We start from the raw sequence: 55596 nt of genomic DNA, 5'->3' as shown, positions 1-55596 counted from the left end.
CCTGCCGACGCTGTCGGCGGAGCAGGTGGTGGCGAAGGCCCTCGGCTCGCAGGCGCAGACGCTCTCGGGCACGGTCTCGGTCTCCGCCGACCTCGGGGTGCCGAGCCAGCTGCTCGGGGCCGGTGCCGGGATCCCGGCCGGCGGCGGGGTCGGCTCGGGCGGCACCGGTGCCACCAAGCCGTCCGCGGCCTCGCCGGAGGCCAAGCTGACGCAGCTGCTCGGCGGCGAGCACACCCTGCGGGTCGCGGTGGACGGCCCGGACCGCCAGCGGATCGGCCTGATCGAGCAGCTGGCCGGGTACGAGCTGGTCCACAACGGCGACCAGGTCTGGGCCTGGGACAGCTCCAGCAACGAGGCCGTCCACCTGACGGCCCCGCAGGGCTCCCGCCCCGACGGCCACCCCGGTGGCGGCCACCCCGGCAAGGCGCCGCTGACCGAGGTGCCGGCCACCCCGCAGGAGGCCGCCCGCCAGTTCCTCACCGCGAGCACGGGCACCACGGCCGTCACCGTGGACGGCACGGCGACCGTCGCCGGGCAGAAGGCGTACCAGCTCAGCGTGAAGCCCACCCAGTCCGGCTCGACCATCGGCGAGGTCCGGATCGCGGTGGCCGCCGAGAACGGTGTGCCGCTCGCGGTGGTGGTCAAGGGCACCGACGGCGGCAAGGTGTTCGACATCCACTTCACCGAGGTGTCGTTCGCCAAGCCGGCCGCCAAGACCTTCGAGTTCGCGGTGCCCAAGGGCGCCAAGGTGACGGAGCAGAAGGCGGGCGACGCGGCCGGGGCGCCGTCCGCGGAGGAGGCGCAGAAGGCCGCCGACGGCCTGAACGTGGTCGGCGAGGGCTGGACGGCGGTGCTGAGCGCCAAGCTGCCCACCGGTGACGTCGACGTCCCGGCCGAGGGCGGGCACGGCAAGCACGGCAAGGGTGCCCCGGCCCAGCTGCAGAACCCGCTGGCGCTGGCGAAGTCGCTCGGCAAGCCGGTCAAGGGCGGCTCGCTGATCAGCACCAAGGTCCTGAACGTGCTGGTCACCGACGACGGCCGGGTCTTCGCGGGCGCGGTGACGCTGCCGGTGCTGCAGAGTGCGGCCGGGGTGAAGTAAGTGACCCAGGCTCCTGTAACGGGGGACGTTACGGAGCCGGCCGGGGGCCGGGGCGCCGCTGTGCGCCCGGCCCCCGTGGCCGTTCCCGCCTCCCCCGGTTCTCCCTCTGCCGGCTCTGCCTCTGCTGGCTCCCCTGGCGCTCCCGGCTCTCCGACCGACGATGTGATCAGAACCCGGGGGCTCACCAAGCGGTTCCGCGGCGGCCAGCTCGCCGTGGACGGGCTGGACCTGACCGTCCCCCGGGGCTCGGTCTTCGGCTTCCTCGGCCCCAACGGCTCCGGCAAGACCACCACCATCCGGATGCTGATGGGCCTGATCGCGCCCACCGCGGGCGTCGCCACCGTGCTCGGCGAGCCGATGCCGCAGTCCGTCGGCACGGTGCTGCCCCGGGTCGGCGCGCTGATCGAGGGCCCGGCGCTGTACGGCTTCCTCTCCGGCCGGGACAACCTGGCCCGGTTCGACGCGGCCGATCCGACCGCCGACCCGCGCACCCGCAAGCAGCGGGTCGCCGAGGCGCTGGAGCGGGTCGGCCTGACGGCCGCCGCGGGCAAGAAGGCCCGGGCCTACTCACTGGGCATGAAGCAGCGGCTCGGCCTTGCCTCGGCCCTGCTCCAGCCGCGCGAGCTGCTGGTGCTGGACGAGCCGACCAACGGCCTCGACCCGCAGGGCATGCGGGAGATCCGGGCGCTGGTCCGAGAGGTCGCGGCCGAGGGCACGACGGTCTTCCTCTCCTCACACCTGCTGGACGAGATCGAACAGGTCTGCACCCATGCCGCGGTGATGTCGCGCGGCCGGCTGGTGGTGCAGGGCACCGTCGCCGAACTGGCCGCCCGGGCCCAGGGCCGGCTCGTCGTCCGCACGCCGGACGTGGCCCAGGCCGCCGAGGTGCTGGCCGCGCACCAGGTCGCCGACCTGCAGAAGGGCGAGGACCGGGTGGGCGGCGGGCTGGACGCGCCGGCCGACGACGTCCTGCCCGGGATCTGCGCGGCGCTGGTCGCGGCCGGGGTGCGGGTGCACGGCTTCGGTGTGGAGCGGGGCACGTTGGAGGACGCCTTCGTGGCGCTGACCGGGGAGGGCTTCGATGTCGCGGGCTGAGGTGGCGGACGGCGCCGTGGCGGGCGGTGCCGCAGTGGACGGTGCCGCAGTGGACGGTGCCGTGGTCTCGGGTGTCCCGGTGACCGGGCGCCGGCCGCAGACGGCGGCCGGGTTCCTGGCGCTGTTCCGCAGCGAGCTGCTGCTGACCTTCCGCCGGGTGCGGACCATGGTGCTGCTGGGCATCCTGGCGGTGCTGCCGGTCCTGATCGGCGTGGTCATCAAGATCGAGACGGACGGCCCGCGCGGCGGTGAGGGCCCGGCGTTCATCGCACAGGTGACCCAGAACGGCCTGTTCCTGGTCTTCACCTCACTCGCGGTGGCGCTGCCGGTCTTCCTGCCGATGACGGTCGGCGTGGTCGCCGGGGACTCGGTGGCCGGCGAGGCGGCCGGCGGCACACTGCGCTACCTGCTGGTCGCACCGGCCGGGCGGACCAGGCTGCTCGCCGCCAAGTTCACCGCCGGGCTGGTGTTCTGCCTCGCCGCGACGACAGCCGTCGCCGTGGCCGCGCTGGCCACCGGCGCGGCGCTGTTCCCGCTCGACGACGTCACGCTGATCTCCGGGGAGACCATCGGCCTCGGCTCGGCGCTGCTGCGGGCGGTGCTGGTCGCCCTCGTGGTGGCCGCCTCGCTGGGCGGACTGGTCGCGATCGGGCTCTTCATCTCGACGCTCACCGGCAGCGGCATCGCGGCGATGGCCGCCACCGTCGGCCTGGTGATCACCGTCCAGATCCTGGACAGCTTCCCGCAGCTGCACGCGATCCAGCCGTTCCTCTTCACCCACCGCTGGCTGAGCTTCGGGGACCTGCTGCGCGAACCGATGTACTGGGACGGCGTGCTGACGAACCTCGGGGTGCAGGGCGCGTACGTCGCGGTCTTCGGCTCGGCCGCGTGGTCCCGCTTCACGAGCCGGGACATCACGGCCTGACGGCCGTCCCCGGCCGGCGTCCGCTTCTGGGGCGGCCGGGGAGTCGTCGGCAGTGGGTGACGGACCGCTCGGCGGGTGACGGCCGTCGTCGGCGTTCAGCTGCCGGTTCAGCGGCGACCCACCGGTTCAGCGTATGGCCGCCGGGTTCAGCGGGCGGCCGCCGGGGCGGTGGCGGGTTCGGCCGTGCCCGGTCCGGCCGTGGTGGCGGCGGCCGCCCGAGCCAGGGCGGCGGCCCGCTCCACCCGGTCGGCCCGCACCCGGCGCAGCGCGTCCCAGGTGAGCAGTACCAGCGCCACCCAGACCAGGGCGAAGCCGGCCCAGCGGGCGGGCGGCATGGACTCGTGGAACACCGCGATGCCGATCAGGAACTGGAACACCGGCGCCAGGTACTGCAGCAGCCCGAGCACGGTGAGCGGGACCCGGACGGCCGCCGCGCCGAAGCAGAGCAGCGGGATCGCGGTGATCACCCCACTGAGCATCAGCAGCCCCGAGTGCCCCCAGCCGTACGAGCCGGCCACCGTGTGCCCGAAGGTGCCACGGCCGCTGAACTCCAGGTAGACGAGGTAGCCGAGGGCGAAGGGAAACATGAAGGCGCTCTCGGCCGCCAGGCTCTCCAGCCCGCTCAGCCCGACCTTCTTCTTCAGCAGCCCGTAGGTGGCGAAGGAGAACGCCAGGGTCAGCGCGATCCACGGCAGCCGACCGTACCCGACGGTCAGCACCACCACCGCGAGGGCGCCGATCCCGACGGCCGCCCACTGCACCGTCCGCAGCCGCTCCTTCAGCACCAGCACGCCGAACCCGATGGTGACCAGCGGGTTGATGAAGTAGCCGAGGCTGGTCTCGACGACGTGCCCGGCGTTGACGCCCCAGATGTAGACGCCCCAGTTGACCGAGATCACGGCGGCGGCCGCGCCCAGCATGGCGAGCCGGCGCGGCTGGCGCAGCAGCGGGCGTATCCAGCCCCAGTGCCGCTGGACGAGCAGCAGCAGCGCGACGGCGACCAGCGACCAGACCATCCGGTTGGCGAGGATGTCGTCGGCCGCGCCCGGCTCCAGCAGCGGCCAGAACAGCGGGAACAGCCCCCAGATCCCGTACGCGGCCACGCCGAACCAGAGCCCTCGGCCGGCCTCCTGCTGGGTTGTCTCTGGCATTGACGGCCTGCCCTCCGCGCGCACGAGTGTCGAGCCGACGGTAGCGGGCACGGGGGCAGGCTGTCATCTCCGTACCCGCTTTTTGGTCATGACAGCGGATGGACCGGGAGCCCTCAGGCGGTGAGCGCGGCGCGCACGCTCTCCGCCAGCGGGACGGTCGGACGGCCGATCAGCCGGGCCAGGTCGCCGGTGCGCAGGCCGAGTTCGCCGCGGGCGATGGCCGCGTCCGTGTCCACGAAGACCTCCGCGAACGCCTCCGGCAGACCCGCCGCCACCAGTCGCTCGACCTGCTCGGCCGGCTCGACCTCGCGGTACACCACCGGCCGGCCCGAGGCCGCGGAAAGCTCCGCCGCGTACTCGCCCATGCTCCAGTCGGCGTCGCCGCTCAACTCGTACACGCCGCCCTCGTGCCCCTCGCCGGTGAGCACGGCGACCGCCGCGTCGGCGTAGTCCTGGCGCGGGGCGGTGGCCACCCGTCCGTCCCCGCCGCTGCCGAAGACCTCCCCGCGCTCCAGGCTCGCGGCCGCGCTCGCGGTGTAGTTCTCGGTGTACCAGCCGTTGCGCAGCAGCGCGAAGGGCAGGCCGGACTCCCGCACCGCCGCCTCGGTGGCGATGTGCTCCTCGGCGATCCGGAACGTCGCCGCCGGGCCGCCCAGCACGCTCGTGTACGCCAGCAGGCCGGCCCCGGCCGCCTTCGCCGCGCCGATCACCGCACGGTGCTGCGCCACCCGGCTGCCGAACTGGTTCCCGGAGATCAGCAGCACCCGGTCGCCGGCCGCGAACACCCCGGCGAGCGTCTCGGGCCGGCCGTAGTCGGCCTCGTGCACCCGCACGCCCCGCGCGGCCCAGGCGGCGGCCTTCTCGGCGGAGCGGACGACGACCGCGATCTCGCCCGCAGGGACGGCGGCCAGCAGCCCCTCCACGACCAGCCGGCCGAGCTGTCCGGTGGCACCGGTGACGACGTACATGTGCTGCTCCCTGGGGTTTCTCACCGCGCGCCGGGGGTCCTCGCCGCGCGTCGGCTTCGATAACTCACCCTAGGGAGGGCACTAACTTCTGGATAGTACGCACTTGTAAGTAGGGTACTGACATGAAGGTAATGGCAGAGACTCCGTCGGCCTCCTCGAACTCGTCGGCCCCCTCGACCCCGTCGGCTCCCTCGAACTCGTCGGCCCCCTCGACCTCGTCGTTCCTCGACAGGGCACCCGACATCTACGACCGCATGTGCCCGTCGCGTGGCGTGCTGGAGCACGTGACCAGCCGCTGGGGCGTGCTCGTGCTGGTCGCCCTGCGCGAGCGTGGCTACCGCTTCAGCGAGCTGCGCCGCCGGGTGTCGGGCGTGAGCGAGAAGATGCTCGCGCAGACACTCCAGACGCTGGAGCGTGACGGCTTCATCCTGCGCGAGGCCCACCCGGTGATCCCGCCCCGGGTCGACTACAGCCTGACCCCCCTCGGGCTGGAGGCGGCCGAGCACGTCTCCGCGCTCGCGCACTGGGTCGAGGAGCGGATGTGCGGCGTCCGGGCCGCCCGCGAGGAGTACGACGCGCGCCCGCCCCGCTGAGCCGGGCGCGCGGGTACGGGCGGATGCGGGCGAGTACGGGCGAGTACGGGCGGGTACGGGCGGGTACGGGCGGCAGGCCGCGCGGGCGGGTACGGGCAGCGCGGGCAGCCACGCGCCGAGGCTCGCGGGCCGTTTTATGCAGACCGGTCTACCTATATAGACCGGTCAACATATACCGCTCGGTCTACAGATTCATGCCGCGCCAAGCCCTCGCACGGAGGAGAAAGTAGGTAGGCCGGTCTACTTATTCTTCCCGCGCCGCGATCAGCGCCGCGAACCCGTCCAGTACCCGGGCGAGCCCGAACGCGTACGCGTGGTCCGGGCTGTACGCGCCGCCGTGGGCCTCGCCGGCCGCGGAGCCGACGCGGGCGGCGACCGGGAACCGTTCGGGGTCGAGGACGCGGGCCAGCAGCTCGGCGTTGGCGGCCCACCACTGGGCATCGCTCATCGCGCTGTCCTGCTCGGCGGCACGCTCGTCGACGGCCATCCGGGCGCAGGTCTGCACGAAGCCCAGCAGGTGGGTGAGGGCCGCATCCAGCTCCACGTCCGGCAGCCCTGTCCCCTCCAGGGCGCGCAGCTCGTACTCATACTTGGCCATCACCCCCGGCCCCAGCGGCGGGCGGCTGGTGGAGACCCCCGCCACCCAGGGGTGCGCCCGGTGGAGCGCACGGTTGTCGTCGGCCACGGCGGTGACCCGGGCCCGCCAGCCCTCGTCGGCGGGGGCGGTGCGCGGCATGGTCGCGTAGACGGTGTCCAGCATCAGGTCCAGCAGCTCGGCCTTGCCCGGCACGTAGGTGTAGAGCGCCATCGGGGAGACGCCCAGCTCCTGGGCGACCCGCCGCATCGTGACGGCGTCCACCCCCTCCGCGTCGGCCAGCGCGATCGCCGTCGCGGCGATCTCCGCCGGCGACTTCGCCTGCCGGGGCCCGCGCCGGCCCGGCTTCTCCTCCGCCGACACACCCCAGAGCAGTGCCAGCGTGCGCGCCGGATCTCCTGCGCTGCTGCGCTCACTCGCCATGAGCCGATCCTTTCACGCCCGCGCCCGGCTACCGTCTAGCCCATGACCGCCCCCGACCCCCTCCCCGGCACCGACGCCCCGGAGGTCCTCCGCCCCCGGGTCACCTGCCGCCGCTGCCACCGGCCGCTGCACGACCCCGAGTCCCGGATGCTGCGCCTCGGCCCGGAGTGCCGGGACCCAGCGGAGCGCGTCGCCCGCCACGAGGTCGAGCAGGACACGCTGCCGGGGCTGGACGGCCCCTGAACCCTGCTGCGGAAGGCTGTGCGCGCGGGAGCCCTAGCCGACCAGGCGGCGGCGCCAGTCCAGGGGGGTGACGGTGACGGCCTGGCCCGGATCGCCGTCCCACTCGGTGCGGAAGCCGGCTGCTTCGAGGGCGGCCACCACCTCGTGGCCGATGGCCGCGGTGGTCACGGACGAGCCGTCGAAGCCGCCGTAGAGCAGCATCAGGCCGTGACCGGCCGCGGCGGAGTCCGTGCACTGGGTGTGGAAGTAGACGAAGCCGCGGGCGTCCGGCCCGCCTGCGCCGCCAATCTCGGACTGGCCGCAGCTGCGGCAGCAGGTGAAGTTCTCGCGGGCGGTGATGCCGGCCTCCTGCAGGGCCGCGAACGCGCGGGTGAGCCGCTCCGGGTCGGTCTCGCCCTGCCATTGCGCCTGCTCCGCGACGCGTTCCAGCCACAGCCGGTCGGCCAGCACCTGCGCCTGCTCGCGCGAGACGGGCCGGCGGTCCTTGGTGACCAGGTAGTCCTCGGCGAGTTCGGCCAATTCGGCGCGGGAGGCGTAGCCGCCGACCAGCACCTCGCGGACGCGCTTCTCCAACTGCTTGCGGTCGTCCTCGGGCAGGTCGAGCGCCGGCACCTCGCGCGTGGGGCCCATGTCGAGCAGCGACCAGACCGGGCCGGAATCCCAACCGGCCTCCTGCCGGGCCCAGCCGGTCAGCGCCGCGACCACGACCTCGGGACCGTCGGCCAGCGTCCGGAAGTGCCGGTCGGAGGAGCCGTCGCGGTACTCCAGCGTGTACTCCCCGCCGGATTCGTGCCAGACCTGGGCGAAGACGTCGGGCAGGTCGGGAACCCGCTGGATCACCAGGAACCGGTCGCCGTCGCCGCCGAGCCGGCGGACCAGACCGGCCAACTCCTCGGCCGACAGGCGGACATGCCGCTCCCAGTTCTCCGTTTCAACCACGATCTCAAGCACACGCTGACTCTGGCACACCCGCCTGACAAACGACGTCCGGGGGCCACTGCCCGGGGCCACCCTGCGATCGGAAGCATCCGGCGGACCATCAGTGGACGGTGCAGCAGAAGCGGTGAGGGGAAAGGGGATTACCGGCTCCGTTCCACTCTCAACGTATAGCGCACCGGGGGCCTTGCGGCAAGACCCCTGTCGTGCAGCAGAATCGCCGACCTGAGCCAGAACCTGCGGAAATGGGAGTCACCACATGCGAGTGCTGTTGTCGGCGTACGGGTCGCGCGGAAGCGTCGAGCCGATGGTGGGGCTCGCGGTGCGGTTGCGGGAACGCGGCGCGGAGGTGCGAGTGTGCGCGCCGCCGGACGAGGAGTTCGCGGAGCTGCTGGCGCAGGCCGGAGTGGAGATGGTGCCGACCGGAGCGCCGGTGCGTCAGCTGGTGACCACGGTGACGCCGGGGTCGGCGGTGGGACTCGCAGAGCGCGCGGCCGAGTTGATGGCCGCACAGTTCGACATGGTGGGCGCGGCGGCCGAGGGTTGTGACGTGTTGCTGGCGACCGGCCCGTTGCCGGTCACGACCGCCGTGCGGTCGGTGGCCGAGAAGCTGGGCATCCGCTACGTGCACGTGAGCCACCAGCAGGTCAGCCTGCCGTCCCCGCACCGCATGCCGCCCGCGCGGCGGGGCCGGCCGCTGCCCCCGGGCGCGACCGACAACCAGGCACTGTGGGACCTGGACGCCGAGATCGCGAACTCGATGTTCGGCGAGATGCTCAACACCCAGCGGGCGTCGATCGGCCTGCCCCCGGTGGACAACGTCCGCGACTACGCCTTCACCAACCGGCCGTGGCTGGCGACCGAGCCGGTCCTGGACCCGTGGCAGGAGACGCCCGGCCTCGCTGTCGTACAGACCGGCGCGTGGAGCCGGCCCGACGAACGCCCGCTCCCGGACGAGCTGGTGGCGTTCCTGGACGCCGGCACCCCGCCGGTGTACGCGGGCTTCGGCAGCATGCCGATGGGCGATCCGAAGGACGTCGCCCGGGTGGCCATCGAGGCGATCCGAGCACAGGGCCGCCGCGCGGTCGTCTCCCGCGGCTGGGCCGGCCTGGACCTGATCGACGACCAGGACGACTGCTTCGCCGTCGGCGAGGTCAACCACCAGGCCCTGTTCCGCCGGGTGACCGCCGTCGTGCACCACGGCAGCGCGGGCACCACGACGACGGCCACCCGGGCCGGAGCCCCTCAGGTGGTGGTCCCCCAGGGGGCGCACCAGCCGTACTGGGCCGGCCGGGTGGCCGGCCTGGGCATCGGCGCGGCACACGACGGTCCGGTGCCGACCGTCGAGTCCCTGTCGGCCGCGCTCAGGACGGCCCTGGCCCCCGAGACCCGCGAACGGGCAACCGCCGTGGCCGGCACGTTCGGCGACGACGGGGCGACGGTGGCCGCGAAGCTGCTGCTCGACGCGATCAGTCGTGAGGAGCTGACCGTGTCCGCGTGAATGACGCGGACCGGAGGGTCAGGGTTCCGTCTCCTCCTCCGGGGGCGCACCCCGGCCAGGCACTCCCTCGGCGGGGGGAGGCGGTCCGCCGGTGCAGACGATGGATCCGGCGGCCCGCTGCGCGATCGTCAAGGGGTCGGTAAACCCTTTCCCGCAGCAGGAGTTCACGATGGACCGCCACCACCTGTCGAGCACGACCGCAGCCGCCGCGCCCCGCTGGGCCGTGTGGACGGCGTGGGCGACCGTGCTGTGCACGGTTCCCTCGTGCGTGTGGCGGCTGGCGTTGGGCTTCGGGGCCGACGTCGGTTTCACCGGCAGGCTCGGCGAGCTGTACACCGGCCCGGCGATCACGGTCTACGTGGTGGTGCTGTCGGTCGCGTCGCAGGCGGCGGCCTGTCTGACGCTGGGCCTGGTCCGGCCGTGGGGCGAGCGGGTGCCGGTCTGGGTTCCGGGGCTGGGCGGCCGGCGCATCCCCCCGGCGGCGGCGATCGTCCCCGCCGGGCTCGGAGCCGTGGCCGTGACGGCGCTCTGCGCCGCGGTCACGCTCGTCCCGGGCGGCCCCCTGGACAACCCTGACTTTCCCCGGGGCACCGCCGGCCTGGTGATGGACGTCTGCTACGCGCCGCTGCTGCTCTGGGGCCCGCTCGTGGCGGCGCTCACCGTCGCCTACGCCTGGCGCCGCCGCGCCGAAGCGGCGGCACCGGCAGCGGAGTGAGCACCGGCAGCGGAAATGAGCGCCGACAACGGGACTGAACGCCGGAGGACGCGGCCGCATCCTCCCCGGCACCGCCACCACGGCCGAACCCGGGCGATGGGGTGATCTGTTCGAATCATCCGGGTGAGGGGGATCGCACAGGTCGACCGGAAACAGGAGCGGCGGGGATACCGGAGGCGTCCCCTGCTCGTATCCGGCCCCCTGGAGGGAACGTTGAGAAAGACGCGAGCCCTCGTCCTGCTGATCGCGCTGATCCTCTCCCTCGCAGCGCCGCCGGCCGTCGCCCGGGAGGGCGGTGCCCCGGTGGAAAGCCCGGCCGCCGTACAGGCCGAGGTGCTCACACAGGTCATCGGTGATCCGGTGGCCGTGCCCCGGAGCAACGTCCACGTGCTCTACGAGGCGAGGGTGACCTGCCCGCCCGGCCAGACACCGACCGGAGGAGGGCCGAAGGTCTCTCCCTACTACAACGCACTGCCGCTGATCAGCTCCTACGCCAGCGGCCCGACCTGGGTCGTCACCGTGGACGGCGAATCGGACGTCGACGCGACGCTGTGGGCATCGGCGATCTGTTCCAGGGCGCCGCACACCCAGGTGTTCAACGGGCCGGTCGCGGTTCCGGCGCGGGGCCAGGGCGGCCTCCAGGCACTGTGCCCGCCCGGCCAGTACGCCACCGGAGGCGGCGGGCGCGTCGACCTCGGCGTCCTCAGCGTCGAGGGGTCCTTCGCCACCGGGAACGACCTGAACGACCGCTGGGCCTACTCCATCGACAACGCGAGCGGGATGACCCACTACCTGGAGGCCTTCGTGGTCTGCTCGTTGTCGCCCCATCACCACTACTGGGGCACCGGCACGAAGCTCCCGCTCTTCCACGGGACCGCCCAGGACCTGAAGTACTGCCCGTCCGGCACGGTGACCGGCGGAGGCGCGATTGCCGTCGGAACCTCGATCTACGAGTCCACTCCCTGGGGCAATGGCTGGCTGGCCCAGGCCGTGAACGAATCGGCGGACCATCCGGAAGTGCGCGTGAACGTGGTCTGCAAGGACTGAGCCGAACGGATCGAAGCGGAGCGGGAAGTCGGCGGATCCGACTTCCCACTCCGCCATGGGGGCGGGGTATGCCGGATCACTCCGGTGCACCCTGGTACCTGCTCCGCTCCTGGTGCGTGATCCCGTCGCTCACCTGCCGGTGATCGCACCACCGTCCACAACGGCCTTTGCTCACCCCCGGCCGGTGCAGGTCCCGGCGTCGACGAGGTCCTGCCACGCCTTTCCGCTGGATGCCGGGTCGGAGGGGTCGTAGAAGTTCACCGACATGGCGAACTGGCGCTGCCCGTCCGCCGCGCCGAACATGCCGGTGCTGTAGCCGGGGATGCCGCCGGTGAGGCCCCAGTACAGCCCGCACGGCGTGTCGTACCGCCGGAGGCCGAGACCGTAGTCCTTGCCGTCGCCCAGGCCGGTGGTCCGCTGCATCTCGGCGAGTTCGGCAGGGCGGAGCAGCTTGCCGCCCAGCAGCGCGGCGATGAACCGGTTGAGGTCGGCGGCGGTAGAGATGCCACTCCCGGCCGGGCCGGCCCAAGAAGGGTTCTCCAGGGTGACGTCGGCCGGCCCGGTGGGCAGCTGGAGGTAGCCGTGGGCGTGCGGGCCTGGGATGAACGGCGAGCTGACGGGCATGGAGGTGTGGGTCAGGCCGAGCGGGCGGACGATCCTGCGGTCCACCTCCTCGTTCCAGGTGTGCCCGGTCACCTTCTTGATGATCATCCCCGCCAGGACGTAGTTGGTGTTGGAGTAGTGCCAGGCGGTGCCGGGAGCGGCGAGCGGCGGGAACCTGTTGGCGATGTCGACCAGGTCCTGGGCCCGGTAGTCCTTCCACCGGCCGTGTTCCGCCCAGTCCGGCTTGGTGAAGTCGAACGCCGGGTCATTGGTGTGGTTGGGCAGACCGCTGGTGTGGTTGAGCAGCTGGCGCACCGTGACGGCGGCGCCGTTCGGCACCTCGCCGGGCAGGAAGCGCTCGATCGGATCGTCCAGGCCCAGCCGGTGCTCACCGACGAGCTGGAGGACCACCGCGGACACGAAGACCTTGGTGACGCTGCCGATGCGGAAGCGGCCGTTCTCGTCGACCGGCGCGCCGGTGGCGACGTCGGAGGTGCCGGCCGTGCCCTTCCAGGTCGGGTGGGCGCCCTCCCGGACGGCGCCCAGCGCGGCCGAGGCGCCGCCCTGCTTCACCATCGCGGCCACCGCGGCGTCCAGGGAACCCCAATCCACCCGGGGGGCGCTGCTCCCGACCGTCGGGCCAGGGCCGACGTCGGCCAGGGTGCCCTGCGCCGTCGCCGCCGGTGCCGCGGTGGCCAGCAGGCCCGCGCCCACGAGCGCCGTCACGGCCACCCGGAGCCGCCGGCGGCGCCGGCGCGTTCCCGGCGTGCCGCGGTCCGGCCGAGTTCCGCTGTTCCCCGTCATGTGCCTCGCCCTTCCGAACAGGCGGCGCCCTGTCGGCGTCCGCCCCACTGCCTGACACCCTGTCAGTTCGCTCCGGAATCAGTCCTCCGTCCCAGGTACCGTCCGCACCCGATCCCTACCGTGGCTTCTCCCCCTGGATGGGTAGGTCTCAGGTCGGGGACGGCCCGCCGGGTGCTGGTGGGCGTCGGTTCAGATTCCGGCGGCCGCATCCCGCGCGCCGTCACGGGCCGCCCGCGCACGACACCGGGCCGGGTCCCGGGCGGCAAGGCCTACTCCAGCAAGGCGATCCGCCACCTGCTGCGACGCCAGGGCGTCGTCGCCACGTTCCCGGCCCCAACGATCCATCCACATCAGCCTGACCGCTTGGGCTTCATCGACCGGCGGGTGTCCGTGCCGACGGATAGGGTCCTCGCCGACTCGATCCCACGGCCGCCAAAGGACCCCCAATGGCACGCACCACACCGCCTCGTCCCGCGGACATCGCCTCCGTGTTCCCGGAGTTGAAACCGCTGGCCCGCAAGACCGTCCGACTGCGCCCGCGCCGCGGCGAGCCGACGGTGCGCGACAGCTCCGTCGGCGGGCCGCTGCTCTGGCTGGCGGACGAGCCGTGGCCGGTGTGCGAACAGGAGCACGAGGACGACCCCGGGCTGCCGGTGTCGCTGAGCGACGTCCGACTGGAACGGCGCATCCTGGGCGAGGCGAGGAAAGCGACCGCGGCACCCGGGAGTCGACTTCCTGACGCCGGAGGAGCAGGCGGCGCTCGACCGCGCCGGGGAGGGCCACCCCTGGAGCACGGAGCCGAACGTGATGCTGCCCGTGGCCCAGCTGTACGCACGGGACGTACCGGGGCTGCCCTGCCCGGACGGTGCCGACCTGCTCCAGGTGCTGTGGTGCCCGCCCGACGGCCACGGGGAGGACATGCCGGTCGTGCACCTGGCGTGGCGGTCCCCCACCGATGTCCGGGCCGTGCTGACCGACCCTCCCGAGCCGGCCGACGTGGAGAGCCACGGCGGGACGGTCCCGGAGCCGTGCGTGCTCCACCCCGAGGTGGTCACCGAGTACCCGGCGCCGCTGGAGCTGGACCGGGAGCTGCGGTCCCGGCTCGGGCAGTGGGGCGAGACGTCCGGCCGCCCCGAGGGCGGCGACCCTGCCTGCTACCAGTCGGACCTGTCCGTCGCCCCGACTGGAAGCCCGACGTCCTTCGACCACTCGCATCTTGAGGTCATGCAGTAGTCGGCGGCCGGCCTCGCTGCGAGCACTGGAGCGTTGCCCCGCAGGTCTGTTGGGGCTCAGCCGGTACGCATCCCCACCGTCCCGGCGCGACAGCCCACGGCGTAGTGTGCGCGGAGTGAACGAACTGATCTTCCGGGCCAAGGACCGGTACCGTCCGTCCTGGTCGCACCTCCTGATGACGCTCGTCATCTTCGGTCTCGAAGGCTCCTTGGCCGTCGTCAAGATGGGTCCCACGGCCGGCGCTTGGCTGATCGGCGGGACGATTCTGCTCCTGATACCCCTCGGCTGCCTCACGTTCCGGAGCTGGTCCTCGGTCGGTCCCGCCGGAATAACCATCTGCTGGGGCCTCGGGCGCGGCCGCACCTACCCGTGGCACGAGGTCCAGTGGATCGACGTGCGGGAGACCAAGAGCGAGAGCGGCGACTCGCGCGCGGCCCGGATGTTCCTCGCGAGCGGGCGGCGCCGCTCGCTCCCCGGGCTTCAGAACAGCGACATGTACCCCGACGCCGACTTCGAGGTCGACTTCCAGCGCGTCGTCAACTGGTGGGAACTGAGCACGAGCGAGGCTGTTCGGATCCGGCCGCAGAAGCAGCTCCGGGACCGGATCACGCCAATGGTGCTCGGCCTCCTCATCACGATCCTCACCGTGGTCGTCGCCGCGGCCGTCATCGCAGTGATGCTAGCGCGGCAACAGCACGGGTTGTGACGAAGCGTCAGCCCCTGGGCTGAGGCCTCGTTGCCGTTGTGGCTGGTCGGGCGCAGCCTGCCGTTCCGCATCCGCCCCGCTTCCTTTGCTCCCTCGCGCCCTGAGGTCATGCAGAAGGGCGGCGGTGGCGGTCGCGGAGTGGGAAGTCGGGGGGGCCGACTTCCTGCTCCGGGCCCGAGGCCGCGGGTCTGGCTCTGGGGCCGGCCCCAGGTCTGGGGTTGAGGCGGGCGGGGTGCCAGGTGGTGTTGCGGCCGGCACCCTCGCGGAACGCGATCCGTTGGACGGCGGTGAGCAGGCGGTAGAGGTTGAGGGCCGCGTCGGACTCGTCTGCCTCGTAGCCGAGTTGGTGGATGAACGCTTCGAGCTGCGGCCAGTCGAAGTCGTCGGGGACGGTCGGGGTGCATGCCGTGACGGTGTGCGCGTTGAAGGCGGCTGCGACGGCGTAGTGGGCGGCGGCGAGCGCGTTGGCGAGCGGAGGCTGCGGCAGCACTTCGGGCATGGATGTGCCCTTCAGGGGAGGGGTGGCAGGGGGCGATCAGTTCGGTGTGCGCCGGGCGGGCACGTCGTCCTCGGGCTTTGCAACCTTGAGAGCGGTGATGACGCCGAGGACGACGGTGGCGAGCGCGAGTGCGAACAGGACGGCAAAGGCGGCACCGACGAGGAAGTCGGCGGTGCCCGGCCTCATCGGCGGATCCCGATGACGCGGTGACCGAGGTGGGCGGCGAGGCTGTGGAGGAGCTCGTGGGCCTGGTCGCGGGTGAGGGGGAAGGCGAGCTGCTCGCCGGGGCCGGCATGGACGTCCAGGTCGACGGCCAGGCGGAGCTGCACGATGGCGTCGGGAACAGCCTCAACGGCGAGGTAGGGGACGGTCGTTCGCTCGACATGGGTGGAGCTGGTGACGAGCGGGATCACGACTCCCACGGTCCACCTCGCTGGTCGCCGATGAAGGAGTTGGGGCTCACGCGGCGGCGTCCAGCTCGAACCAGACGCTCTTGCCACGCTTGCGGGGATCGGCCCCGAAGCGGTGGGTGAGCGAGCGGACCAGATGGAGCCCTCGGCCGGAGAGCTCGTAGGGGTCGGCGGAGGTTCGCTGTTCGGGGAGATCGGGGCTGTCGTCGCTGACCGAGACACGGACGGTCCGGTTCAGGAGGACGACCACCACGAGGGGCGCCTGACTGCCGGCGTGCTTCCACGCATTGACGAAGAGCTCGTGGAGGGCGAGTTCGGCGTCGCGGATGACGTCGTCCGGCCAGCCGGAGGAGTCGAGGACGTCCCGCAGCTCGTCGCGGGCGGCGGACCAGTCGGGAGGGTTGAAGGCACGCACGAAGAACCTCCGGAAGAGGAGAGGGAGTTCGAGGCGGAGACGTGACCGTGAGCCAGGCCGCACATGGCTGCTCTGCGGCGCCCAGACAGGCATTACTGACGCTCCGTCGTGTGATCGGTGCAACACTGAGAGTAGGGCATCGAATTTCAGGCCTGCAACCCGTTCGTCGATGATGAAGGCAGCATCACCCTTGTGGGTGGCGCCTGACCGTCTCGCGGGGAGAGACTGCGCACGACACGGAAGGAAAACCCTTGGCACTCAGGACCGAAATCAGCGAACGGCAGCGTCGGTTCGGCGTTGAGCTGAGGCGCCTGCGCGAAGAGGCCGGCTTCACGGTCAAGGATGCTGGCGCCCTGATTGACATGGGAGCCCCTCAGCTCAGCCACATTGAGGCAAGTCGGACCGGCTTGGACCCCATTCGGGCCGCCACTCTGATCGCCAACTACGGCTGCACAGACGCCGAATACATCGCTGAGCTGCATGATCTCGGCGCAAGTGACGGCAAGGGCTGGTGGACCGCCTTCAAGGGGCAGGTCACCCCGCGAGCCCTCGACCTTGCCGAGACTGAGGCCCGGGCAGCCGCTCTGGGCAACTATGAAACCTTCTACATCCCTGGCTACTTGCAGCTGCCTGAGTACACCGCAGCGATGTTCGAGGATGCGTATCCGGCGCAGCGAGAGGACGTCGAGGCCACGGTGCGCTTCCGCGCGGAGCGGCAACGGATCCTCAACGACGAACGAAAGCGGCAGTTCCGATTCGTCATCCACGAAGCAGCCTTGCGCATGCACTTCCATGGCGAAGCCGTCATGCGGGCACAGCTGAACCACCTGCTCGACATGGCAGAGCTACCCAACATCACGATCCAGGTCTTGCCGTTCACAGTTACGAAGAAGCCGCCGCGCGCCAACTCGTTTCTGCTCTGCGATCCTGGCTGTGCTGCCCTCGCCACGGTCATCCTGGACGGGCCCACACGTGCTGAGTACCTGGTCGATCAGACTTCCATCGCCAGCTATCGCGAGCGGTTCGAGCAGTTGAGCGAGATTGCACTACCTGCTATCAAGGCCGAGAGGTCTGTGAAGGATGATTCACGAGACTCCTGGGGGTTGATCCAACACCTTCTCTATCTACTGCAGAACTGAAAGGCTCACGATGTCCGAACTCCGCTGGCAAAAGTCGTCGTTCAGCGACACGGACGACGGCAGCCACTGTCTGGAACTCGCCCACGGAACTGACCGCCTCCGCCACCTCCGCGAATCCGACGACCCGGACGTCGTCCTCACCACCACCGCGGCCAAGCTCCGCGCCTTCATCCTCGGGGCCAAGGCCGGCGAGTTCGACCACCTCGTCTGATCGACGAGCCGGGCGATGGCCGCCGCTTCGGCAGCCATCGCCCCCTCTCTCCCCTGGTCACAAGGCCGGGTAGGGCTGGTCGCACGTGGCTCCCGGGCAGCCGGTGGCGTAGATCTGACTCACGCCGATCGCCATCAGATACCGGTGGCCCGCATAAGCCTTCGTCTTGATCCCTTCGGCGTCCGCCCTCCGCCAGTCGAAATACACGACCCGCTCGGACTCCCGATCCAGATACGGCTTCGCGTCTGCGCCGCTCAGGGACGGCCTGTCATCCCAGCTCCCGTCCACCATCGGAAGGCCCCTGCCGTCCGCGACCGCGACCGTCAGCCTGATCCCCTTACGCCCGTCGGCGAGCACGTGGTCGACGCTGACCGAGTTCGGCCGGGCCAGTGCCTCCACTGTCTGCGCCGCCGTGGCGTCCGAGCCCGGGCTGTGCATGTACCGCAGTTGCTGCACCAGGCTCTTGCGGTCCGGGCGCGGCTTCCAACCGAGCCCTCCCACCGCCCCGTCCAGGTCGGCGAGCCGCTGCTCGATCTCGCCGTCGAACGCCGCGTACAGCACCGTCGTCCTCCGGCACACCACCGGTGACCAGGCCGGCTTGCTGCTGAAGGTCTCGCTGCGGGCCTCCGCATGACAGCGGTCGGCGACCGAGCTGTCCAGGACCTCCGCCCAGGGCGTCGCCGCCTTCAGCCGCGCCGTGTGGTCGTCGGCGAGCGCCACCGCCCGGTCGTGGGCCTCACGCGTGTCGGCGGCGCGGGCCAGTCCCGCCGCGTCCGGCGCCTTGGGAACGGTGTTCAGATCGTAGAGAGCCCAGGCAAACACTGCGACGACGATCACCGCCGCCGCCACGACCAGGCCAAGCAACGTCAGCAACACCCGCCGTATCCCGGACCGGACCGAGTTATCCCCCGCGCTCATGGCCACCACCGTAGCCACGGCCTCCCGCCGAACCCCGGCGCGAGATGCCTCCGAGACGCCCTCGCAACGGGCCCGAGACTCGCCCGCAGGTCCGCGCCTACGCGGCCCCGGCAAACTCCGGCGGCCGCACCGGCTCCTCAACAACCCCGACGCGGTCACGTCACGTCCGAGTCAAAAGCTCGCCAAAGCCGTGGCGGCCTCCCCCTCCGCCGCGCTATCAACATGAGAGCAGGACCGCCGCCTGACGGTCCGGGACACGGGGGAACCTCACATGAGCAGCATCCGCGCTGGTAGAAGCATGCTGGCACTCGTCAGCCTCGCGGCAGTAGGCGCGCTGACCCTCACCGCTTGCAATGACGACAACTCGTCGGACACGGCCACGCGCACTCCGCCCCCGGCCGCCGCCCCGACGACCCCGGCGGCCGCCCCGACCACGCCCGCCGCCGCGCCGACCACCCCGGCCGCCGCGAGCCCGTCCAGCAGCGCTCCGGCCAGCGCCCCCGCCAGCGCGCCCGCGCCCGCGGCCGGCGGCGGCGCGGACGCCACCCCGGGGCAGACCTTCAAGATCGGCCAGCCCGCCCAGGTGCAGTTCACCTCCGGCAGCACCAAGGGCGTCATCGCACTCGCCGTCAGCTCGATCGAGACGGGCGACCCGGCCGACCTGGACTCGCTCAAGCTCGGCGACAAGGCGAAGGGCCTCGTCCCGTACTACGTCCACTACACGATCACCAACGCCGGGACCACCGACCTGTCCTTCACCAGCGTGGACCACATCAAGGGCCTCCTGCCGGACGGCAGCGAGGCCCAGGAGCTGATGATCATCGGCGGCTTCGCCAAGTGCCCGAGCTCCTCACTCCCGAAGGGCTTCACCAACGGCCAGACCGCCCAGGGCTGCGCGGTCGCCCTCGCCCCGACGGCCACCAAGGTCACGGGCGCCGAGTACTGGGGCTCCCCCTACACCCTCGGCAAGGGCGCCATCTCCTGGAAGTAGCGGGTGCAGGGTGCGGGTGTCGGAGCCGGGCTTCCGCCGGCCCGGCACCCGTACCGGCCGCGACGGCGGCCCGGCGAGGCATCGGGCCGGACCCCCGGGGTACCGTCCCCCTCATGAACGAGTCCCGCCACCCGTCGCCCCGCCAGAACGCAGGGGCAGTCCGCTCCATCCGGGCCCGGTACGCCCGCAGCTACCGGCTGCGGGTCGCCGCGCTGTTCGCGGGGGTCGTCCGCGATGGGCTCCTCGTCGCCTTCAAGGCCGTGGCGAAGTCATCCCGCCGCCGCAACGCGGGCGACAGCGACTGCTGACGCCGCGTCGCGGCGGGGCCCGCCCTGCTCAGTCCTGGGCCGGCGCCGGCGCGCCCACGGGCAGCAGGCCGCGCTCGCCGAAGACCTTCTTGGCGACGAACGTGGCGTTGAGGGCGCGGGGCATGCCGCAGTAGACGGCCGAGTGCAGCAGCGCCTCGACGATCTCCTCGGGGCCGAGGCCGACGTTGAGGGCCGCGTTGATGTGCACGTCCAGCTGCGGTTCGCAGCCGCCGAGAGCGGTGAGCATGCCGAGCGTGACCAGCTGCCGGTCACGGGGGGCCAGGCCGGGCCGGTCGTAGATGTCACCGAAGGCCCAGGCGACGACCTGGTGGCCCAGCTCCGGCGAGATGTCCGCCAGTGCGTCGACGACCTTCTGCCCGCCCTCCCCGTCGACGCGGGTCAGGACCTCCATGCCGTGGTCGAAACGCTCCTGGCGGGTTGCGGCGGGGGCGGGGACGGCGGGGGCAGCAGCAGCGGCGTTCTTCATGAGTGGTCCGTTTCCGCCGCCGGAACGGCAGCTGTTCGTTGCGGGTGATCCTGCACTCCGGCCGCGGGATTCGCGTCTCCGCCGGCCACACCAAGGACAGTAGGAGTTGGAGTCCGCTCTAGGGCAAGCACCGCCGCAGCGCCCACACGGAGCCCCGCACACAGCCCTGCGCATCCCCCTGGCGCAATTCTCCGTACTGTGTATAGTGTACTGCGTACGGGGTATTTGCCGACGAGAGGGCCTTCATCCATGCAGATCACCGCTGCCGCCGTTTCGCTCACCGTCGAGGACGAGGCCGCCTCCTCGGCGTTCCTCCAGAAGCACTTCGGGTTCGCCGAGCAGATGGCGGCCGACGGGTTCGTCTCGCTCGGGCGGGAGGACTCCGGGATGAACGTGATCTTCCTGCGGCGTGGGATCGAGGTCCTGCCGGAGGGGTTCCGGGACCAGCACGCGGCCGGGCTGATCCTCGCCTTCAACGTCACCGATCTGGAGGGCGAGGAGGCGCGGCTCCGCGGGGAGGGCGTGAAGATCACCATGCCCCTGCTGGAGGAGCCGTGGGGCGAGAAGCTGTTCCAGGTCACCGACCCGAACGGGGTCGTGATCCAGCTGGTCGAGTGGGTTCAGCAGTAGGACCAAGGGCAGTAGCAACAGGGCCGTAGCGGCCGGCCAGTAGCAGAAACGACGGCGCCCCCATGACCCAGGCCATGGGGGCGCCGTCGTCGTACGGACCTCAGTCGACGGTCCAGGTGTCGCTCCCGGCCAGCAGCGCGGCCAGCTCGCCCTGGCCGTGGTGGGCGACCGCCGTGGCGAGCTGGGAGGCCATCAGCTCGTCGTACACCGGGCGCTGCACGCTCCGCAGCACGCCGATCGGGGTGTGGTGCAGCGTGTCCGCGTCAGCGATCCGGGAGAGGGCGAACGCCCCGGCCGGGCCGGAGGCGTGGGCGTCGTGGACGACCACCGAGGCCTCGTTGCCGGCGGTGACGGCGTCGACGAACAGCTCGCCGTCCGGGCCGCGGAAGACGCCCTTGGCGCCATCGGCGCCGAACCGGATCGGCTGCCCGTGCTCCAGGCGGATCAGCGCCTCGTCCCGGGTGCCCGGCTCCTTCAGGACCTCGAAGGCGCCGTCGTTGAAGATGTTGCAGTTCTGGTAGATCTCCACCAGCGCCGTGCCCTCGTGCTCCGCCGCCGCCCGCAGCACCGACTGGAGGTGCTGGCGGTCGGAGTCGATGGTGCGCGCGACGAACGAGGCCTCCGCGCCGATCGCCAGCGAGAGCGGGTTGAACGGGGCGTCCAGCGAGCCCATCGGCGTCGACTTGGTGATCTTGCCGAGCTCACTGGTCGGCGAGTACTGGCCCTTGGTGAGGCCGTAGATCCGGTTGTTGAAGAGGAGGATCTTCAGGTTGACGTTCCGCCGCAGCGCGTGGATCAGGTGGTTGCCGCCGATCGAGAGCGCATCGCCGTCACCCGTCACCACCCAGACACTCAAGTCCTGCCGGGACGAGGCGAGCCCGGTGGCGATGGCCGGCGCCCGGCCGTGGATCGAGTGCACACCATAGGTGTTCATGTAGTACGGGAAGCGCGACGAACAACCGATCCCGGAGACGAAGACGGTGTTCTCCCGCTTGATCCCCAGCTCCGGCATGAAGGACTGCACGGCAGCCAGGATCGCGTAGTCACCGCAGCCGGGACACCAGCGCACCTCCTGGTCGGTCTTGAAGTCCTTGGCGCTCTGTGGCGTGTCGCTCTTCGGGACCAGCTTCAACGAGGGGAACTGCTCGCTCATCGGTTGTCCTCCTCGCTCGCCGATGCGGCCGCCGAGTTGCTCGCCGACTCGTCCAGATTGCCGATCGCCGCCCACAGCACGTCCGCCAACTGCGCTGCCTTGAACGGCAGTCCGCGCACCTGGTTGTAGGACTGCGCGTCCACCAGATACTTGGCGCGCAGCAGCAGTGCCAGCTGCCCGAGGTTCATCTCGGGGACGATGACCTTGTCGTAACTCTTCAGTACCGCGCCGAGATTGGCCGGGAAAGGATTCAGATTCCGCAGGTGCGCCTGGGCGACATGGCCGCCGTCCGCCCGGACCCGGCGGACGGCCGCGGTGATCGGCCCATACGTCGAACCCCAGCCGAGCACCAGGACGCGCGCTTCGCCGGACGGGTCGTCAACATTGACAGCAGGAACGGTAATCCCGTCCACCTTGGCCTGCCGGGTGCGGACCATGAAGTCGTGGTTGGCCGGGTCGTACGAGATGTTGCCGGTGCCGTCCTGCTTCTCGATGCCGCCGATCCGGTGCTCCAGGCCCGGCGTACCGGGGACCGCCCAGGGGCGGGCCAGCGTCTGCGGGTCGCGCAGGTACGGCCAGAAGGCGCCGTCCTCCCGGTTCGGACCGGTCGCGAAGTCCGGTTCGATCACGGGCAGTTCGTCGACCTCCGGGATCCGCCAAGGCTCGGAGCCGTTGGCCAGGTAACCGTCCGAAAGCAGGAACACCGGCGTCCGGTAGGTGACCGCGATGCGTGCTGCCTCCAGCGCCGCGTCGAAGCACTCGGCCGGGGTGGCCGGGGCCACGATCGGCACCGGGGCCTCGCCGTTGCGCCCGAACATCGCCTGCAGGAGGTCCGCCTGCTCGGTCTTGGTCGGCAGACCGGTGGACGGGCCGCCGCGCTGGATGTCGACCACCAGCAGCGGCAGTTCGAGCGAGACGGCCAGGCCGATGGTCTCGCTCTTGAGCGCCACACCCGGGCCCGACGTGGTGGTCACGCCGAGCGCGCCGCCGAAGGCCGCACCGAGCGCCGCGCCGATACCGGCGATCTCGTCCTCGGCCTGGAAGGTGCGCACGTCGAAGTTCTTGTGCTTGCTCAGCTCGTGCAGGATGTCCGAGGCCGGGGTGATCGGGTACGAGCCGAGGTAGAGCGGCAGCCCGGAGCGCTCGGCAGCGGCGATCAGGCCGTAGGAGAGGGCCAGGTTGCCGGAGATGTTGCGGTAGCGGCCCGGGGGCAGCTTGGCCGGCGACACCTCGTAGGAGACCGCGAAGGACTCCGTCGTCTCGCCGAAGTTCCAGCCCGCCCGGAAGGCGCTGATGTTGGCCTCGGCGATCTGCGGCTTCTTGGCGAACTTGCTGCGCAGGAAGGACTCGGTGCCGTGGGTGGGCCGGTGGTACATCCAGGAGAGCAGGCCCAGGGCGAACATGTTCTTCGCCCGCTCGGCGTCCTTGCGGGCCAGGCCGCTGTCCTTGAGCGCCTCCAGGGTCAGCGTGGTCAGCGGCACCTTGTGCAGGTGGAACGCCTCCAGCGAGCCGTCGGCCAGCGGATCGGCCGGGTAGCCGACCTTGGCCAGGGCGCGCTTGGTGAACTCGTCGGTGTTGACGATGATCTCCGCGCCGCGCGGCAGGTCCGGCAGGTTCGCCTTGAGGGCGGCCGGGTTCATCGCCACCAGGACGTTGGGCGCGTCCCCCGGGGTCAGGATGTCGTGGTCGGCGAAGTGCAGCTGGAAGGACGACACACCCGGCAGCGTCCCGGCAGGAGCCCTGATCTCGGCCGGGAAGTTGGGCAGGGTGGAGAGGTCGTTGCCGAAGGACGCCGTCTCCGAGGTGAAGCGGTCACCGGTGAGCTGCATCCCGTCACCGGAGTCTCCGGCGAACCGGATGATCACCCGGTCCAGTCTGCGGATCGGCTTGGCGCGCCTGGGCTGCGGACTGGTCGGCGCAGCGGCACCGGAACGGTCCTCACCCGTCCCGGAGCGGCCCTCGCCGCCATCCGAGCCGTCCACTGCTTCTGACTGATCGACCTGACTGGTCACTGCCGCGGACCTCCTCGTGGGCACCAGCCGCGGGCGTGAGCCGTGTGCCCCGTCCGCCTGGTGCACCTCTCGCATCCTATGCGGGTAAGGATTGCCTTGGACGGAACTACCCGATGCGGCGGCAAATCACTGCCACATTGGGTACAACGCCTTGAATCCGCGGTCCCATACCGGTTCGGAACCGGCCGGTTCGGATGCCTACCAGTCACGTCGCACGCCCCCGGCGCGCCCCCGCCAGAGGTTCGGGCGGGGGCTCGGGCGGGGGCTCGGGCCGGGAGTGCGGGCCAGGAGTGCGGGCTAGGAGTTCAGATAGGTGAGCACCGCCAGGACCCGGCGGTGGTCCTCAGGGCTCTGGGCCAGACCCAGCTTGAGGAAGATGTTGCTCACGTGCTTCTCCACCGCGCCGTCCGAGACCACCAGCTGCTTGGCCACCGCCGTGTTGGTCCGGCCCTCGGCCATCAGCCCGAGCACCTCGCGCTCGCGCGGGGTCAGCCGGGCCAGCACGTCGCCCTTGCGGCTGCGGCTGAGCAGCTGCTGCACGACCTCCGGATCCAGCGCGGTGCCGCCCCCGGCGACCCGGACCACCGCGTCCACGAACTCGCGCACCTCGGCGACCCGGTCCTTCAGCAGGTAGCCCACGCCCCGGGTGGAGCCGGCCAGCAGCTCGGAGGCGTACCGCTCCTCCACGTACTGCGAGAGCACCAGCACGCCCAGCTCCGGGTAGAGGCCGCGGAGCGTGACGCAGGCGCGGACGCCCTCATCGGTGTGGGTCGGGGGCATCCGGACGTCGGCGACCACCACGTCGGGCAGCGCGCCGTCGGCGGCCAGGTCGTGGACGGCCTTCAGCAGCGCCTCACCGTCCCCGACGCCCGCCACGACCTCCAGACCCCGGTCGGTGAGCAGCCTGGTCAGGCCCTCCCGCAGCAGTACGGAGTCCTCGGCGATGACGACGCGAAGCATGGTGGCCTTCCGGGTTGGCACGACTGCGGGCGGGGCTGACGGGTGTCAGTCTTCCCTACTCGCAGGGCCGTCGGGCGATAAATCACACCGCGCAGCAACCGGAGCAACGGCGGGCAACAGCGGGCACCTCCGGGCAGGACGGCTGACCACCGGGCACGGCCAAGGGCCACCGAGGCCGGCCAGGGACCGCCGGGCACCACGGATGGCCGCGGCCGCATCACCGGACGACGGCACCCGGGCCGCCCCCTCACATGGTGCGGATGGCCACCGCGTCGCACAGGCCCTGGAGCGCCGCCTTGGCCGCGCCGTCCGGCAGCGGGTCGAGCAGCGCGCGGGCCTCCTCCGCGTGCCGCAGCGTCTCCCGGCGGGCGTGCTCCAGCGCGGGGTGGCGGCGCAGCAGCCGCAGCGCCTCGGCGTGCCGCTCGTCGTCGCCGAGGTCGCCGTCGATCAGCTCGCGCAGCCGCAGGTCGGCCGGGTCGGACTCGTCCACCGGCATCTGCCGGAGCAGCAGGGTGGGCAGGGTCGGCACGCCCTCGCGCAGGTCGGTACCGGGGGTCTTGCCGGACTCGTGGCCGTCGCTGGCGATGTCGAGCACGTCGTCGGCCAGCTGGAACGCGATGCCGATGCGCTCGCCGTAGGCGCTGAGGATGTCCGTCACCCAGGGCTCGGCACCGGCCAGCAGTGCTCCTATCCGGCAGGAGACGGCGATCAGCGAGCCGGTCTTGCCGGCCAGCACGTCCAGGTAGTGGCGCAGCGGGTCGTCGTCCGGGCCGGGGCCGGCGGTCTCCAGGATCTGCCCGGTGACCAGCCGCTCGAAGGCGTCGGCCTGCACGCGGACGGCGTCGGGGCCGAGGTCGGAGAGCACCTGGGAGGCGCGGGAGAAGAGGAAGTCGCCGGTGAGGATGGCGACCGAGTTGTCCCAGCGCGAGTTGGCGCTGGGGGCGCCGCGGCGAACGGGGGCCTCGTCCATCACGTCGTCGTGGTAGAGCGTCGCGAGGTGGGTCAGCTCGACGACGACGGCGGCGGGCACCACGCCGGGCGCGTTGGCGTCGCCGAACTGGGCGGCGAGCATCACCAGCAGGGGGCGGAAGCGCTTGCCGCCCGCTTCCATCAGGTGGCTGGCGGTGACGGTGATGAACGGGACGTCGCTCTTGACGGCCTCCATGAGCGCGGCTTCCACCGCGTCCATCCCGGCCTGGACGTCACGGGTCAGATCGCGGTCCTGCACGCTGAGCCCAAAGGGTCCCACGACGGTCACGAAGACCACTCCTCTGTCCCTGGTCGATCTAGCGGCCTGGTCCCTGAGTGCCGCCGCTTGGCCATACAGGCAGGGTATCCGGTCGCGAGTGGATCACTGCACGGGCGTGCGGGTCCTGTCATGGTCGGGCCGGACGCGCAGGTCGGAGCCGGTCCGGAAGCGGCGCGTCCGGGCCGCGCGGAGAGTTGCGCGGCCCGGACGGTGGAGCGCCGGCGGGTGGCCGGCCCGGGGCTCAGCGGACGAAGAGCGAGGCCTTCGACGCCAGGTCCAGGAAGTACTGCGGAAGCAGGCCGAGGCCGAGGGTGACGAGGACGCCGAAGCCGATCGCGGTGGCCGTGAAGGCGCTCGGGATGGCCACGGTCGGGCCGCCCGGCTGCGGGTCGGAGAAGAACATCAGCACGATCACCCGGATGTAGAAGAACGCGGCCACCGCCGAGCTGAGCACACCGACGATCACCAGCGGGGTCGCCCCGCCGGCCGCCGCGGCCTGGAAGACCGCGAACTTCCCGGTGAAGCCCGAGGTGAGCGGGATGCCCGCGAAGGCCAGCAGGAAGAGCGCGAAGACGGCCGCGACCAGCGGCGAGCGCCGGCCCAGCCCGGCCCAGCTGGACAGGTGCGTCGCCTCGCCCTTGGAGTCGCGCACCAGGGTGACCACGGCGAAGGCGCCGAGCGTCACGAAGGAGTACGCCAGCAGGTAGAACAGCACCGAGCTGAGGCCCTGCTTGTTGGTGGCGATCACGCCGGTCAGGATGAAACCGGCGTGCGCGATGGAGGAGTAGGCGAGCAGCCGCTTCACGTCCTGCTGGGTGACGGCCAGGACGGCGCCGACCACCATGGTCAGGATCGCCACGCCCCAGAGCACCGGCCGCCAGTCCAGCCGCAGGCCGGGGAAGGCCACGTAGAACAGCCGGAGGAAGGCACCGAACGCGGCCACCTTGGTCGCGGCCGCCATGAACCCGGTGACCGGCGTCGGCGCGCCCTGGTAGACGTCCGGGGTCCAGGAGTGGAACGGCACCGCGCCGACCTTGAAGAGCAGGCCGACCGCGAGCATCGCCAGGCCCACCAGCAGCAGCGCGTCGTTCTGGGTGGTGGAGAGCAGCGCCGGGGTCGCCAGCGCCTTGCCGGAGATGACGTCGGCGATGTCGCCGAGCCTCACGCTGCCCGCGTACCCGTACAGCAGGGCGGTGCCGAACAGGAAGAACGCCGAGGCGAAGGCGCCGAGGAGGAAGTACTTGACCGCCGCCTCCTGGGAGAGCAGCCGGCGGCGCCGGGCCAGCGCACAGAGCAGGTAGAGCGGGAGGGAGAAGACCTCCAGCGCCACGAACATGGTCAGCAGGTCGTTGGCGGCGGGGAAGAGCAGCATGCCGCCGACCGCGAACATGGTGAGCGGGAAGACCTCGCTGGTGGTGAAGCCGGCCCGGACCGCGGCGCGCTCCTGCTCGCCGCCCGGGGTGGCGGCGGCCTGCGCGGCGAACGCGTCGGCCGGCTCACCGCCCGCCTTGGGCTCCAGCTTCCGCTCGGCGTAGGTCAGCACCGTGACCACGGAGGCCAGCAGGATCACACCCTGCAGGAAGAGCGCCGGGCCGTCGAGCGCGACCGAGCCCATCGCCAGCAGGTCGACCTTGGTGGAGCCGTAGCCCTGGGCGGCGAGCACCACCACGGCGGTGAAGGCGCCGGCCAGGCCGAGCAGGGCCAGCCAGACCTGCGCCCAGTGCCGGTGCCGGCGGGGTAGGAAGGCCTCCAGCAGGATGCCGGCCACGGCGGTGCCGAAGACCACCAGCATCGGGGAGAGCTGTCCGTACTCGACATGCGGCGCCGGGATGCTCGGGGTGTTGCCGCCCGCGGCGGCGAGCCATCCGGTGGTGCTCACTTGTGCTCACCTCCTGAGGTGGCGTCTCCGTGGGCGGCGACCGGGTGGGCCGGCGCCGGGTCGGACTGGTGGACCTGCGAGAGGGTCGCGTCCACCGCCGGGTTGACGATGTCGGTGAGCGGCTTCGGGTAGACGCCGAGCAGCACGGTCAGGGCCAGCAGCGGGGCGACCACCGCGAGCTCGCGCACCTTGAGGTCGGGCATGGCGCGCACGCCCTCCTTGACCGGGCCGGTCATGGTGCGCTGGTAGAGCAGCAGGGCGTAGAGCGCGGCGAGCACGATGCCGAAGGTGGCGACGATGCCGATCGCCGGGTACCGGGTGAACGTGCCGACCAGGACGAGGAACTCGCTGACGAACGGTGCCAGGCCGGGCAGCGAGAGGGTGGCCAGGCCGCCGATCAGGAACGTCCCCGCGAGCACCGGCGCGACCTTCTGCACGCCGCCGTAGTCGGCGATCAGCCGGGAGCCGCGGCGGGAGATCAGGAAGCCGGCCACCAGCATCCACGCGGCGGTGGAGATGCCGTGGTTGACCATGTAGAGGGTGGCTCCGCTCTGGCCCTGGCTGGTCAGCGCGAAGATGCCCATGATGATGAAGCCGAAGTGCGAGATGGAGGCGTAGGCGACCAGCCGCTTGATGTCCTTCTGGCCGATGGCGAGCAGCGCGCCGTAGATGATCCCGATCACCGAGAGGACGAGGATCGCCGGGGCGAAGGTCTTCGAGGCGTCCGGGAAGAGGCCGAGGCAGAAGCGGAGCATCGCGAAGGTGCCGACCTTGTCGACCACCGCGGTGATCAGCACGGCCGTTCCGGCGGTGGACTCGCCCATCGCGTTCGGCAGCCAGGTGTGCAACGGCCAGAGCGGGGCCTTCACGGCGAAGGCGAAGAAGAAGCCGAGGAACAGCGCCTTCTCGGCGGTGCCGCTGAGCACCAGCCTGCCGTCGGCGATCGCGCCGGTCAGCGTCGGGAGGTCGAAGGTGGCGAAGCCCTGGTCCTGCGCGATCACGTACAGGCCGATCACGGCGGCCAGCATGATCAGGCCGCCGAGCAGGTTGTAGAGCAGGAACTTCACCGCGGCGTACGAGCGCTGACGTGCCGACTCGGGGCCGCCCGCCTTGTCGCCGAAGCCGCCGATCAGGAAGTACATCGGGATCAGCATGGCTTCGAAGAAGACGTAGAAGACGAAGACGTCGGTGGCGAAGAAGGAGACGATCACCATCGCCTCGACCGCCAGGATCAGGGCGAAGAAGCCCTGGGTGCGCCTCCTGTTCTCGAAGGTGCCGTCCGGCGCGGCCGGCGCCGGGTCGGCGTCGTGCCAGGAGGCCAGCATCACGATCGGCACGAGCACCGCGGTGAGCAGCGCCAGCACGGTGCCGATGCCGTCCACGCCGAGCGAGAAGGTGATGCCGAAGGAACGGATCCAGCTGTGGGACTCGGTCAGCTGGTAGCGCGCGCCGCCCGGCTCGAACCGCGCGGCCACGGTGGCGGCCAGGGCCAGGGTGACGGCCGAGACGCCGAGTGCGACGGCCTTGGTGGTCCGCCGCCGGGCCTCGGTGGACCCGGCGGGCAGTGCGGCGGTGAGCACCGCGCCGGCCGCCGGGACGGCGCAGGTGGCGGACAGCAGGGCACTCATCGCCACACCCCCGGAGATGAACTGGGCCTATTCATCAGACGGACCTCATCAGGAGAGTCGTGGCGACCAGCACCAGCGTGCCGCCGAACATGGAGAGCGCGTACGAGCGGACGTAGCCGTTCTGGATCCTCCGCAGCCGGCTGGAGACGCCGCCGATGGTGGCGGCCAGGCCGTTGACGAAGCCGTCCAGGCCGCGGCTGTCGAAGAAGACCAGCGCCGCGGTGAGCGCCGAACCGGGACGGACCAGGACGGCGTGGTTGAAGTCGTCCTGGAGCAGGTCGCGACGGGCGGCCCGGGTGAGCGGGGAGCCGACCGGCGGCACCACGGGGACGGCGGAGCGGCCGTACATCACGTACGAGAGCGCGACGCCGGCCAGCATGCAGACCGTGGCGAGCAGGGTGACCACCAGCGGGCTGAGCGGCGAGTTGCCCTCCTCGTACCCGGTGACCGGCTCCAGCCAGTCCACGAAGGAGTTGTTCAGGACGAACAGGCCACCGGCGAAGACCGAACCGAAGGCGAGCAGGATCATCGGGGTGGTCATGGTCTTCGGCGACTCGTGCGGGTGCGGGTCGTGGCCCTCGGCGTCGGGCTTCCAGCGCTTCTCCCCGAAGAAGGTCATGATCATCACCCGCGTCATGTAGAACGCGGTGACGGCCGCGCCGACCAGGGTGCAGAGGCCGAGGATCCAGCCCTCGGTGCCGCCCTTGGCGAAGGCCGCCTCGATGATCTTGTCCTTGGAGAAGAAGCCGGACAGGCCCGGGAAGCCGATGATGGCCAGGTAGCCGAGGCCGAAGGTGACGAAGGTGACCGGCATGTACTTGCGCAGGCCGCCGTAGTGACGCATGTTCACCTCGTCGTTCATGCCGTGCATGACCGACCCGGCACCGAGGAACAGCCCCGCCTTGAAGAAGCCGTGCGTGACCAGGTGCATGATCGCGAAGGCGTACCCGATCGGGCCGAGGCCGGCCGCCAGGATCATGTAGCCGATCTGCGACATGGTCGAGCCGGCCAGCGCCTTCTTGATGTCGTCCTTGGCACAACCGACGATCGCACCGAAGAGCAGCGTGACGGCGCCGACCACCACCACGGCGGTCTGGGCGTCCGGCGCCAGGTTGAAGATCGTGCCGGAACGGACGATCAGGTAGACGCCGGCGGTCACCATGGTGGCCGCGTGGATCAGGGCCGAGACCGGGGTCGGACCCTCCATGGCGTCCCCGAGCCAGGACTGCAGCGGCACCTGGGCGGACTTGCCGCAGGCCGCCAGTAGCAGCAGCAGACCGATCGCGGTCAGCTTGCCCTCGCTCGCCTGGCTCGCGCCGCCGGCCACGCCTTCCGAACCGAGGACCGGCCCGAACGCGAAGGAGCCGAACTCCACGAACATCAGCATGATCGCGATCGAGAGACCCATGTCGCCGACGCGGTTGACGATGAACGCCTTCTTGGCGGCCGTCGCGGCGCTCGGCTTGTGCTGCCAGAAGCCGATCAGCAGGTACGAGGCGAGGCCCACGCCCTCCCAACCGAAGTACAGCAGCAGGTAGTTGTCGGCGATCACCAGCAGCAGCATGGCTGCCAGGAAGAGGTTCAGGTACGCGAAGAAGCGGCGCCGGCGCTCGTCGTGCGCCATGTACCCCACCGAGTAGAGGTGGATCAGCGTGCCCACGCCGGTGATCAGCAGGACGAAGGTCATCGAGAGCTGGTCGAGCTGGAACGAGATGTCGGCCTGGAAGCCGTTCACCGGGATCCAGCTGTACAGGTGCTCGGTGACGGCGCGATCCTCGGGTGCCCGGCCCAGCATGGCCGAGAACAGGGCGAGTCCGAATCCGAAGGAGAGCGCGGCCAGCGCGGTGGCGAGCCAGTGACCGAAGCGGTCGAAGAGCGGGCCGCCGAGCAGAAGCAGGGCAGCACCGGCCAGCGGGGCCGCCACCAGCAGCGGAATGAGAGAGTTCACCGAAGGCCCTCCGCCTACAGCTTCATCAGATTGCTGTCGTCGACCGAAGCGGAGTGCCTGGTCCGGAAGATGGAGACGATGATGGCGAGGCCGACCACGACCTCGGCCGCCGCCACCACCATGGTGAAGAACGCGATGATCTGGCCGTCCAGATTGCCGTGCAGCCGGGAGAAGGTGACCAGGGCCAGGTTCGAGGCGTTGAGCATCAGCTCGACGCACATGAACAGGACGATCGCGTTGCGCCGGATCAGCACGCCGGAGGCGCCGATGGTGAACAACAGGGCGGAGAGATACAGGTAGTTGACCGGATTCACTCCGCCCCCTCCTCGTCGTGGCCGTTCGGCGCGGCGTGGTTGTTGGTCGCCGCCGGCTCCAGCTCCTTGCGCGAGCCGTTGCGCGGACCCGTGAGCGGACCGGTCACCGGCGGGCGCTCCGACGGCGGGCGGCCCAGCCAGTCGGCGGTGGTGGACTCCAGCTCGGCCATCCGCCGGAGCATCTCCTGGCTGACGTCGCGGATCTGCCCACGCTCGCGCAGGGTCCCCATCACCGAGTCCTCGGCGATCGTGCCGTCCGGCAGCAGGCCGGGGATGTCCACCGCGTTGTGCCGGGCGTAGACGCCCGGCGCGGGAAGCGGCGGGACCTGGATGTTGTCCTGGACCCGCTGGGCGGCCAGCTCGCGCTGCGTCTTCGGGGCCTTCACGTGCTCGCGGTGGGTCAGCACCATGGCGCCGATCGCGGCCGTGATCAGCAGTGCGCCGGTGACCTCGAAGGCCCAGACGTACTTGGTAAAGATCAGCCGGGCCAGGCCCTGGACATTGCCCTCGGCGTTGGCCTCGGCGAGGCCCGTGAAGGTGTCCAGCTTGGCGTTGGCGATGCCCGCCATCAGCAGCACGCCGAAGCCGAGCCCGCAGAGCACCGCGGCGAACCGCTGGCCCTTGAGCTGCTCCTTCAGCGAGTCGGCGCTGGTGACGCCGACCAGCATGACCACGAAGAGGAAGAGCATCATGATCGCGCCGGTGTAGACGACGATCTGCACCACGCCCAGGAAGACCGCGCCCTGGGCCATGTAACAGACCGCCAGGGCGAGCATGGTGGCCGCCAGGCAGAGCGCACTGTGCACGGCCTTCTTCATCAACAGCATGCCGAGCGCGCCGCCGACGGCGATCACCGCGAGCACCCAGAACTGGACGGCCTCGCCGGTCGAGGTCGCGCCCGTCACGGCGGCGAGGTCGAGCGAGGTGGAGGCGGTGGTCACTGCTGGGCCTCCTTCTCCCGGGCGGTGCGCTCCTGCTGGACCGTCCCCGGCGCCGCCGCGGTGATCTCGCCCCGGTAGTAGGCACCCTCGTCGGTGCCCGGGAAGATCGCGTGCGGGGTGTCGACCATGCCCTCGGAGAGGCCGACCAGCAGCTGCTCCTTGGTGAAGATGAGGTCCCTGCGGGAGGTGTCCGCGAGCTCGTACTCGTTGGTCATGGTAAGCGCGCGGGTCGGGCAGGCCTCGATGCAGAGGCCGCAGAGGATGCAGCGGGCGTAGTTGATCTGGTACACCACGCCGTACCGCTCGCCGGGCGAGTAACGCTCCTCCTCGCGGTTGTCGGCGCCCTCGACGTAGATCGCGTCGGCCGGGCAGGCCCAGGCGCAGAGCTCGCAGCCGACGCACTTCTCCAGACCGTCCGGGTGCCGGTTCAGCTGGTGGCGGCCGTGGAAGCGCGGAGCGGTGGGCTTCTTCTGCTCCGGGTACTGCTCGGTGAGCCGCTTCTTGAACATGGCCTTGAAGGTCACGCCGAAGCCGGCGGCCGGCCCGAGGACGGAAGGCTTGTCGGGCCGGTCTGGCCGGTCGCCGCTGCCGTTCTGGTCGGACGACATCTCGGTTCAGCTCCCTTCGGAATGGTCGGCGCCGTTGAGGGCGTCCTGGAGTTGCTTCGGGGCGCGGCTGCGCCGGCGCGGGACCGGCGGGAGCTCCTGACCGGGCAGCGGGGGCACCGGGTACCCGCCCGCCATCGGGTCGAACTCTCCCCCGGCCTTCGGCTGGGAGGTGCCCCCCCGGCCGGCCGGGGCCTCCTCCTCCGGCTCGGGCTTGCGCCTCATGACGTCCCGCGCCAGGGCGAGCAGCAGGATCGCGCCCGCCGGGGCGCCGACGTACAGCACCACCTCGCCGAAGTCGTAGCCCTCGTTCCGCAGCGCCCGGACGCTGGCCACCATGACCAGCCAGACCAGCGAGACCGGGATCAGGACCTTCCAGCCCAGCTTCATGAACTGGTCGTAGCGGAGCCGGGGCAGGGTGCCGCGCAGCCAGATGAAGAAGAACAGCAGCAGCTGGATCTTGAGCGTGATCCAGAGCATCGGCCACCAGCCGTGGTTGGCCCCCTCCCAGAAGGTGGAGACCGGCCAGGGCGCGCGCCAGCCGCCCAGGAAGAGGGTGGACGCGACCGCCGAGACGGTGACCATGTTGACGTACTCGGCCAGCATGAACATCGCGAACTTCAGCGAGGAGTACTCGGTGTTGAAGCCGCCGACCAACTCGCCCTCGGCCTCCGGGAGGTCGAACGGCGCCCGGTTGGTCTCGCCCACCATCGCGATGATGTAGACGATGAAGGAGACCGGCAGCAGCACCGCGAACCAGGTCGGCTGCTGCGAGGAGACGATCTCCGAGGTGGACATCGAGCCCGAGTAGATGAACACCGCCGCGAAGGAGAGGCCCATCGCGATCTCGTAGCTGATCATCTGGGCGGACGAGCGGATCCCGCCGAGCAGCGGGTACGTCGAGCCGGACGACCAGCCGGCCAGCACGATGCCGTAGATGCCGACCGACGCCGTCGCCAGGATGTAGAGCAGCGCCACCGGGAAGTCGGTCAGCTGGAGCGGCGTCCGGGTGCCGAAGATCGACACCTCGTCGCCGGCCGGACCGAACGGGATCACCGCGAAGGCCATGAACGCGGGGATGGCGCAGACGATCGGGGCCAGGATGTAGACCACCTTGTCGGCGCCCGTGACCACCAGGTCTTCCTTGAGCGCCAGCTTCACGCCGTCGGCGAGCGACTGCAGCATGCCCCAGGGGCCGTGCCGGTTGGGGCCGATGCGCAGCTGCATCCAGGCCACGACCTTGCGCTCCCAGACGATCGCGATCAGCACCGTGCCGACCAGGAACGCGAAGCAGAAGACCGCCTTGAGCAGCACCAGCCACCAGGGGTCGCGGCCGAAGAAGCCCAGGGTCTCGTACGCGGCGAGGTTCACTGCTCCTCCTCCGTGGTCGTGGCGGCCTTGGCGCCGGGGGTGGCCTGACGGGCCCGGGTGGCGGGAGTGGGCCGGGTGGCGGGAGTGGCCGGACCGGCGGTCTCGGCGGAGGTCCCGGCGGGGGCCTCGGTGATGGTGTCGGTGGTGGGTTTGGTGATGGCCTCGGTGGTGGGTTTGGTGATGGCCTCGGTGATGGTGTCGGCCGCGATGGTGACCAGGTGGCCGACGGTGGTGCCGAGGGCCCGGTAGGCGCCGCCCGGGGAGGAGTTGAGCGGGATCCAGACCGTGCGGTCCGGGATGTCCTTGGTGATCTCCAGCGGCAGCGTCAGCGAACCGGCCGGGCCGGTCAGCCGCAGCGCGGCGGTACGCCCCTGAGCGGTGCCGAGCTCGGCGATGCCGGTCTGGGCGGTGCCGGGCTCGGCGGTGCCGGTCTGGGCGGTGCCGGGCTCGGCGGTGCCGGTCTGGGCGGTGCCGGGCTGGGCGGTTCCGGTCGCCTCTGCGCCGAAGGGCCCGGCGCCGATCTCCTCTGCGGTGGCCGGGGAGATCCGGGCGACCGCCGGGTGCCGGGTGCCGGCGAGGTGCGGGTCGCCCTGCTGGAGCGTGCCGTTGTCCAGCAGCTGGCGCCAACCCGCCAGCACCGCCTGGCCGGTGGCCGGCCGGGGCAGCAGCCCGGGGTGGGTGGCCGGGTCGGTGGACCGGTCCCCGGCCCACGGCGCGAACCGGTCCAGCTCCAGCCGGACGGCACGGACGTCGGCCAGGCCGAGCCGGTGCCCCAGCGCGTCGGCCAGCATGTTCAGCACCCTGGCGTCCGGGTGGAGGTGACGGCCCATCTGCTGGTCGGGCTTGAGCGCGGCCTCGAACATCCGCACCCGGCCCTCCCAGTCCAGGAAGGTGCCGGCCTTCTCGGCCACCGCGGCGACCGGCAACACCACGTCGGCCCGGGCGGTGACGGTGGACGGGCGCAGCTCCAGCGAGACCACGAACGGCACCGCGGCCAGCGCCTCCTCGGCGAGCGCCGGGTCCGGCAGGTCGTCCGGGTCGACGCCGCCGATCAGCAGCGCGTCCAGATCACCGGCGGCGGCGGCCGCGAGGATCTGGTCGGTGTCCCGGCCGATGCGGGCCGGGAGTTCGGCCACGCCCCAGGCGGCGGCGGCCTCGGCGCGGGCGGCCGGGGCGGAGACCGGACGGCCGCCGGGCAGCAGCCCCGGCAGCGCGCCGGCCTCGACGGCGCCGCGGTCACCTGCCCGGCGCGGGACCCAGGCGAGCCTGGCACCGGTGGCGTGGGCCAGCCGCAGGGCGGCGGTGAGCGCGCCGGGGGCGGCGGCCAGCCGCTCACCCGCCAGGATGACGGCACCCGGGGTGCGCAGCAGTTCGGCGGCGCGGCCGGCGTCGTCGTTCAGCGGCTCGTCGGCGGCGAGGGCGGCCAGCCACTCGGCCTCGGTGCCGGGGGCGGCGGGCAGCAGCGCGCCGCGCAGCTTGGTCAGCCCGCGGGAGCCGTAGGCGGCGACCGAGTACACCTTGAGGCCGGTGGCGCGGGTGGCCTTGCGCAGCCGCAGGAAGACGATCGGCGACTCCTCCTCGGGCTCGAATCCCGCGAGCAGGACGGCCGGAGCGTTCTCCAGCTCCTCGTAGGTGACGCCGGTGCCGTCGAGGTCCGTGCCGCGGCCGGCGACGGCGGCGGCCAGGAAGTCCGCCTCCTCGCCGCTGTGCGGACGGGAGCGGAAGTCCACGTCGTTGGTGCCCAGTACCACCCGGGCGAACTTGGCGTAGGCGTAGGCGTCCTCGACGGTGACCCGGCCGCCGGTGAGGACGCCGGTGCGGGCACCGCGCAGGCCCTCGGCGGCCCGGGCCAGCGCCTCCGGCCAGGAGGCGGGGGTCAGTTCACCGGTGCCGGCGTCACGGACGAGCGGGGTGGTGAGCCGGTCACGCTGCTGGGCGTAACGGAAGGCGAACCGGCCCTTGTCGCAGTTCCACTCCTCGTTGACCGCCGGGTCCTCCCCCGCCAGCCGCCGCAGCACCTTGCCGCGCCGGTGATCGGTGCGCTGGGCGCAGCCGGAGGAGCAGTGCTCGCAGACGCTCGGCGAGGAGACGAGGTCGAACGGGCGGGAGCGGAAACGATAAGCCGCCGAGGTGAGCGCGCCGACCGGGCAGATCTGGATGGTGTTGCCGGAGAAGTACGAGTCGAGCGGCTCGGCGTCCCCGATACCGACCTGCTGGAGGGCGCCGCGCTCGACCAGGTCGATGAACGGGTCCCCGGCGATCTGCTGCGAGAAACGGGTGCAGCGGGCGCAGAGCACACAGCGTTCGCGGTCCAGCAGCACCTGAGTGCTCAGCGGGATCGGCTTCTCGTAGGTGCGCTTCATCCCCTCGAAGCGGGAGTCGGTGTCGCCGGTGGACATCGCCTGGTTCTGCAGCGGGCACTCACCGCCCTTGTCGCAGACCGGGCAGTCCAGCGGGTGGTTGATCAGCAGCAGCTCCATCACGCCGCGCTGTGCCTTCTCTGCCACCGGCGAACTGACCTGCGTCCGGACCACCATGCCCTCGGCCACGGGGATGGTGCAGGAGGCGACCGGCTTGCGCTGGCCCTCGATCTCGACGATGCACTGCCGGCAGGCGCCGGCCGGATCGAGCAGCGGGTGGTCGCAGAAGCGCGGGATCTGGGTGCCGATCTGCTCGGCTGCCCGGATCACCAACGTCCCCTTGGGGACCTGCACTTCGACGCCGTCGATGGTGAGCGTGACCAGTTCGACCGCGGCCTTGGAGGTGGATGGCTCTGTGATCGTCACGCGTGCACCTCCCTTTCGGTGGCGGACTGGTGGCCGGGGCGGGGGCCGTCGGCCCAGACGGTGGAGGCGGCCGGGTCGAACGGGCAGCGGCGCTCGGCGAGGTGCTGCTCGTACTCGGCCCGGAAGTGCTGGAGCGAGGAGACGATCGGGCTGGCCGCGCCGTCGCCCAGGGCGCAGAAGGACTTGCCGTTGATGTTGTCGGCGATGTCGAGCAGCTTCTCCAGATCGCCGTCGACGCCCTCGCCGGCCTCGATCCGCCTGAGCAGCTGGACCAGCCAGTACGTGCCCTCGCGGCACGGGGTGCACTTGCCGCAGGACTCGTGGGCGTAGAACTCCGTCCAGCGGGTCACGGCCCGGACCACGCAGGTCGTCTCGTCGAAGATCTGCAGCGCCTTGGTGCCGAGCATCGAGCCGGCCGCACCGACGCCCTCGTAGTCGAGCGGGACGTCGAGGTGCTCATCGGTGAACATCGGGGTGGACGAGCCGCCCGGCGTCCAGAACTTGAGCCGGTGCCCGGCCCGGACGCCGCCGCTGATGTCCAGCAGCTGGCGCAGGGTGATGCCGAGCGGAGCCTCGTACTGGCCGGGGTTGGTGACGTGGCCGGAGAGCGAGTAGAGCGTGAAGCCGGGGGACTTCTCGGTGCCCAGGCCCTTGAACCACTCCTTGCCCTTGGCCAGGATCGGCGGCACCGAGGCGATCGACTCGACGTTGTTGACGACCGTCGGGCACGCGTAGAGGCCGGCGATGGCCGGGAACGGCGGGCGCAGCCGGGGCTGGCCGCGGCGCCCCTCCAGCGAGTCCAGCAGGGCCGTCTCCTCGCCGCAGATGTACGCGCCGGCCCCGGCGTGCACGGTGATGTCGAGGTCGATCCCGGAGCCCAGGATGTTCTTGCCGAGCAGCCCGGCCTCGTACGCCTCGGCCACGGCGGCGTGGAGCCGGCGGAGCACCGGGACGACCTCGCCGCGCAGGTAGATGAACGCGTGGTCGCAGCGGATCGCGTAGGAGGCGATGATCATGCCCTCGATCAGCGAGTGCGGGTTGGCGAACAGGAGCGGGATGTCCTTGCAGGTGCCCGGCTCGGACTCGTCCGCGTTCACCACCAGGTAGTGCGGCTTGCCGTCGTTCTGCGGGATGAACTGCCACTTCATGCCGGTGGGGAACCCGGCGCCGCCGCGGCCGCGCAGGCCGGCGTCCTTGACCAGGGCGATCACGTCGTCCGGGGGCATCGCGAGGGCGGCCTTCAGGCCCTCGTACCCGGAGTGGCGGCGGTAGGTGGCGAGCGTCCAGGGGCGGCTGTCGTCCCAGGAGGCGGAGAGCACGGGGGTGAGCAGCTTCTCGGCCGGCTCGGCGGAGGTCATCACGCTTCGGTCCCTTCGTGGCCGGTGCCCTCACGGTGGGTGTCCTCACGGTGGGTGCCCTCACGGTTGGCGCCCTCACGGTTGGCGCCCTCGTGACCGGTGCCTTCGTGGCGGGCTCCCTCGTGCTGGGCTCCCTCGTGGCGGGGCGAGACGACCTTGGCGCCGGCCGTGCCGGGCAGGGCCTCACCCCTGGCCAGGCGCAGGCCGGCCAGCGAGGGCGCGCCGCCCGCTCCGGACTCGTCCACGGCGCCGGGACGCTCGTCGGGGAAGCCGGCCAGGATCCGGGCGGACTCCTTGAAGCTGCAGAGCCGGGCGCCACGGGTGGGGCGGACCTCCTGGCCCGCCCGCAGGTCGTCGACCAACTGCCGGGCGCTCTCCGGGGTCTGGTCGTCGAAGAACTCCCAGTTGACCATCACCACGGGGGCGTAGTCGCAGGCGGCGTTGCACTCGATGTGCTCGATCGAGATCTCGCCGTCCTCGGTGGTCTCGTTGTTGCGGATACCGAGGTGCTGCTGGAGCTCGTCGAAGATCTGGTCCCCGCCGAGCACCGCGCACAGGGTGTTGGTGCAGACCCCGACGTGGTACTTCCCGGCCGGCCGGCGCCGGTACATGGTGTAGAAGGTGGCGACGGCGGTGACCTCGGCCGTGGTGAGATCCAACTGCTCGGCGCAGAACCGGATGCCGGTCGCGCTGACGAAGCCCTCCTCCGCCTGTACCAGGTGCAGCAGCGGCAGCAGGGCGGACCGGGCCACCGGGTAGCGGCCGATCAGCTCCGCGGCGTCGGCGGCGAGGCGGGCGTGCACCTCCTCGGGGTACGGCTTGGCCGGCAGTGCCGGCAGTCCGAGTTCCACATTGCTCACCGGTCCACGCCTCCCATCACCGGGTCGATCCCGGCCACCGCGACGATCACGTCGGCGACCTGGCCGCCCTCGCACATCGCCGCCATCGTCTGCAGATTGGTGAACGACGGATCCCGGAAGTGGACCCGGTAGGGGCGCGTCCCGCCGTCGCTGACCACGTGCACGCCCAGCTCGCCCTTGGGTGACTCGACCGCCACGTACGCCTGGCCGACCGGGACCCGGAAGCCCTCGGTGACCAGCTTGAAGTGGTGGATCAGGGCCTCCATCGACGTGCCCATGATCTTGCGGATGTGGTCGAGCGAGTTGCCCATGCCGTCCGGGCCGACGGCCAGTTGGGCCGGCCAGGCGATCTTCTTGTCGGCCACCATGACCGGGCCGGGCCGGAGCCGGTCCAGGCACTGCTCGACGATCCGCAGCGACTGGCGCATCTCCTCCAGCCGGATCAGGAAGCGGCCGTAGGAGTCGGCGCTCTCGGCGATCGCGACCTCGAAGTCGTAGTCCTCGTAGCCGCAGTACGGGTCGGTCTTGCGCAGGTCGTGCGGCAGGCCGGTGGCGCGCAGGATCGGGCCGGTGGCGCCGAGGGCCAGGCAGCCGGGCAGGTCGAGGAAGCCGACGTCGACCAGGCGGGCCTTGAACACCGGGTTGCCGGTGGCCAGCTTGTCGTACTCGTGCATCCGGGAGCGGAGCGTCTTGACCGCCTCGCGGATCTGGTCGACGGCCCCGGGCGGGAGGTCCTGGGCGAGGCCGCCGGGGCGGACGTAGGCGTGGTTCATCCGCAGGCCGGTGACCAGCTCGAAGACGTCCAGGATGAGCTCGCGGTCACGGAAGCCGTAGATCATCAGAGTGGTGGAGCCGATCTCCATGCCGCCCGTGGCCAGGCAGACCAGGTGCGAGGAGATCCGGTTGAGCTCCATCATCAGGACGCGGATGACGCTGGCCCGGTCCGGGATGTCGTCGGTGATGCCGAGCAGCTTCTCGACCGCCAGGCAGTAGGCGGTCTCGTTGAACAGCGGGGTCAGGTAGTCCATCCGCGTCACGAAGGTGGTGCCCTGGACCCAGCTGCGGAACTCCATGTTCTTCTCGATACCGGTGTGGAGATAGCCGATGCCGCAGCGGGCCTCCTTCACCGTCTCGCCGTCGATCTCCAGGATCAGCCGCAACACGCCGTGCGTGGACGGGTGCTGGGGGCCCATGTTGACGATGATGCGCTCGTCGTCCGCCCGGCCGACCGCCTCGACCACCTCGCCCCAGTCACCACCGGTGACGGTGAAGACCCGGCCCTCGGTGGTCTCGCGGGCCGCCGCGGTCTCCGCTGCCGCTTCCTTGGCCTCTCGGGCTTCCTTGGCTTCTCGGGCTTCCTCGGCCGATGATCCGGCCGCCGCTCCGGATGCTCCGGCCGCTCCGTCGGCCTTCTCGTAGTGCTGAGTACTCATCAGCTGTACGACCTCCGCTGGTCGGGTGCCGGGATCTGGGCGCCCTTGTACTCGACGGGGATGCCGCCGAGCGGGTAGTCCTTGCGCTGCGGGTGGCCCAGCCAGTCGTCCGGCATCATGATCCGGGTGAGCGCCGGGTGGCCGTCGAAGACCAGGCCGAAGAAGTCGTAGGCCTCGCGCTCGTGCCAGTCGTTGGTCGGGTAGACGCTGACCACGGACGGGATGCGCGGGTCGGCGTCCGGCGCGGTCACCTCCAGTCGGATCAGCCGGCCGTGGGTGATCGAACGCAGGTGGTAGACCGCGTGCAGCTCGCGGCCCTGGTCGCCCGGGTAGTGGACGCCACTCACCCCGAGGCAGAGCTCGAAGCGGAGCGCCGGGTCGTCGCGCAGGGTTCGGGCGGTCTTCAGCAGGTGCTCGCGGGCGACGTGGAAGGTCAGCTCGGCACGGTCGACGACGGTCTTCTCGATCACGTCCGCCGGGTCGAGGCCCTGCTCCTCCAGCGCGCCCTCCAACTCGTCCGCGACCTCGTCGAACCAGCCCCCGTACGGGCGTTGGCTCGCGGGCGGCAGGGCGATCGGGGCGGCGAGGCCGCCGAAGCCGGAGGTGTCACCGCTGCCCTTGGCGCCGAACATGCCCTGGCGCCGGCCGACCACCTCGACCGGGATCTCGCGGTGCGGCTGCTCGCGGCGCGTCTCGGGTACCTGGTCGTTCATCGCAGCTGCCCCCGCATCTCGCTCACGGGGGTGGCCTTGAGGGCCAGCGCCTCGCCCAGCTCCTCGGCCCGGCGGCGGTTCACGCCCAGCGGCTCGTGCTGGATCTTGTCGTGCAGCTTCAGGATCGCGTCCATCAGCATCTCCGGGCGGGGCGGGCAACCGGGCAGGTAGATGTCCACCGGGACGATGTGGTCGACGCCCTGCACGATCGCGTAGTTGTTGAACATCCCGCCCGAGGAGGCGCAGACGCCCATCGAGATGACCCACTTGGGGTTGGCCATCTGGTCGTACACCTGGCGCAGCACCGGGGCCATCTTCTGGCTCACCCGCCCCGCCACGATCATCAGATCGGCCTGCCGGGGGGAGCCCCGGAAGACCTCCATGCCGAACCGGGCCAGGTCGTAGCGGCCGGCTCCGGTGGTCATCATCTCGATCGCGCAGCAGGCCAGTCCGAAGGTGGCCGGGAAGAGCGACGCCTTGCGCACCCAGCCCGCGGCCGTCTCCACACTCGTGAGCAGAAAGCCGCTCGGCAGCTTCTCCTCGATTCCCATCAGATCCCTCTCAATGCCCTCGGTGCCCTCAAGTCCTGTGGTTCGTCCGCTCGTTCGGGTCGCTGCACCCGGCCGGGCTTGTCCGCCCGTTCACAAAGTCAGCGGCCGCCCCGCACTCAGTCCCACTCCAGGCCGCCGCGACGCCAGACATAGGCGTAGGCGACGAAGACGGTGGCGATGAACAGGAGCATCTCGACCAGTCCGAAGATCCCCAGGGCGTCGAAGCTCACCGCCCACGGGTAGAGGAAGACGATCTCGATGTCGAAGACGATGAAGAGCATCGCCGTCAGGTAGTACTTGATCGGGAACCGACCGCCGCCCACGGGCTGCGGGGTCGGCTCGATGCCGCACTCGTACGCCTCCAGCTTGGCCCGGTTGTAGCGCTTCGGGCCGGTCAGTGAGGCCATCACGACGGAGCCGACCGCGAACGCCGCCGCGATGGCACCGAGTACGAGGATCGGCGCGTAGGCATTCATAGCCCCCGCTCCCTCCGTCCAGTCGTCCTTGACTGCAGATCGGAACCGACGGGTCACGCTGTGGTGGACCCGCGTTCCAGTTCCCGAGATCCACCTCATGTGAGGCAGTTCACAAAGCCTGGAACGAGCGCATCCTATGCCCGTCTGCTTGTGATCTGCGACACGCAGTTCACGACGATCTTTGTGATCTACGCCACCCCTGGAATGGTGGCGAAAGTGAACATGCCCAGAGTTGTCAACGCAAAGAAGTCAAATGGTCACAACCAGTCGCATTTATCTGCGAAGCGGCTGGTCAGGGCCGCGCTTCTATATCAACTATGCTCCGCTCAGAGCAAATTTCTGGGCGACAGGTTGACGTGTTATAGCGGCTCACTCGCAGGGGTGGCGGGTCTCCGAACGCGCGCTTGACCCTTCGTTCACAAGCGCGCGAGCGGGGCGGGGGGTTGGGGAGTAAGCCAGGGGCGGGGGCAGGCCGCCGACCGGGCCGGGGGCGAGCACGGGCCGCGGGTGGGCCGGGCCGCGGGCGGGCCGGGCCGGGGGCGGGCCGGGCCGGGCCGCCAACCCGAGGCAGGGCAGGGGGCAGGGCAGGGGCGGGTGCTCAGGAACTGCTCTCCCAGACCCAGGCGGCGATACCAACGCGATTCCGGGCGCCGATCTTGCGCTGGATCGTGGCCAGGTGGTTCTTCACCGTCCCAGCGGCAATGAACAGTTGCGAGCCGATCTCCGCATTGGTCGCTCCGCCGGCGACGAGCTGGGCGATCTCCGTCTCCCTCGCGGTGAGCTCCTCAACGAATTCCGGCCGCTGCCGCTCCGGCCCGCTCTGCGCCTCCTTCCTCTCTTGTCTCTCCTGCCTCCCCTTTCTCCCCTGTTCCTGGCGCCCCTGTTCCTGGCGATCCTGCTCCTGATCCCGGTGCGACAGCTGCCGCAGCAGGCGGACGGTGACCTGCGGACTGATCAACGCATCCCCGGCGACCGCTGCCCGGACCGCCTCCGCCAGCAGCGCCGGTCCCGAACGCTTCAGCAGGAACCCGGCCGCGCCGGCCCGGATCGCCGTGTGCACGTACTCGTCCAGGTCGAAGGTGGTCACCACAACCACCCGAAACTCCCGGCCCAGCTGCCGAGTCAGCTCCAGCCCGTCCAGTCGGGGCATTCGGATGTCCGCGAGGATCACGTCCGGCCGCAGTCGATGGGCCGCCTCCACCGCCACCGCGCCGTCCTCGGCCTCGCCCACCACCTCGATGTCCGGTTGAGCGTCCAGAATGATCCGGTACGCGCCGCGGATCGCCTCGTCGTCATCGGCGAGAAGGACTCGGATGCTCATCGGCCCTCCAAGGGCAGCGTCGCGGTGACTCGCCAACCGCCGGCCTTCTCCCGCCCGGAGGCGAGCGTCCCGCCCAGGGCCTCCACCCTGGCGGCCAGCCCGGCCAGTCCGCTGCCGCCCCGACCGGCCTCTCCACCGCGAGCCTCTCCCAGGCGCGCCCCGGACGCCTGCGGAGCCCCGCCGTCGTCCCGCACCATGACCTCCAGCCTCGGGCCCTCGCGCCGCACCCGGACATCCACCACACGTGCCGCGGGTGCATGGCGGCGGACGTTGGTCAGCGCCTCGACCACGATCCGGTACGCCGTCGCCGCCACCTCCCGGGGTACGCCGACCTGCACTGCCGGGGCGTCCAGCCGCACGGTGGCCCCGCCTGACTCCGCGAACCGATCGGTGAGGGCGGTGAGTTCGGCCAGGCCCGGCTGCGGCCCCCGCTCCGGACCGTCCGTATCCTCACTGCGCAGCAGGTGGACGGTCCGGTCGAGCGAGGCCAGCGCCTGCTGCCCGGCCTTCTCTATCCGCTCGAACAGGGCCGCCGCCCGGGCCGGATCGGACGCGGCCAGCACCATGCCCGCCTGCGCCTGGGCGACCATGCCACTGACGTCGTGCGCTACGAAGTCGTGTAGATCGTGGGCGAGTTCGATTCGCTGGGCGCGACGGGCCGCCGCCACCGAGCGGCGCCTCTTCTCGTCCAGCCCGCGCAGATACAGCCCGGCCAGCACCGCCGGCAGCGCGAAGACCGAACCGAACCCGAAGAGGGTCAGCGCATCCCCCGGCCCGACGATCACCTCGAACCGGGACGGCCAGAGCGCCGCCGCGCCACCGATCGTCCAGGCCACGGCTGCCGACCGCCGCCCGTCCTCGGCGCGCAGCGCCAGCACCAACAGGAACAAGAGGGAGGCGAGTTCGAACAGACCGACCAAACCGGGCCAGCGTTGTGACTCGCCCCACTGGCCGGCGGCCCAGACACCGATAGTGGCCGCCGCCGAGACCGCACCGGCCGCACCCGCCACGACCACCACCCCGCACCGGGCCCGCACCGCCCACCCGAGCAGCACGACCACCGGTGCGACCAACGCCAGGATCTGACTCATCGTCGCCTCCTTTCCTGCGGTCAGCCTACGGACCCTGGCACCCCGCCGCCTGTGCCGATCGGCATATTTGCGCGCACCTTCTGAACAGCGAGAACAGCCCGATCGGCATCTGCCGCAGACCACAGCCGACCGCCAGGCTTGACCCATCGGATCGGCCGGTGGGGCCGAGCGAGAGGGGAGTCCACAGCCATGAGCACCGTCACCAACACCACGGCCACGGCCACGGTCACGTCCGCGACGATGGCCGGGATCACGACCGGCACCAGGACCACGACCACACCGGACCCGATGACCCGCGATGCCGGTGGTTCCCGGCCGGCCGGCACCGCCGCCTCTGTCCCGCGCTGGGCCGAGCTGGCCGCCAAGGCCACCGTCTGGACCACCGTGCCCTCCGGGCTCTGGCGGATCGCGTTCGGCCTCGGCGTCCCGGTCGGATTCAGCGGGGAGCTCGCCGCGCTGTCCGACCGGCACAACCCCGGCTGGGGCACCGCGTACGTCGTGGTGCTGAGCGCCCTGGCCGAGCTCCTGGCCTTCTTCACCGTCGGCCTGGTCCGGCCCTGGGGCGAGGTGGCGCCCGGCTGGATCCCACTGATAGGCGGCCGTACGGTCCGACCGCTCGCCGCGATCGTCCCGGCCGCCCTCGGCTCCGCGATCCTGACCTGGCTCGGCATGGCGGCTCTGTTCGGCGGCTGGAGCAGCAATATGAGCTCGCCCGACTCCCCGCACGGCTTGGCCGGCCTCGTCATGACGCTCTGCTACCTGCCACTGGTCGCCTGGGGTCCGCTCCTCGCGCTCGTCACCTTCGCCTACGCCCGCCGCACCCTGGGGCGTCGATGAGGAGGGCGCCCTGTCACGCCGAAGCCGGGGTCGGGGCAGGCTCCGCCTCCGCGTCGGCCTCCGCCGTCCGCGCCGCAGCCCGGGCCGGGGCGACGTTGGTACGGCGACCCCATTCGGTGGCGACGAGGACGAGGGCACCCCCCAGGAGCGCGAGCGGGCCGAGGTGGTTGTCGGCGAGGGTGATACCGAAGACGGCGGCCCAGAGCGGCTCGGTGCCGAGCAGCAGGCTGACCTTGGACGGCGAGGTGGTGCGGACGGCCCACATCTGCACGAAGAAGGCGAACATCGTGCAGAGCAGGGCCAGGTGCAGCAGCCAGGCCCACTGGGCGGGCCCGTACGCGGCGGCGACCGTCCACGGCAGCGGGCCGGCGAACGGCGCGACGATGGCGAACACGAGCGTCGCGGTCGCGAGTTGGACCCAGGTGAGGGCCAGCGAGTCGGTGTGGCGGATGGGCCGGAGCCGAGCCATCATCAGCACGTGCACGGTCCGCACCACCGCGGCACCGAGCACCAGGAGGTCGCCCAGCGACGGCGCCTTGAGCCCACCGCTCCCGGTGAGCAGGGTGACCCCCACCACCGCCAGCCCGGCTGCGGCGAGAAAGGCCCGCGGCAGCGACGTCCGGGCAAGAGCGCTCTCCGCGAGAGGAGTGAAGACCATGGTGAGGCTGATGATCAGACCGGCATTGGTGGCCGAGGTGTGCACCGCGCCGTAGGTCTCCAGCAGAAAGACACCCCCGAGTACCAGCCCCAGAACGGCGCCACCCAGCCACTCGGCCCGGCCCATCCTCCGCAGCCCCCGCCACGCGGCCAGCCCCAGCACCGGCAGTACCAGGCCGAACCTCAGCACCAGCATCGCCACCACCGTCCCCGGATCGGCCACCCGCTGCACGGCCAGAAAGCTCGACCCCCACACCACCGCAACCAGCAGTACGGGCACATCACGAAGGAAGGACGGCGAACCACGCATGAACAGGAACCCTCCGGAGCGAACGGAACCAACAAGGAGATTCCCGTACGACATCGGACGGATCTCGGGCCAGAACAGGCCCCCACCAAGGGCCGCCATCCTCGCGCACCCGACGGACGGCGATCAACGGCTTTCGGTCCCCGCCCGTCGCGACACCCGTGCGCCCCCGACTCCTGGTGCCCCTGACTCCAGCCGCTGTCCCGGTCCCCGCCCCACGTCCCTCTCCCAGGTCCCCCTTCCCCGTCCCGCGTCCTCAGGGGGCGAGCAGAGCGTGGGCTGCGGCGATGGCCTCGATGTCGGCGGGCGTGCCGGACATGATGGCGCGGACGTGTTCGGTGACGAGTTCGACGGGCCAGTCCCACCAGGCGGCGCGCAGCAGGCGGTCGACGTCCGCCTCGTCGAAGCGGCGCCGGATCGGGCGGGCCGGGTTGCCACCGACGGCGGTGTACGGCTCGACGTCGGCGGTGACCACGGCTCCGGCGGCGATGATCGCACCGTCGCCGATCCGGACGCCTGGCAGCACGGTGGCGCCGTATCCGAACCAGACGTCGTTGCCGACCACGGTGTCGCCCCGGCTCGGGAGGCCGGTGACGATGTCGAGGGTCCGCTCGGTCCAACTGCCACCAAACATCGTGAACGGAAAGGTGGAGACTCCGACGGTGGGGTGGGCGGCGCCGGCCATCAGGAAGCGGGTACCGGTGGCGATCGCGCAGTACTTGCCGATCACCAACTGCTCGGGCCCGTACGCGTAGAGGACGTTGCGCTCCTCGAAGCAGGTGGCACCGTCCGGGTCGTCGAAGTAGGTGTACTCGCCGACCTGGATGCGCGGGTCGGTGACCAGCGGGCGCAGCAGGACGACGCGGTCGTGCCCGGCGAGCGGGTGGAGCACGGTGTGGTCGGGGATGGCGGCAGTCATAGAACTCCTCGGCAACTCGATGAGCCTCTCGAAATGCGACTTCAGTCGCATTAAGCTGAGGATGGCATGGCGGAACCGCCACGGCAAGCGTTAACGCGACTGGAGTCGACTTTGAACGAGGAAGCCCGAACCCCCATCCCTCGCCCGGGCGGGCGCAGCTCCCGGGTCCGCGCGAACGTCGTCGCCGCGACGCTCGCCGAGGTCACCGAGAAGGGGTACGACGGGCTGACCGTCGATGCGGTCGCGGCACGCTCCGGGGTCCACAAGGCCACCCTGTACCGCCGATGGAACGGGGTGGACGGCCTGGTCGCGGACGCACTCACCGCCTCCGCCGACCAGCCGTGGCCAGTCCCCGACACCGGTGACCTCGCCGGCGACCTACGGAGGATCACCCATGAGGTCTTCGCCGTCTTCACCGACCCCGAACTAGGCCCGACGCCGACCGCGCTGATCACCGCGGCCCAGCGCTCCGACGTCGGCGCAGCCGCCCTGCGCGCCTTCTTCGCCGCGCGCCATCGGCAGGCCGCCGAGGCGGCCGAACGCGCCGTCGAGCGCGGCGAGCTGCCCGCCGGCACCGACGGCACCGAGGTCGTCCGGGCGGCCACCGCCCCGCTCTACTACCGCCTGTTCGTCACCGGCGAGCCGCTGGACGCCCGCACCGCCGAGCGGGCCGCCGACGCCGCAACCCTCGCCGCCCGCGCCGGCCTGTTCACCACAGACGCCGATTGACCCCGAGTCGCCCGCCCGCGAAGCGCAACAGCGCCCACCCCACACGCGCCCACCTCACAGGCACCCGCCCGCAGGCGTCCACCCCACAGGACCCTCAGGCGCCCACCCACACGCCCACACCACGCTGCACGCCCCGCGCCGCACGCCCCCGGCGTCTACCGCATCCACCCTCGGGCGTGGATGATGTCGCCATGACAACACCGCCGTCCACCATCCCCCGGAAGGCTCGTCACGTGAAGCGCAAACACTGGGCGTTGTTCGCCGCTGCCACCGTCCTCCCGCTGGTCGCGACCACCGGCACCGCCGTCGCGGACACCCCGCCGGTCCCGGCGCCGGCCACGCCCACCGCCACCACCTGCACGTACACCCCGGCCGTGCCCGCCGACAACTTCAAGGGCATCCCGGTCTTCGACGCGAAGAAGGCTGCCAAGCCCTACAGTGCGACGCTGAAGACCAGCCAGGGCGCGATCACCTTCCAGGCCCTGACCGCCGAGGCGCCCTGCACCACCTTTTCGTTCCGCTTCCTCGCCGAGCACGACTACTTCGACCGCAGCCACTGCCACCGCCTCACCACCCAGCGGATCTTCGTCCTGCAGTGCGGAGACCCGACCGGCACCGGCAGCGGCGGCCCGGGCTACTCCTTTCCGGACGAGAAACTGACGGGGGCCACCTACCCCGCCGGCACCGTGGCCATGGCCAATGCGGGTCCGAACACCAACGGCAGCCAGTTCTTCTTCGTCTGGAAGGACACCAAGCTCTCCCCCGCCTACACCCCGTTCGGGCGGATCACCGCAGGCCTCGACGTACTCCAGAAGATCGCGGCCGGCGGCGAGGACGACCAGAACAACCCCGGCGACGGCTTCCCCACTCTCCCGGTGAACATCCGCAACGTGAAGATCAGCTCCCGCTGAACCGAGCCGCCGGGCAACCGCTCCACCGCTCCACCGCTGCCAGGCTCCCGTACGGTGGTCAGCGTCACCGAAGCCGTACGGGAGCCGCGCACATGGACAGCAGGATCTGGGAGAGCGTCGACCACCTGGTCGCCTGGCTGGACGACGAGAGCCGGCTCTCCACCCAGGACGAGCGCCTGCTCCGCATCCTCAAGGTCTCCGAGGAGGTCGGCGAGGTCGGCGCCGCGGTGATCGGGGCCACCGGGCAGAACCCCCGCAAGGGCGTCACCCACACCTGGGAGGACGTCCAGCACGAGCTCTGCGACGTCGTCTTCTCAGCCCTCGTCGCCCTCCGCACCCTCACCCCGGATGCCGCCCAGGTCTTCGCCGACCGCCTCACCTACGTGGAACAACGCTCCGCCGCCAGCCGCCCGCAGTGATCCCGGCGGTCACGTCGCCGTAGCCCGCGGTCCCCCCACGCTCCCACCCCGCACGCCCCACAGACCCCACGCCCCACCCCCACCACGCCCACGCCCAGGCCCCACCCACGCCCACACCCAGGCCCCACCCACGCAACGACTGCGCAGCCGGGGATCTGAGTACCTCTACGGATGGTTCACCTCGCTCCGTCTCCGTAGGGTCGTCAGCGGCAGCGGACGATTCCCCGGGGGGAGCATCGGATGGCCAAGGCCGGCGGGTGGATCGGCGAAGCGGTGCCCGCAGTGCAGCGGCGACCAAGGGCCCGCCGGGCGGTGGCCGGGGGGCTCGGGCTCTGTCTGGTGTTCACCGTCGTCGCGGTCGGATGGATCGGGTACGCGACGGTGACGACTTTACGACCGCCCGAGACCGACGCCGACCGGGCCGAGAAGCTGGCAACCCTGTACTACAAGCAGCACCCGGGCAAGGGGCGGTACTACGTCCCGGTGGAGGCCGTGTTCGGCCGGCTGCCGGACGGCACGCGGGCGGCCTACCTCCACTACCAGGTGCGCGCCGGCATGGACTCCAGCGTGGACGACTTCCTCCGCGTCTACGACCTGCCGCAACTCGGTGCCCCGGCCTCGCTGCCGGACGACCTGCGGGCGGCTTTCCCCGGCAATGAGCCGGCCGAGGCCCCCTTGGTGCGGCAGACGGGCGCGGACAGCCGGCAGATCTTCGTCGCCGCCGCGGAGACCGGCTCCCCCGGTGGCGCCGACATCTACGTGCGCGCCACCGGCTGAACCGCCCCTGCCCTCGCACGCACAGACAAGGGAGCAGGGGCGTCAGCCGTCAGTCAGCAGGCGCCAAGCCTCACGCGCCAGACATCAGGCCCCAGACATCAGGCCTCAGTCATCACGCGCCAAACGTCACGCGCCAAACGTCACGCGCCAGGCATCACACGCCAAGCCTCAGGCGTCAGGCGTTCGGGGCGACCTTCGCGAGGCCATTGATGATGCGGTCCATGGCGTCGCCGCCCTGCGGGTCGGTCAGGTTGGCGAGCATCTTGAGGACGAACTTCATCAGGATCGGGTGGGTCAGGCCGCGCTGGGTGGCGAGCTGCATGACCTTGGGGTTGCCGATGAGCTTCACGAAGGCGCGGCCCATCGTGTAGTACCCGCCGTAGACGTCCTTGAGGATGCGCGGGTAGGCCTGGAGGGCGCGCTCGCGGCCGGCGTCGGTGACGCGGGCGTTGGCCTGGACGATGACGCCGGCGGCGATCTGCCCGGATTCCATCGCGTAGGCGATGCCCTCGCCGTTGAACGGGTTGACCATGCCGCCGGCGTCGCCGACGAGCAGCAGGCCGCGGGTGTAGTGCGGCTGCCGGTTGAAGGCCATCGGCAGAGCGGCGCCGCGGATCGGGTCGGTCATGTTCTCGGGGGTGTAGCCCCACTCCTCCGGCATGCTCGCGCACCAGGCCTTGAGCACCTCGCGCCAGTCCAGCTCGCCGAAGGCGGGCGAGGAGTTGAGGATGCCGAGGCCCACGTTGGAGGTGCCGTCGCCCATGCCGAAGATCCAGCCGTAGCCGGGCAGCAGCTTGCGCTCGCCACCGCGGGTGTCCCACAGCTCCAGCCAGGATTCGAGGTAGTCGTCGCCGTGGCGCGGGGAGTTGAAGTACGTCCGGTAGGCGACGCCCATCGGGCGGTCCTCGCGGCGGTGCAGGCCCATGGCGAGCGAGAGCCGGGTGGAGTTGCCGTCGGCGGCGACGACCAGCGGAGCGCGGAAGGTCACCGCCCGCTTCTCCTCGCCGAGCCGGGCGGTGACGCCGACGATCCGGCCGGTGCGGTCGTCCAGCACCGGGCCGCTGACGTTGCACCGCTCGTACAGGCGGGCGCCCGCCTTCTCGGCCTGACGGGCGAGCAGCTCGTCGAAGTCGGCGCGCTTGCGCACCAGGCCGTAGTCGGGGAAGGCGGACAGCTCCGGCCAGTCGAGCTCCAGCCGGACGCCGCCGCCGATGATCCGCAGGCCCTTGTTGTGCAGCCAGCCGTTGTCGGTCGACACGTCGATGCCCATGTCGACCAGCTGCTTGGTGGCGCGCGGAGTCAGGCCGTCGCCGCAGACCTTCTCCCGCGGGAAGGAGGTCTTCTCCAGCAGCAGCACGTCGAGCCCGGCCTGGGCCAGGTAGTACGCGGTGGTGGAGCCGGCCGGGCCCGCGCCGACCACGATGACGTCCGCGGTGCTCTCCACGGGGCTGTCCGGCTTCGTCAGGTCGGCTGCGGTCTCGGACACGGTGGGCACTCTCCTGGAGCTGCGGCTGGGGGACGGCGGCTGTCCCGGGCAGTCTAGTTGCCGTCCTCGGGGCCGGATCCGACGGCGGCACCCGCCACGAACGGACGGCCGGACATCGGGACCGCACCTCCCGGCAGCGAACCCGCACCTCCCGGCAGCGAACCCGCACCTCCCGGCAGCGAACCCGCACCTCCCGGCCTCGAACCCGCACCTCCCGGCCTCGAACCCGCCCCGGCGCCGATCGCGAAGGTGGCCCGGAAGCCGCCCAGCGGGGGCACCCGCACCGGCCCGAAGGCGACGGTGGTGTGGGCGAGCACCGATCCGATGACCGCGCTGGCGAAGGAGGTGCCGATCGAGCACATCAGCGCGTTGAACCCGTTGGCGGCGGCAGGGCCGACGAGGCGCTCATCGAGGACCGCCGTCGCCACCAGGACGGACTCGACCGGGTGCTCAAGGACTGGTCGGAGGGCGAGGTGGCCGAGCCGGCCAAGGCCCTGACCCGGCTCAACCGCTCGATCGAGGACCTGTAGGGCGTGGTCTGGCCGCGCGCCTGACCCGCACGGCCCCGGCCGACCCACCCCGCACGGCCCCGGCCCACAGCAACGCCGGGACGGGCTCCCCTACGAACCTACGAAGCCGACGAACCTGCAGGCCGACGAACCTACGAGACCTTGTACGCCCGGTGCAGCGCGACGATCCCGCCGGTCAGGTTGCGCCAGGCCACCTTGGACCAGCCGGCCTCCTGGAGCTTCGCGGCCAGCTCGGGCTGGTCCGGCCAGGCACGGATCGACTCGGCGAGGTAGACGTACGCGTCCGGGTTGCTGCTGACCGCGGTGGCGACCGGCGGCAGTGCCCGCATCAGGTACTCGGTGTAGACCGTGCGGAACGGCGTCCAGGTCGGCGTGGAGAACTCGCAGATCACCAGCTTGCCGCCGGGCTTGGTGACGCGGAACATCTCGCTCAGCGCGGCGTCGGTGTCATGGACGTTGCGCAGCGCGAAGGAGATCGTCACCGCGTCGAAGGTGTCGTCCGCGAACGGCAGGCTGGTGGCGTCCCCGGCGGTGAGCGGCAGCTCGGGGTGGCGGCGCTTGCCTTCGGCGAGCATGCCGACCGAGAAGTCGCACGGGACGACCTTGGCCCCGGCCTCGACGAAGGGCAGCGAGGAGGTGCCGGTGCCGGCTCCGAGGTCGAGCACGAAGTCCCCCGGTCCGGCGGCCACCGCCTCGGCCACCGCCCGGCGCCAGGCGCGGGCCTGGCCGAGGGAGATCACGTCGTTGGTGCGGTCGTACTTGGCCGCGACGTCGTCGAACATGGCGGCGACTTCGTGCGGCTGCTTGTCCAGAGAGGCTCGGGTCACGCCCCCATTGTTCACCCTGGCGCCGACGACCCGGGCAAGGGGGCACGCCGCCCGCCACGGAGGGGCCCGGAACCGGCCTCAGTGGAAGCCGCGCCACCCGCCCGAACGGCGCTTGCGACGCGAGCGCTTGCCCTGAGTTATCGCGGGCATCCCGTCCGGCAGCGCGCCCGCGGCGAGAGCGACGGTGGTGGCGAGCCGGCCCTGGCCGGACCGGATGGCGACCGCCCGGCGGTGCCGGCGGATCCGCAGCACGCAGACGAGGAAGAGCAGCCCGGCCACCGGCACGCTGATCCGGGCCAGCCCGATGCCGACCGGCTGCGGGTAGGTGTCGCCGCAGATCCGGACCGCGCCCGGGTCGTCGGCGGCGTGCTCCAGGCAGATCGCGTCGCCGACCTTGGTGCCGTCGGCCAGCGGCAGTGCGGCCGCGGTGCGCGGCTGGCCGGCGGCCCGGTAGCTGACGGTGGAGTACGAACCGCCGCCGGTGGGCAGCTGGGTGACGACGCCGTCCACTCTCACCGGGTGCGCGCCGATCCGGTCGGCCTGCTCGGTCTGACGCCAACCGAGCAGGCACATGCCGACGGCCAGCACGGCGCTGAGCACGGCGGTGAGGTACCAACCACGGCCCAACCGCGGGGAACGCGGCGGGGGGACGGTCGCGGATCGCATGGTTCCTGTCCTGGCTTGCCTTCAGGGCCTGGGACGGGGCCCCGCCACCCGCGGGGGCGGGCGGTGTGTGGTGAGGGTGCGGAGTGAGCTGTCCGGGATCGTATCCGCTGGCGGGCCCTCAGGTCACGGCGAAGGGTGAATCAGACGACATGGCCGAACGCCGAGTTCGGCGGCACACGAAGGAAGTCCCGTATGCGACACGGGATTCCGGCTACCCGCAGGTAGCCGGCAATCAGTGCCCCCATTACTCGGCACCCACCGACGCTCAGCGCCGCCGGTGGACCAGCCGCCCGGCCAGCACCGTGGCCAGGCAGCCGCCAGGACGCGGCTCGCCCTCGCCGACGGCCGCCGCGCTCGTGAGCAGCGCGAACACCGCGAAGTCGGCCGGCCCGTCCACCGCCAGCCGGCCGTGCACCGCCGCGGCGAGCGGCAGCACGGCGAGCGGATCCAGCGGCCCCTCCGCACCCCCGGAGCCCCCGCACCCCCGGAGCCCGTGGAGCCCGTGGAGCCAGAAGAATCGGCAGGGCCCACGGACCCCGGAGAGCCGGGCAGCGCCGTCAGCCCCGAGCGGGCCACCGCCGTCCGCACCGAGGCGCGCTCGAACGGCCCGGCCACCGCGGTCACCCCGCACCCGAGCATCCGCTGCAGCCCGCGCCGGGCGCTCGCACCACAACGCGCCTCATCCGTCTCCTCGGACAGCCCCCCGAACACGGGCGCGTCCCCGACCCCCTCGCGCGGGTCCGGGTGGTACGCACGCTCCAGCAGCCAGTGCCCGTACGGGTTGCGCAGGCCGGGCGTGAGCAGGGCGTCGCCCCAGTCCCGCAGCCGCGCCCCGGGGTGGGCGGCGGCCAGCCCGTCGTACGGGCCGAGGGCGGCGATCCGCCCGTCGCGCACCAGCACCGCCCCGTCGGAGAACGACGGGGCGGTGGGATCGGCCGGATCGGGCAGCACGAGGGCCGCCCGGTGCAGGGTCAACATGGCAGCAAGGTCACCACGGCAGCGAGGTCATCATGGCGGCGGGGTCGACACAATGCAGGGTCGGCGCAACGCGGGTCGGCGCAACGCGGGGCCGACACAGCGGCCCGGGTCGGCACAGCGGCCTGGGTCAACACAGCCGGACAGCCTCAGCCGTTGTTGAGGATCTTCAGCTCGGGGTGTGCGGTGCCGCCCTCGATCGCGGTGGAGGCGATGTGCGAGGCGACCCGCGGGTCGACCGGGTCGTTGGCCGGGTCGTCCA

Annotated in this window: 58 protein-coding genes and 1 pseudogene (1 of these 59 only partly in view); 20 read left to right on the top strand and 39 right to left on the bottom strand. The window is 71.5% G+C overall.

Features of this window, described 5'->3' with window-relative positions:
* The 3 genes from ACZ6NC_RS36005 to ACZ6NC_RS35995 form a co-directional block, all read left to right on the top strand.
* A protein-coding gene (locus ACZ6NC_RS36005; RefSeq protein WP_465738087.1) for a LolA family protein crosses the window boundary here: on the top strand, positions 1-1099 show its 3' portion. 164 nt of this gene lie to the left of the window's left edge; the window shows 1099 of its 1263 coding nt (coding positions 165-1263); its start codon lies beyond the left edge, outside the window; the stop codon is at positions 1097-1099.
* A gap of 75 nt (positions 1100-1174) precedes the next feature.
* Positions 1175-2194: an ABC transporter ATP-binding protein gene (locus tag ACZ6NC_RS36000; RefSeq protein ID WP_465738086.1), complete on the top strand. Its 1020-nt coding sequence runs from the start codon at positions 1175-1177 to the stop codon at positions 2192-2194.
* Positions 2181-3119, top strand: a complete 939-nt coding sequence (locus ACZ6NC_RS35995; RefSeq protein ID WP_465738085.1) for an ABC transporter permease — start codon at positions 2181-2183, stop codon at positions 3117-3119. The genes ACZ6NC_RS36000 and ACZ6NC_RS35995 overlap by 14 nt, the downstream gene beginning before the upstream one ends.
* A gap of 146 nt (positions 3120-3265) precedes the next feature.
* Here ACZ6NC_RS35995 and rarD read toward each other — a convergent pair whose 3' ends face one another.
* Both rarD and ACZ6NC_RS35985 read right to left on the bottom strand, forming a co-directional pair.
* A complete protein-coding gene (rarD, locus tag ACZ6NC_RS35990; protein WP_465738084.1) occupies positions 3266-4270 on the bottom strand; it encodes an EamA family transporter RarD in 1005 nt (334 codons plus the stop codon).
* A gap of 113 nt (positions 4271-4383) precedes the next feature.
* A complete protein-coding gene (locus tag ACZ6NC_RS35985) occupies positions 4384-5238 on the bottom strand; it encodes an SDR family oxidoreductase (protein WP_465738083.1) in 855 nt (284 codons plus the stop codon).
* A gap of 254 nt (positions 5239-5492) precedes the next feature.
* Here ACZ6NC_RS35985 and ACZ6NC_RS35980 point away from each other — a divergent pair, with 254 nt between their 5' ends.
* Entirely contained in the window at positions 5493-5831 is a 339-nt protein-coding gene (locus tag ACZ6NC_RS35980; protein ID WP_465738082.1) for a winged helix-turn-helix transcriptional regulator, read from the top strand.
* A 244-nt stretch (positions 5832-6075) separates the two neighbouring features.
* On the opposite strand, the gene ACZ6NC_RS35975 is transcribed toward ACZ6NC_RS35980, so the two are convergent.
* The gene (locus ACZ6NC_RS35975) at positions 6076-6849 is read right to left on the bottom strand and encodes a TetR/AcrR family transcriptional regulator (protein WP_465738081.1); all 774 of its coding nucleotides are present in this window, start codon (positions 6847-6849) and stop codon (positions 6076-6078) included.
* Positions 6850-6891: 42 nt separating this feature from the next.
* Here ACZ6NC_RS35975 and ACZ6NC_RS35970 point away from each other — a divergent pair, with 42 nt between their 5' ends.
* The gene (locus ACZ6NC_RS35970) at positions 6892-7092 is read left to right on the top strand and encodes a DUF6011 domain-containing protein (protein ID WP_465574627.1); all 201 of its coding nucleotides are present in this window, start codon (positions 6892-6894) and stop codon (positions 7090-7092) included.
* Between the two features lie 33 nt (positions 7093-7125).
* Here ACZ6NC_RS35970 and ACZ6NC_RS35965 read toward each other — a convergent pair whose 3' ends face one another.
* On the bottom strand, positions 7126-8043 hold the full coding sequence (locus ACZ6NC_RS35965) for a DUF6891 domain-containing protein (protein WP_465738080.1): 918 nt from the start codon (positions 8041-8043) through the stop codon (positions 7126-7128).
* A 244-nt stretch (positions 8044-8287) separates the two neighbouring features.
* On the opposite strand from ACZ6NC_RS35965, the gene ACZ6NC_RS35960 reads away from it, so the two are divergent.
* The 3 genes from ACZ6NC_RS35960 (at position 8288) to ACZ6NC_RS35950 (ending at position 11291) form a co-directional block, all read left to right on the top strand.
* A complete protein-coding gene (locus ACZ6NC_RS35960; protein ID WP_465738079.1) occupies positions 8288-9529 on the top strand; it encodes a glycosyltransferase in 1242 nt (413 codons plus the stop codon).
* Positions 9530-9698: 169 nt separating this feature from the next.
* The gene (locus ACZ6NC_RS35955; RefSeq protein ID WP_465738078.1) at positions 9699-10244 is read left to right on the top strand and encodes a hypothetical protein; all 546 of its coding nucleotides are present in this window, start codon (positions 9699-9701) and stop codon (positions 10242-10244) included.
* Positions 10245-10457: 213 nt separating this feature from the next.
* On the top strand, positions 10458-11291 hold the full coding sequence (locus ACZ6NC_RS35950; RefSeq protein WP_465738077.1) for a hypothetical protein: 834 nt from the start codon (positions 10458-10460) through the stop codon (positions 11289-11291).
* Positions 11292-11462: 171 nt separating this feature from the next.
* Here ACZ6NC_RS35950 and ACZ6NC_RS35945 read toward each other — a convergent pair whose 3' ends face one another.
* Positions 11463-12620: a serine hydrolase domain-containing protein gene (locus ACZ6NC_RS35945; RefSeq protein WP_465738076.1), complete on the bottom strand. Its 1158-nt coding sequence runs from the start codon at positions 12618-12620 to the stop codon at positions 11463-11465.
* Between the two features lie 882 nt (positions 12621-13502).
* Here ACZ6NC_RS35945 and ACZ6NC_RS35940 point away from each other — a divergent pair.
* Both ACZ6NC_RS35940 and ACZ6NC_RS35935 read left to right on the top strand, forming a co-directional pair.
* Positions 13503-13931, top strand: a complete 429-nt coding sequence (locus ACZ6NC_RS35940; protein WP_465738075.1) for a hypothetical protein — start codon at positions 13503-13505, stop codon at positions 13929-13931.
* A 115-nt stretch (positions 13932-14046) separates the two neighbouring features.
* Positions 14047-14637 (top strand): hypothetical protein, encoded by a 591-nt coding sequence (locus ACZ6NC_RS35935; RefSeq protein ID WP_465738074.1) that lies wholly within the window; start codon positions 14047-14049, stop codon positions 14635-14637.
* Between the two features lie 106 nt (positions 14638-14743).
* Here ACZ6NC_RS35935 and ACZ6NC_RS35930 read toward each other — a convergent pair whose 3' ends face one another.
* Genes ACZ6NC_RS35930 through ACZ6NC_RS35915 form a run of 4 tightly spaced genes read right to left on the bottom strand, consistent with a single transcriptional unit; the run spans position 14744 to position 15961 of the window.
* Positions 14744-15136, bottom strand: a complete 393-nt coding sequence (locus ACZ6NC_RS35930) for a hypothetical protein (protein ID WP_465738073.1) — start codon at positions 15134-15136, stop codon at positions 14744-14746.
* Positions 15137-15172: 36 nt separating this feature from the next.
* Positions 15173-15322 carry a hypothetical protein gene (locus ACZ6NC_RS35925; protein WP_465738072.1) on the bottom strand — a complete coding sequence of 50 codons (150 nt, stop codon included), beginning with the start codon at positions 15320-15322 and terminating at the stop codon, positions 15173-15175.
* Positions 15319-15558: a hypothetical protein gene (locus ACZ6NC_RS35920; protein WP_465738071.1), complete on the bottom strand. Its 240-nt coding sequence runs from the start codon at positions 15556-15558 to the stop codon at positions 15319-15321. Before ACZ6NC_RS35920 ends, ACZ6NC_RS35925 begins: the two co-directional genes overlap by 4 nt.
* Positions 15559-15595: 37 nt before the next feature.
* Complete coding sequence (locus ACZ6NC_RS35915) at positions 15596-15961, bottom strand: ATP-binding protein (RefSeq protein WP_465738070.1); 366 nt, start codon at positions 15959-15961, stop codon at positions 15596-15598.
* Between the two features lie 251 nt (positions 15962-16212).
* On the opposite strand from ACZ6NC_RS35915, the gene ACZ6NC_RS35910 reads away from it, so the two are divergent.
* Both ACZ6NC_RS35910 and ACZ6NC_RS35905 read left to right on the top strand, forming a co-directional pair.
* The gene (locus tag ACZ6NC_RS35910; RefSeq protein WP_465738069.1) at positions 16213-17100 is read left to right on the top strand and encodes a helix-turn-helix domain-containing protein; all 888 of its coding nucleotides are present in this window, start codon (positions 16213-16215) and stop codon (positions 17098-17100) included.
* Positions 17101-17110: 10 nt separating this feature from the next.
* On the top strand, positions 17111-17311 hold the full coding sequence (locus ACZ6NC_RS35905; protein ID WP_465738068.1) for a DUF397 domain-containing protein: 201 nt from the start codon (positions 17111-17113) through the stop codon (positions 17309-17311).
* Positions 17312-17368: 57 nt separating this feature from the next.
* On the opposite strand, the gene ACZ6NC_RS35900 is transcribed toward ACZ6NC_RS35905, so the two are convergent.
* Entirely contained in the window at positions 17369-18229 is an 861-nt protein-coding gene (locus tag ACZ6NC_RS35900) for a hypothetical protein (protein WP_465738067.1), read from the bottom strand.
* 298 nt (positions 18230-18527) lie between these two features.
* Here ACZ6NC_RS35900 and ACZ6NC_RS35895 point away from each other — a divergent pair, with 298 nt between their 5' ends.
* Together ACZ6NC_RS35895 and ACZ6NC_RS35890 are read left to right on the top strand one after the other, a co-directional pair.
* Positions 18528-19220 (top strand): hypothetical protein, encoded by a 693-nt coding sequence (locus ACZ6NC_RS35895; protein WP_465738066.1) that lies wholly within the window; start codon positions 18528-18530, stop codon positions 19218-19220.
* Positions 19221-19333: 113 nt separating this feature from the next.
* Positions 19334-19528 (top strand): hypothetical protein, encoded by a 195-nt coding sequence (locus ACZ6NC_RS35890; RefSeq protein ID WP_465738065.1) that lies wholly within the window; start codon positions 19334-19336, stop codon positions 19526-19528.
* 28 nt (positions 19529-19556) lie between these two features.
* Here ACZ6NC_RS35890 and ACZ6NC_RS35885 read toward each other — a convergent pair whose 3' ends face one another.
* Positions 19557-19940 carry a carboxymuconolactone decarboxylase family protein gene (locus ACZ6NC_RS35885; protein ID WP_465738096.1) on the bottom strand — a complete coding sequence of 128 codons (384 nt, stop codon included), beginning with the start codon at positions 19938-19940 and terminating at the stop codon, positions 19557-19559.
* 324 nt (positions 19941-20264) lie between these two features.
* Here ACZ6NC_RS35885 and ACZ6NC_RS35880 point away from each other — a divergent pair, with 324 nt between their 5' ends.
* The gene (locus tag ACZ6NC_RS35880; RefSeq protein WP_465738064.1) at positions 20265-20645 is read left to right on the top strand and encodes a VOC family protein; all 381 of its coding nucleotides are present in this window, start codon (positions 20265-20267) and stop codon (positions 20643-20645) included.
* 100 nt (positions 20646-20745) lie between these two features.
* On the opposite strand, the gene ACZ6NC_RS35875 is transcribed toward ACZ6NC_RS35880, so the two are convergent.
* The 20 genes from ACZ6NC_RS35875 to ACZ6NC_RS35780 form a co-directional block, all read right to left on the bottom strand.
* Positions 20746-21798, bottom strand: coding sequence for a 2-oxoacid:ferredoxin oxidoreductase subunit beta (locus tag ACZ6NC_RS35875; protein WP_465738063.1), 1053 nt, complete (start codon positions 21796-21798; stop codon positions 20746-20748).
* Positions 21795-23810, bottom strand: coding sequence for a 2-oxoacid:acceptor oxidoreductase subunit alpha (locus tag ACZ6NC_RS35870; protein ID WP_465738062.1), 2016 nt, complete (start codon positions 23808-23810; stop codon positions 21795-21797). Before ACZ6NC_RS35870 ends, ACZ6NC_RS35875 begins: the two co-directional genes overlap by 4 nt.
* A gap of 297 nt (positions 23811-24107) precedes the next feature.
* Complete coding sequence (locus ACZ6NC_RS35865; RefSeq protein WP_465738061.1) at positions 24108-24770, bottom strand: LuxR C-terminal-related transcriptional regulator; 663 nt, start codon at positions 24768-24770, stop codon at positions 24108-24110.
* Positions 24771-25017: 247 nt separating this feature from the next.
* Positions 25018-26028: a polyprenyl synthetase family protein gene (locus tag ACZ6NC_RS35860; protein ID WP_465548182.1), complete on the bottom strand. Its 1011-nt coding sequence runs from the start codon at positions 26026-26028 to the stop codon at positions 25018-25020.
* 232 nt (positions 26029-26260) lie between these two features.
* The gene (gene nuoN, locus ACZ6NC_RS35855) at positions 26261-27898 is read right to left on the bottom strand and encodes an NADH-quinone oxidoreductase subunit NuoN (protein ID WP_465738060.1); all 1638 of its coding nucleotides are present in this window, start codon (positions 27896-27898) and stop codon (positions 26261-26263) included.
* Positions 27895-29526, bottom strand: a complete 1632-nt coding sequence (locus ACZ6NC_RS35850; protein WP_465738059.1) for an NADH-quinone oxidoreductase subunit M — start codon at positions 29524-29526, stop codon at positions 27895-27897. Before ACZ6NC_RS35850 ends, nuoN begins: the two co-directional genes overlap by 4 nt.
* 34 nt (positions 29527-29560) lie before the next feature.
* Entirely contained in the window at positions 29561-31474 is a 1914-nt protein-coding gene (gene nuoL, locus ACZ6NC_RS35845) for an NADH-quinone oxidoreductase subunit L (protein WP_465738058.1), read from the bottom strand.
* Between the two features lie 14 nt (positions 31475-31488).
* Positions 31489-31788: an NADH-quinone oxidoreductase subunit NuoK gene (gene nuoK, locus ACZ6NC_RS35840; RefSeq protein WP_209412994.1), complete on the bottom strand. Its 300-nt coding sequence runs from the start codon at positions 31786-31788 to the stop codon at positions 31489-31491.
* Complete coding sequence (locus tag ACZ6NC_RS35835; protein WP_465738057.1) at positions 31785-32729, bottom strand: NADH-quinone oxidoreductase subunit J; 945 nt, start codon at positions 32727-32729, stop codon at positions 31785-31787. The genes nuoK and ACZ6NC_RS35835 overlap by 4 nt, the downstream gene beginning before the upstream one ends.
* Complete coding sequence (gene nuoI, locus ACZ6NC_RS35830) at positions 32726-33337, bottom strand: NADH-quinone oxidoreductase subunit NuoI (RefSeq protein WP_465738056.1); 612 nt, start codon at positions 33335-33337, stop codon at positions 32726-32728. Before nuoI ends, ACZ6NC_RS35835 begins: the two co-directional genes overlap by 4 nt.
* Before the next feature lie 6 nt (positions 33338-33343).
* Positions 33344-34705 (bottom strand): NADH-quinone oxidoreductase subunit NuoH, encoded by a 1362-nt coding sequence (nuoH, locus tag ACZ6NC_RS35825; RefSeq protein WP_465738055.1) that lies wholly within the window; start codon positions 34703-34705, stop codon positions 33344-33346.
* Positions 34702-37491, bottom strand: a complete 2790-nt coding sequence (locus tag ACZ6NC_RS35820) for an NADH-quinone oxidoreductase subunit G (RefSeq protein ID WP_465738054.1) — start codon at positions 37489-37491, stop codon at positions 34702-34704. Before ACZ6NC_RS35820 ends, nuoH begins: the two co-directional genes overlap by 4 nt.
* Entirely contained in the window at positions 37488-38849 is a 1362-nt protein-coding gene (gene nuoF / locus ACZ6NC_RS35815) for an NADH-quinone oxidoreductase subunit NuoF (protein WP_465738053.1), read from the bottom strand. The genes ACZ6NC_RS35820 and nuoF overlap by 4 nt, the downstream gene beginning before the upstream one ends.
* Entirely contained in the window at positions 38849-39688 is an 840-nt protein-coding gene (gene nuoE, locus ACZ6NC_RS35810) for an NADH-quinone oxidoreductase subunit NuoE (RefSeq protein ID WP_465738095.1), read from the bottom strand. Before nuoE ends, nuoF begins: the two co-directional genes overlap by 1 nt.
* Positions 39689-39705: 17 nt before the next feature.
* Positions 39706-41142, bottom strand: a complete 1437-nt coding sequence (locus ACZ6NC_RS35805; protein WP_465738052.1) for an NADH-quinone oxidoreductase subunit D — start codon at positions 41140-41142, stop codon at positions 39706-39708.
* Positions 41142-41855: an NADH-quinone oxidoreductase subunit C gene (locus ACZ6NC_RS35800; protein ID WP_465738051.1), complete on the bottom strand. Its 714-nt coding sequence runs from the start codon at positions 41853-41855 to the stop codon at positions 41142-41144. The genes ACZ6NC_RS35805 and ACZ6NC_RS35800 overlap by 1 nt, the downstream gene beginning before the upstream one ends.
* The gene (locus ACZ6NC_RS35795) at positions 41852-42406 is read right to left on the bottom strand and encodes a NuoB/complex I 20 kDa subunit family protein (RefSeq protein ID WP_405361061.1); all 555 of its coding nucleotides are present in this window, start codon (positions 42404-42406) and stop codon (positions 41852-41854) included. The genes ACZ6NC_RS35800 and ACZ6NC_RS35795 overlap by 4 nt, the downstream gene beginning before the upstream one ends.
* A 116-nt stretch (positions 42407-42522) precedes the next feature.
* The gene (locus ACZ6NC_RS35790) at positions 42523-42882 is read right to left on the bottom strand and encodes an NADH-quinone oxidoreductase subunit A (RefSeq protein WP_014137597.1); all 360 of its coding nucleotides are present in this window, start codon (positions 42880-42882) and stop codon (positions 42523-42525) included.
* Positions 42883-43480: 598 nt separating this feature from the next.
* Positions 43481-44203, bottom strand: a complete 723-nt coding sequence (locus ACZ6NC_RS35785) for a response regulator (protein WP_465738050.1) — start codon at positions 44201-44203, stop codon at positions 43481-43483.
* Positions 44200-45294, bottom strand: coding sequence for a sensor histidine kinase (locus ACZ6NC_RS35780; protein WP_465738049.1), 1095 nt, complete (start codon positions 45292-45294; stop codon positions 44200-44202). The genes ACZ6NC_RS35785 and ACZ6NC_RS35780 overlap by 4 nt, the downstream gene beginning before the upstream one ends.
* A gap of 189 nt (positions 45295-45483) precedes the next feature.
* Here ACZ6NC_RS35780 and ACZ6NC_RS35775 point away from each other — a divergent pair, with 189 nt between their 5' ends.
* Complete coding sequence (locus tag ACZ6NC_RS35775; protein WP_465738048.1) at positions 45484-46131, top strand: hypothetical protein; 648 nt, start codon at positions 45484-45486, stop codon at positions 46129-46131.
* A gap of 13 nt (positions 46132-46144) precedes the next feature.
* On the opposite strand, the gene ACZ6NC_RS35770 is transcribed toward ACZ6NC_RS35775, so the two are convergent.
* Positions 46145-47098, bottom strand: coding sequence for a DMT family transporter (locus ACZ6NC_RS35770; RefSeq protein ID WP_465738047.1), 954 nt, complete (start codon positions 47096-47098; stop codon positions 46145-46147).
* Positions 47099-47351: 253 nt separating this feature from the next.
* Positions 47352-48014: a CatB-related O-acetyltransferase gene (locus ACZ6NC_RS35765; RefSeq protein ID WP_465738046.1), complete on the bottom strand. Its 663-nt coding sequence runs from the start codon at positions 48012-48014 to the stop codon at positions 47352-47354.
* A 111-nt stretch (positions 48015-48125) separates the two neighbouring features.
* Here ACZ6NC_RS35765 and ACZ6NC_RS35760 point away from each other — a divergent pair, with 111 nt between their 5' ends.
* The 4 genes from ACZ6NC_RS35760 to ACZ6NC_RS35745 all read left to right on the top strand — a co-directional run bounded on the left by ACZ6NC_RS35760 (position 48126) and on the right by ACZ6NC_RS35745 (position 50850).
* Complete coding sequence (locus ACZ6NC_RS35760; protein ID WP_465738045.1) at positions 48126-48743, top strand: TetR/AcrR family transcriptional regulator; 618 nt, start codon at positions 48126-48128, stop codon at positions 48741-48743.
* A gap of 233 nt (positions 48744-48976) precedes the next feature.
* Positions 48977-49654 (top strand): peptidylprolyl isomerase, encoded by a 678-nt coding sequence (locus ACZ6NC_RS35755; RefSeq protein ID WP_465738044.1) that lies wholly within the window; start codon positions 48977-48979, stop codon positions 49652-49654.
* A 92-nt stretch (positions 49655-49746) separates the two neighbouring features.
* Positions 49747-50073, top strand: coding sequence for a MazG-like family protein (locus tag ACZ6NC_RS35750; RefSeq protein WP_465738043.1), 327 nt, complete (start codon positions 49747-49749; stop codon positions 50071-50073).
* A gap of 240 nt (positions 50074-50313) precedes the next feature.
* The gene (locus ACZ6NC_RS35745; protein WP_465738042.1) at positions 50314-50850 is read left to right on the top strand and encodes a hypothetical protein; all 537 of its coding nucleotides are present in this window, start codon (positions 50314-50316) and stop codon (positions 50848-50850) included.
* A gap of 175 nt (positions 50851-51025) precedes the next feature.
* Here the strand turns inward: ACZ6NC_RS35745 and ACZ6NC_RS35740 are convergent, their stop codons facing one another.
* The 6 genes and pseudogenes from ACZ6NC_RS35740 to ACZ6NC_RS35715 form a co-directional block, all read right to left on the bottom strand.
* Entirely contained in the window at positions 51026-52336 is a 1311-nt protein-coding gene (locus tag ACZ6NC_RS35740) for a geranylgeranyl reductase family protein (protein WP_465738041.1), read from the bottom strand.
* Positions 52337-52389: 53 nt separating this feature from the next.
* Positions 52390-52764, bottom strand: coding sequence for a hypothetical protein (locus tag ACZ6NC_RS35735; RefSeq protein ID WP_465738040.1), 375 nt, complete (start codon positions 52762-52764; stop codon positions 52390-52392).
* A 233-nt stretch (positions 52765-52997) separates the two neighbouring features.
* Positions 52998-53693: a demethylmenaquinone methyltransferase gene (locus ACZ6NC_RS35730; RefSeq protein ID WP_465738039.1), complete on the bottom strand. Its 696-nt coding sequence runs from the start codon at positions 53691-53693 to the stop codon at positions 52998-53000.
* A gap of 78 nt (positions 53694-53771) precedes the next feature.
* A complete protein-coding gene (locus tag ACZ6NC_RS35725; RefSeq protein ID WP_465738038.1) occupies positions 53772-54359 on the bottom strand; it encodes a hypothetical protein in 588 nt (195 codons plus the stop codon).
* A 265-nt stretch (positions 54360-54624) separates the two neighbouring features.
* Complete coding sequence (locus ACZ6NC_RS35720; protein ID WP_465738097.1) at positions 54625-54795, bottom strand: hypothetical protein; 171 nt, start codon at positions 54793-54795, stop codon at positions 54625-54627.
* Positions 54796-55223: 428 nt separating this feature from the next.
* Positions 55224-55337, bottom strand: a pseudogene (locus tag ACZ6NC_RS35715) (hypothetical protein); the annotation flags it as partial.
* Between the last annotated feature and the right edge of the window lie 259 nt (positions 55338-55596).

Source organism: Kitasatospora sp. NPDC041988 (assembly GCF_055588525.1).
The sequence above is the reverse complement of the archived record's forward strand: the minus strand, read 5'-3'. Positions and strand labels throughout refer to the sequence as shown.

Bases quoted from the DNA above. Each gene is read 5' to 3' on its own strand.
- ACZ6NC_RS35790 (WP_014137597.1), bottom strand. From the start codon at position 42,882: ATGAATGCCTACGCGCCGATCCTCGTACTCGGTGCCATCGCGGCGGCG.
- ACZ6NC_RS35980 (WP_465738082.1), top strand. From the start codon at position 5,493: ATGTGCCCGTCGCGTGGCGTGCTGGAGCACGTGACCAGCCGCTGGGGC.
- ACZ6NC_RS35795 (WP_405361061.1), bottom strand. From the start codon at position 42,406: ATGGGAATCGAGGAGAAGCTGCCGAGCGGCTTTCTGCTCACGAGTGTG.
- ACZ6NC_RS35850 (WP_465738059.1), bottom strand. From the start codon at position 29,526: ATGAGTGCCCTGCTGTCCGCCACCTGCGCCGTCCCGGCGGCCGGCGCG.
- nuoF (WP_465738053.1), bottom strand. From the start codon at position 38,849: ATGACCTCCGCCGAGCCGGCCGAGAAGCTGCTCACCCCCGTGCTCTCC.
- ACZ6NC_RS35780 (WP_465738049.1), bottom strand. From the start codon at position 45,294: ATGAGTCAGATCCTGGCGTTGGTCGCACCGGTGGTCGTGCTGCTCGGG.
- ACZ6NC_RS35960 (WP_465738079.1), top strand. From the start codon at position 8,288: ATGCGAGTGCTGTTGTCGGCGTACGGGTCGCGCGGAAGCGTCGAGCCG.
- ACZ6NC_RS35770 (WP_465738047.1), bottom strand. From the start codon at position 47,098: ATGCGTGGTTCGCCGTCCTTCCTTCGTGATGTGCCCGTACTGCTGGTT.
- rarD (WP_465738084.1), bottom strand. From the start codon at position 4,270: ATGCCAGAGACAACCCAGCAGGAGGCCGGCCGAGGGCTCTGGTTCGGC.
- ACZ6NC_RS35805 (WP_465738052.1), bottom strand. From the start codon at position 41,142: ATGAGTACTCAGCACTACGAGAAGGCCGACGGAGCGGCCGGAGCATCC.
- ACZ6NC_RS35750 (WP_465738043.1), top strand. From the start codon at position 49,747: ATGGACAGCAGGATCTGGGAGAGCGTCGACCACCTGGTCGCCTGGCTG.
- ACZ6NC_RS35955 (WP_465738078.1), top strand. From the start codon at position 9,699: ATGGACCGCCACCACCTGTCGAGCACGACCGCAGCCGCCGCGCCCCGC.
- ACZ6NC_RS35725 (WP_465738038.1), bottom strand. From the start codon at position 54,359: ATGCGATCCGCGACCGTCCCCCCGCCGCGTTCCCCGCGGTTGGGCCGT.
- ACZ6NC_RS35775 (WP_465738048.1), top strand. From the start codon at position 45,484: ATGAGCACCGTCACCAACACCACGGCCACGGCCACGGTCACGTCCGCG.
- ACZ6NC_RS35785 (WP_465738050.1), bottom strand. From the start codon at position 44,203: ATGAGCATCCGAGTCCTTCTCGCCGATGACGACGAGGCGATCCGCGGC.
- ACZ6NC_RS35995 (WP_465738085.1), top strand. From the start codon at position 2,181: ATGTCGCGGGCTGAGGTGGCGGACGGCGCCGTGGCGGGCGGTGCCGCA.
- ACZ6NC_RS35985 (WP_465738083.1), bottom strand. From the start codon at position 5,238: ATGTACGTCGTCACCGGTGCCACCGGACAGCTCGGCCGGCTGGTCGTG.
- ACZ6NC_RS35865 (WP_465738061.1), bottom strand. From the start codon at position 24,770: ATGCTTCGCGTCGTCATCGCCGAGGACTCCGTACTGCTGCGGGAGGGC.
- ACZ6NC_RS35800 (WP_465738051.1), bottom strand. From the start codon at position 41,855: ATGAACGACCAGGTACCCGAGACGCGCCGCGAGCAGCCGCACCGCGAG.
- ACZ6NC_RS35975 (WP_465738081.1), bottom strand. From the start codon at position 6,849: ATGGCGAGTGAGCGCAGCAGCGCAGGAGATCCGGCGCGCACGCTGGCA.
- ACZ6NC_RS35970 (WP_465574627.1), top strand. From the start codon at position 6,892: ATGACCGCCCCCGACCCCCTCCCCGGCACCGACGCCCCGGAGGTCCTC.
- ACZ6NC_RS35900 (WP_465738067.1), bottom strand. From the start codon at position 18,229: ATGAGCGCGGGGGATAACTCGGTCCGGTCCGGGATACGGCGGGTGTTG.
- ACZ6NC_RS35905 (WP_465738068.1), top strand. From the start codon at position 17,111: ATGTCCGAACTCCGCTGGCAAAAGTCGTCGTTCAGCGACACGGACGAC.
- ACZ6NC_RS35925 (WP_465738072.1), bottom strand. From the start codon at position 15,322: ATGAGGCCGGGCACCGCCGACTTCCTCGTCGGTGCCGCCTTTGCCGTC.
- nuoI (WP_465738056.1), bottom strand. From the start codon at position 33,337: ATGTCGTCCGACCAGAACGGCAGCGGCGACCGGCCAGACCGGCCCGAC.
- ACZ6NC_RS35880 (WP_465738064.1), top strand. From the start codon at position 20,265: ATGCAGATCACCGCTGCCGCCGTTTCGCTCACCGTCGAGGACGAGGCC.
- ACZ6NC_RS35895 (WP_465738066.1), top strand. From the start codon at position 18,528: ATGCTGGCACTCGTCAGCCTCGCGGCAGTAGGCGCGCTGACCCTCACC.
- ACZ6NC_RS35745 (WP_465738042.1), top strand. From the start codon at position 50,314: ATGGCCAAGGCCGGCGGGTGGATCGGCGAAGCGGTGCCCGCAGTGCAG.
- ACZ6NC_RS35890 (WP_465738065.1), top strand. From the start codon at position 19,334: ATGAACGAGTCCCGCCACCCGTCGCCCCGCCAGAACGCAGGGGCAGTC.
- ACZ6NC_RS35765 (WP_465738046.1), bottom strand. From the start codon at position 48,014: ATGACTGCCGCCATCCCCGACCACACCGTGCTCCACCCGCTCGCCGGG.
- ACZ6NC_RS35875 (WP_465738063.1), bottom strand. From the start codon at position 21,798: ATGAGCGAGCAGTTCCCCTCGTTGAAGCTGGTCCCGAAGAGCGACACG.
- ACZ6NC_RS35885 (WP_465738096.1), bottom strand. From the start codon at position 19,940: ATGGAGGTCCTGACCCGCGTCGACGGGGAGGGCGGGCAGAAGGTCGTC.
- ACZ6NC_RS35930 (WP_465738073.1), bottom strand. From the start codon at position 15,136: ATGCCCGAAGTGCTGCCGCAGCCTCCGCTCGCCAACGCGCTCGCCGCC.